The 56,529-nt window shown below is 55.7% G+C and carries 55 protein-coding genes, 3 tRNA genes and 1 pseudogene (1 of these 59 only partly in view); 34 read left to right on the top strand and 25 right to left on the bottom strand.

All coding sequences use genetic code 11. The annotated features are described in order from the left end of the window. A protein-coding gene (locus ACOTX5_RS20445) for an anaerobic C4-dicarboxylate transporter (RefSeq protein WP_003855921.1) crosses the window boundary here: on the bottom strand, positions 1-376 show its beginning. The gene continues 926 nt to the left of window position 1, outside the view; the window shows 376 of its 1,302 coding nt (coding positions 1-376); it begins with the start codon at positions 374-376; its stop codon lies beyond the left edge, outside the window. A gap of 116 nt (positions 377-492) precedes the next feature. Beyond that, positions 493-1,929, bottom strand: a complete 1,437-nt coding sequence (aspA, locus tag ACOTX5_RS20440) for an aspartate ammonia-lyase (protein WP_015572444.1) — start codon at positions 1,927-1,929, stop codon at positions 493-495. 335 nt (positions 1,930-2,264) lie between these two features. Here aspA and ACOTX5_RS20435 point away from each other — a divergent pair, with 335 nt between their 5' ends. After that, on the top strand, positions 2,265-2,729 hold the full coding sequence (locus ACOTX5_RS20435) for an FxsA family protein (RefSeq protein ID WP_003855925.1): 465 nt from the start codon (positions 2,265-2,267) through the stop codon (positions 2,727-2,729). A 23-nt stretch (positions 2,730-2,752) separates the two neighbouring features. Here ACOTX5_RS20435 and yjeH read toward each other — a convergent pair whose 3' ends face one another. Further along, positions 2,753-4,000 carry an L-methionine/branched-chain amino acid transporter gene (gene yjeH / locus ACOTX5_RS20430; protein ID WP_017383970.1) on the bottom strand — a complete coding sequence of 416 codons (1,248 nt, stop codon included), beginning with the start codon at positions 3,998-4,000 and terminating at the stop codon, positions 2,753-2,755. Positions 4,001-4,178: 178 nt separating this feature from the next. Between yjeH and ACOTX5_RS20425 the strand changes: the two genes are divergently transcribed. Together ACOTX5_RS20425 and groL are read left to right on the top strand one after the other, a co-directional pair. Further along, on the top strand, positions 4,179-4,472 hold the full coding sequence (locus ACOTX5_RS20425) for a co-chaperone GroES (protein WP_003855929.1): 294 nt from the start codon (positions 4,179-4,181) through the stop codon (positions 4,470-4,472). 39 nt (positions 4,473-4,511) lie between these two features. Continuing rightward, a complete protein-coding gene (groL, locus tag ACOTX5_RS20420; protein ID WP_015572446.1) occupies positions 4,512-6,158 on the top strand; it encodes a chaperonin GroEL in 1,647 nt (548 codons plus the stop codon). 65 nt (positions 6,159-6,223) lie between these two features. Here the strand turns inward: groL and iadA are convergent, their stop codons facing one another. Genes iadA through ACOTX5_RS20405 form a run of 3 tightly spaced genes read right to left on the bottom strand, consistent with a single transcriptional unit; the run spans position 6,224 to position 8,503 of the window. Further along, entirely contained in the window at positions 6,224-7,387 is a 1,164-nt protein-coding gene (gene iadA, locus ACOTX5_RS20415) for a beta-aspartyl-peptidase (RefSeq protein ID WP_063438915.1), read from the bottom strand. Between the two features lie 10 nt (positions 7,388-7,397). Next, entirely contained in the window at positions 7,398-7,859 is a 462-nt protein-coding gene (locus ACOTX5_RS20410; protein ID WP_015572448.1) for a YjiG family protein, read from the bottom strand. Beyond that, positions 7,856-8,503: a nucleoside recognition domain-containing protein gene (locus ACOTX5_RS20405; protein ID WP_015572449.1), complete on the bottom strand. Its 648-nt coding sequence runs from the start codon at positions 8,501-8,503 to the stop codon at positions 7,856-7,858. The genes ACOTX5_RS20410 and ACOTX5_RS20405 overlap by 4 nt, the downstream gene beginning before the upstream one ends. A gap of 233 nt (positions 8,504-8,736) precedes the next feature. Here ACOTX5_RS20405 and ACOTX5_RS20400 point away from each other — a divergent pair, with 233 nt between their 5' ends. After that, positions 8,737-9,090 (top strand): DUF4156 domain-containing protein, encoded by a 354-nt coding sequence (locus tag ACOTX5_RS20400; RefSeq protein WP_003855938.1) that lies wholly within the window; start codon positions 8,737-8,739, stop codon positions 9,088-9,090. A 65-nt stretch (positions 9,091-9,155) separates the two neighbouring features. Here the strand turns inward: ACOTX5_RS20400 and epmB are convergent, their stop codons facing one another. Further along, positions 9,156-10,184, bottom strand: a complete 1,029-nt coding sequence (gene epmB / locus ACOTX5_RS20395; protein WP_023295789.1) for an EF-P beta-lysylation protein EpmB — start codon at positions 10,182-10,184, stop codon at positions 9,156-9,158. Positions 10,185-10,224: 40 nt separating this feature from the next. Here epmB and efp point away from each other — a divergent pair, with 40 nt between their 5' ends. The 3 genes from efp (at position 10,225) to ecnB (ending at position 11,235) form a co-directional block, all read left to right on the top strand. Beyond that, complete coding sequence (gene efp, locus ACOTX5_RS20390; RefSeq protein ID WP_003855940.1) at positions 10,225-10,791, top strand: elongation factor P; 567 nt, start codon at positions 10,225-10,227, stop codon at positions 10,789-10,791. Between the two features lie 57 nt (positions 10,792-10,848). Next, entirely contained in the window at positions 10,849-10,980 is a 132-nt protein-coding gene (locus tag ACOTX5_RS20385) for an entericidin A/B family lipoprotein (RefSeq protein ID WP_015572451.1), read from the top strand. 108 nt (positions 10,981-11,088) lie between these two features. Further along, a complete protein-coding gene (gene ecnB / locus ACOTX5_RS20380; RefSeq protein WP_003855942.1) occupies positions 11,089-11,235 on the top strand; it encodes a lipoprotein toxin entericidin B in 147 nt (48 codons plus the stop codon). Between the two features lie 37 nt (positions 11,236-11,272). Here ecnB and ACOTX5_RS20375 read toward each other — a convergent pair whose 3' ends face one another. Continuing rightward, positions 11,273-11,872: a helix-turn-helix transcriptional regulator gene (locus ACOTX5_RS20375; protein WP_032104122.1), complete on the bottom strand. Its 600-nt coding sequence runs from the start codon at positions 11,870-11,872 to the stop codon at positions 11,273-11,275. Between the two features lie 262 nt (positions 11,873-12,134). On the opposite strand from ACOTX5_RS20375, the gene sugE reads away from it, so the two are divergent. Then, positions 12,135-12,452 (top strand): quaternary ammonium compound efflux SMR transporter SugE, encoded by a 318-nt coding sequence (sugE, locus tag ACOTX5_RS20370; protein ID WP_015572453.1) that lies wholly within the window; start codon positions 12,135-12,137, stop codon positions 12,450-12,452. Here the strand turns inward: sugE and ACOTX5_RS20365 are convergent. Further along, positions 12,449-12,979 carry a lipocalin family protein gene (locus ACOTX5_RS20365; RefSeq protein ID WP_045911896.1) on the bottom strand — a complete coding sequence of 177 codons (531 nt, stop codon included), beginning with the start codon at positions 12,977-12,979 and terminating at the stop codon, positions 12,449-12,451. The genes sugE and ACOTX5_RS20365 overlap by 4 nt on opposite strands. A gap of 158 nt (positions 12,980-13,137) precedes the next feature. Further along, a complete protein-coding gene (locus ACOTX5_RS20360; protein WP_017694683.1) occupies positions 13,138-14,283 on the bottom strand; it encodes a cephalosporin-hydrolyzing class C beta-lactamase ACT-17 in 1,146 nt (381 codons plus the stop codon). A 132-nt stretch (positions 14,284-14,415) separates the two neighbouring features. Between ACOTX5_RS20360 and ampR the strand changes: the two genes are divergently transcribed. Beyond that, positions 14,416-15,291 (top strand): LysR family transcriptional regulator AmpR, encoded by an 876-nt coding sequence (ampR, locus tag ACOTX5_RS20355; RefSeq protein ID WP_003855952.1) that lies wholly within the window; start codon positions 14,416-14,418, stop codon positions 15,289-15,291. 29 nt (positions 15,292-15,320) lie between these two features. Here the strand turns inward: ampR and frdD are convergent, their stop codons facing one another. From frdD to frdA, 4 genes are read right to left on the bottom strand one after another with little or no spacing between them, the layout of a single operon-like run. Beyond that, positions 15,321-15,680, bottom strand: coding sequence for a fumarate reductase subunit FrdD (frdD, locus tag ACOTX5_RS20350; RefSeq protein ID WP_000609653.1), 360 nt, complete (start codon positions 15,678-15,680; stop codon positions 15,321-15,323). Between the two features lie 10 nt (positions 15,681-15,690). Further along, positions 15,691-16,086 (bottom strand): fumarate reductase subunit FrdC, encoded by a 396-nt coding sequence (gene frdC / locus ACOTX5_RS20345; protein WP_045911895.1) that lies wholly within the window; start codon positions 16,084-16,086, stop codon positions 15,691-15,693. 10 nt (positions 16,087-16,096) lie between these two features. Beyond that, positions 16,097-16,831, bottom strand: coding sequence for a fumarate reductase iron-sulfur protein (gene frdB, locus ACOTX5_RS20340; protein WP_006810403.1), 735 nt, complete (start codon positions 16,829-16,831; stop codon positions 16,097-16,099). Then, positions 16,824-18,614: a fumarate reductase (quinol) flavoprotein subunit gene (frdA, locus tag ACOTX5_RS20335; RefSeq protein ID WP_032652278.1), complete on the bottom strand. Its 1,791-nt coding sequence runs from the start codon at positions 18,612-18,614 to the stop codon at positions 16,824-16,826. The genes frdB and frdA overlap by 8 nt, the downstream gene beginning before the upstream one ends. 310 nt (positions 18,615-18,924) lie before the next feature. On the opposite strand from frdA, the gene epmA reads away from it, so the two are divergent. Next, positions 18,925-19,902 (top strand): elongation factor P--(R)-beta-lysine ligase, encoded by a 978-nt coding sequence (gene epmA / locus ACOTX5_RS20330; protein ID WP_015572459.1) that lies wholly within the window; start codon positions 18,925-18,927, stop codon positions 19,900-19,902. A 177-nt stretch (positions 19,903-20,079) separates the two neighbouring features. Further along, positions 20,080-21,579 carry a glutamate/gamma-aminobutyrate family transporter YjeM gene (gene yjeM / locus ACOTX5_RS20325; protein WP_045911894.1) on the top strand — a complete coding sequence of 500 codons (1,500 nt, stop codon included), beginning with the start codon at positions 20,080-20,082 and terminating at the stop codon, positions 21,577-21,579. A 36-nt stretch (positions 21,580-21,615) separates the two neighbouring features. Here yjeM and mscM read toward each other — a convergent pair whose 3' ends face one another. The 3 genes from mscM to rsgA all read right to left on the bottom strand — a co-directional run bounded on the left by mscM (position 21,616) and on the right by rsgA (position 27,077). Next, positions 21,616-24,939 (bottom strand): miniconductance mechanosensitive channel MscM, encoded by a 3,324-nt coding sequence (gene mscM, locus ACOTX5_RS20320; protein ID WP_017383961.1) that lies wholly within the window; start codon positions 24,937-24,939, stop codon positions 21,616-21,618. A 19-nt stretch (positions 24,940-24,958) separates the two neighbouring features. Next, the gene (gene asd, locus ACOTX5_RS20315; protein ID WP_045911899.1) at positions 24,959-25,927 is read right to left on the bottom strand and encodes an archaetidylserine decarboxylase; all 969 of its coding nucleotides are present in this window, start codon (positions 25,925-25,927) and stop codon (positions 24,959-24,961) included. A 97-nt stretch (positions 25,928-26,024) separates the two neighbouring features. Continuing rightward, positions 26,025-27,077, bottom strand: coding sequence for a small ribosomal subunit biogenesis GTPase RsgA (gene rsgA, locus ACOTX5_RS20310; protein ID WP_045911893.1), 1,053 nt, complete (start codon positions 27,075-27,077; stop codon positions 26,025-26,027). 107 nt (positions 27,078-27,184) lie between these two features. Here rsgA and orn point away from each other — a divergent pair, with 107 nt between their 5' ends. The 4 genes from orn to ACOTX5_RS20290 all read left to right on the top strand — a co-directional run bounded on the left by orn (position 27,185) and on the right by ACOTX5_RS20290 (position 28,244). Next, positions 27,185-27,730: an oligoribonuclease gene (gene orn / locus ACOTX5_RS20305; RefSeq protein ID WP_045911892.1), complete on the top strand. Its 546-nt coding sequence runs from the start codon at positions 27,185-27,187 to the stop codon at positions 27,728-27,730. A 196-nt stretch (positions 27,731-27,926) separates the two neighbouring features. Next, positions 27,927-28,002 (top strand) — tRNA-Gly (locus ACOTX5_RS20300). 45 nt (positions 28,003-28,047) lie between these two features. Continuing rightward, positions 28,048-28,123: transfer RNA gene (locus ACOTX5_RS20295), tRNA-Gly, on the top strand. Between the two features lie 45 nt (positions 28,124-28,168). Continuing rightward, a tRNA-Gly gene (locus ACOTX5_RS20290) sits at positions 28,169-28,244 on the top strand. A gap of 270 nt (positions 28,245-28,514) precedes the next feature. Here ACOTX5_RS20290 and queG read toward each other — a convergent pair. Beyond that, the gene (gene queG, locus ACOTX5_RS20285) at positions 28,515-29,654 is read right to left on the bottom strand and encodes a tRNA epoxyqueuosine(34) reductase QueG (protein ID WP_045911351.1); all 1,140 of its coding nucleotides are present in this window, start codon (positions 29,652-29,654) and stop codon (positions 28,515-28,517) included. Here queG and nnr point away from each other — a divergent pair. From nnr to rlmB, 14 genes are all read left to right on the top strand, one after another. Further along, positions 29,653-31,176, top strand: coding sequence for a bifunctional ADP-dependent NAD(P)H-hydrate dehydratase/NAD(P)H-hydrate epimerase (gene nnr, locus ACOTX5_RS20280; RefSeq protein ID WP_045350213.1), 1,524 nt, complete (start codon positions 29,653-29,655; stop codon positions 31,174-31,176). The genes queG and nnr overlap by 2 nt on opposite strands. After that, positions 31,169-31,630, top strand: coding sequence for a tRNA (adenosine(37)-N6)-threonylcarbamoyltransferase complex ATPase subunit type 1 TsaE (gene tsaE / locus ACOTX5_RS20275; RefSeq protein ID WP_003855970.1), 462 nt, complete (start codon positions 31,169-31,171; stop codon positions 31,628-31,630). Before nnr ends, tsaE begins: the two co-directional genes overlap by 8 nt. Before the next feature lie 16 nt (positions 31,631-31,646). Continuing rightward, positions 31,647-32,984 (top strand): N-acetylmuramoyl-L-alanine amidase AmiB, encoded by a 1,338-nt coding sequence (gene amiB / locus ACOTX5_RS20270; RefSeq protein ID WP_015572465.1) that lies wholly within the window; start codon positions 31,647-31,649, stop codon positions 32,982-32,984. Positions 32,985-32,993: 9 nt separating this feature from the next. Beyond that, positions 32,994-34,838 (top strand): DNA mismatch repair endonuclease MutL, encoded by a 1,845-nt coding sequence (mutL, locus tag ACOTX5_RS20265; protein WP_045357335.1) that lies wholly within the window; start codon positions 32,994-32,996, stop codon positions 34,836-34,838. After that, a complete protein-coding gene (gene miaA, locus ACOTX5_RS20260) occupies positions 34,831-35,781 on the top strand; it encodes a tRNA (adenosine(37)-N6)-dimethylallyltransferase MiaA (protein WP_017694676.1) in 951 nt (316 codons plus the stop codon). The genes mutL and miaA overlap by 8 nt, the downstream gene beginning before the upstream one ends. An 85-nt stretch (positions 35,782-35,866) precedes the next feature. Then, entirely contained in the window at positions 35,867-36,178 is a 312-nt protein-coding gene (gene hfq, locus ACOTX5_RS20255; RefSeq protein WP_003855990.1) for an RNA chaperone Hfq, read from the top strand. A 74-nt stretch (positions 36,179-36,252) separates the two neighbouring features. Continuing rightward, positions 36,253-37,533, top strand: coding sequence for a ribosome rescue GTPase HflX (gene hflX, locus ACOTX5_RS20250; protein WP_003855991.1), 1,281 nt, complete (start codon positions 36,253-36,255; stop codon positions 37,531-37,533). Between the two features lie 56 nt (positions 37,534-37,589). Then, complete coding sequence (gene hflK / locus ACOTX5_RS20245) at positions 37,590-38,849, top strand: FtsH protease activity modulator HflK (RefSeq protein ID WP_003855992.1); 1,260 nt, start codon at positions 37,590-37,592, stop codon at positions 38,847-38,849. A 2-nt stretch (positions 38,850-38,851) separates the two neighbouring features. Next, a complete protein-coding gene (gene hflC / locus ACOTX5_RS20240) occupies positions 38,852-39,856 on the top strand; it encodes a protease modulator HflC (RefSeq protein ID WP_003855994.1) in 1,005 nt (334 codons plus the stop codon). Positions 39,857-39,927: 71 nt separating this feature from the next. Beyond that, positions 39,928-40,125 carry a DUF2065 domain-containing protein gene (locus ACOTX5_RS20235; RefSeq protein ID WP_003855996.1) on the top strand — a complete coding sequence of 66 codons (198 nt, stop codon included), beginning with the start codon at positions 39,928-39,930 and terminating at the stop codon, positions 40,123-40,125. A gap of 103 nt (positions 40,126-40,228) precedes the next feature. Then, positions 40,229-41,527 (top strand): adenylosuccinate synthase, encoded by a 1,299-nt coding sequence (locus ACOTX5_RS20230; RefSeq protein WP_003855997.1) that lies wholly within the window; start codon positions 40,229-40,231, stop codon positions 41,525-41,527. A gap of 192 nt (positions 41,528-41,719) precedes the next feature. After that, positions 41,720-42,145 (top strand): nitric oxide-sensing transcriptional repressor NsrR, encoded by a 426-nt coding sequence (nsrR, locus tag ACOTX5_RS20225; RefSeq protein WP_003855998.1) that lies wholly within the window; start codon positions 41,720-41,722, stop codon positions 42,143-42,145. A 38-nt stretch (positions 42,146-42,183) separates the two neighbouring features. Continuing rightward, the gene (rnr, locus tag ACOTX5_RS20220; protein ID WP_023295804.1) at positions 42,184-44,625 is read left to right on the top strand and encodes a ribonuclease R; all 2,442 of its coding nucleotides are present in this window, start codon (positions 42,184-42,186) and stop codon (positions 44,623-44,625) included. A 63-nt stretch (positions 44,626-44,688) separates the two neighbouring features. After that, positions 44,689-45,420 carry a 23S rRNA (guanosine(2251)-2'-O)-methyltransferase RlmB gene (gene rlmB, locus ACOTX5_RS20215; protein WP_015572470.1) on the top strand — a complete coding sequence of 244 codons (732 nt, stop codon included), beginning with the start codon at positions 44,689-44,691 and terminating at the stop codon, positions 45,418-45,420. Positions 45,421-45,511: 91 nt separating this feature from the next. On the opposite strand, the gene ACOTX5_RS20210 is transcribed toward rlmB, so the two are convergent. Continuing rightward, positions 45,512-46,786: an MFS transporter gene (locus ACOTX5_RS20210; protein WP_015572471.1), complete on the bottom strand. Its 1,275-nt coding sequence runs from the start codon at positions 46,784-46,786 to the stop codon at positions 45,512-45,514. 195 nt (positions 46,787-46,981) lie between these two features. On the opposite strand from ACOTX5_RS20210, the gene ACOTX5_RS20205 reads away from it, so the two are divergent. Next, positions 46,982-48,604 carry an isovaleryl-CoA dehydrogenase gene (locus tag ACOTX5_RS20205; protein WP_045911355.1) on the top strand — a complete coding sequence of 541 codons (1,623 nt, stop codon included), beginning with the start codon at positions 46,982-46,984 and terminating at the stop codon, positions 48,602-48,604. Here ACOTX5_RS20205 and ACOTX5_RS20200 read toward each other — a convergent pair. The 3 genes from ACOTX5_RS20200 to bsmA all read right to left on the bottom strand — a co-directional run bounded on the left by ACOTX5_RS20200 (position 48,601) and on the right by bsmA (position 51,456). Next, positions 48,601-50,532 (bottom strand): methyl-accepting chemotaxis protein, encoded by a 1,932-nt coding sequence (locus ACOTX5_RS20200; RefSeq protein ID WP_017694672.1) that lies wholly within the window; start codon positions 50,530-50,532, stop codon positions 48,601-48,603. The two genes, ACOTX5_RS20205 and ACOTX5_RS20200, sit on opposite strands and share 4 nt — an antisense overlap. Positions 50,533-50,702: 170 nt before the next feature. Further along, entirely contained in the window at positions 50,703-50,978 is a 276-nt protein-coding gene (gene yjfN / locus ACOTX5_RS20195; RefSeq protein ID WP_017694671.1) for a DUF1471 family protease activator YjfN, read from the bottom strand. Positions 50,979-51,126: 148 nt separating this feature from the next. Continuing rightward, positions 51,127-51,456 (bottom strand): biofilm peroxide resistance protein BsmA, encoded by a 330-nt coding sequence (bsmA, locus tag ACOTX5_RS20190; protein WP_017383949.1) that lies wholly within the window; start codon positions 51,454-51,456, stop codon positions 51,127-51,129. A 137-nt stretch (positions 51,457-51,593) separates the two neighbouring features. On the opposite strand from bsmA, the gene yjfP reads away from it, so the two are divergent. Beyond that, positions 51,594-52,316, top strand: a complete 723-nt coding sequence (gene yjfP / locus ACOTX5_RS20185; RefSeq protein ID WP_045911356.1) for an esterase — start codon at positions 51,594-51,596, stop codon at positions 52,314-52,316. Here the strand turns inward: yjfP and ulaR are convergent. Continuing rightward, the gene (gene ulaR, locus ACOTX5_RS20180) at positions 52,313-53,068 is read right to left on the bottom strand and encodes an HTH-type transcriptional regulator UlaR (RefSeq protein WP_045911357.1); all 756 of its coding nucleotides are present in this window, start codon (positions 53,066-53,068) and stop codon (positions 52,313-52,315) included. The two genes, yjfP and ulaR, sit on opposite strands and share 4 nt — an antisense overlap. A 110-nt stretch (positions 53,069-53,178) precedes the next feature. Further along, positions 53,179-54,243 (bottom strand): L-ascorbate 6-phosphate lactonase, encoded by a 1,065-nt coding sequence (gene ulaG / locus ACOTX5_RS20175; RefSeq protein ID WP_006810379.1) that lies wholly within the window; start codon positions 54,241-54,243, stop codon positions 53,179-53,181. Positions 54,244-54,602: 359 nt separating this feature from the next. Between ulaG and ulaA the strand changes: the two genes are divergently transcribed. The 3 genes and pseudogenes from ulaA to ACOTX5_RS20160 all read left to right on the top strand — a co-directional run. Next, positions 54,603-56,003 carry a PTS ascorbate transporter subunit IIC gene (gene ulaA / locus ACOTX5_RS20170; protein WP_032671497.1) on the top strand — a complete coding sequence of 467 codons (1,401 nt, stop codon included), beginning with the start codon at positions 54,603-54,605 and terminating at the stop codon, positions 56,001-56,003. A 12-nt stretch (positions 56,004-56,015) separates the two neighbouring features. After that, positions 56,016-56,321, top strand: coding sequence for a PTS ascorbate transporter subunit IIB (gene ulaB / locus ACOTX5_RS20165; RefSeq protein ID WP_003856022.1), 306 nt, complete (start codon positions 56,016-56,018; stop codon positions 56,319-56,321). Between the two features lie 9 nt (positions 56,322-56,330). Next, positions 56,331-56,423: pseudogene (locus ACOTX5_RS20160) on the top strand (PTS ascorbate-specific transporter subunit IIA); the annotation flags it as partial. Between the two features lie 8 nt (positions 56,424-56,431). Here ACOTX5_RS20160 and ACOTX5_RS20155 read toward each other — a convergent pair. Then, positions 56,432-56,529, bottom strand: a 98-nt coding sequence (locus ACOTX5_RS20155) for a hypothetical protein (RefSeq protein ID WP_035294458.1), incomplete at its 5' end; no start/stop codon positions are given.

The raw sequence follows: 56,529 nt of genomic DNA, 5'->3' as shown, positions 1-56,529 counted from the left end.
GAATACCCTGCTCTTTCGCCACTTCGGTGATTACCGGCAGCGTGGAGAAAGCGGTATGGCCGGTACCGGCGAGAATGGTCATAAACCAGGTCACCAGTGGGGCAAGGAAGGTGATGTATTTCGGATGGCGACGCAGCATTCGCTCCGCCAGGCTCACCAGGTAGTCCATACCGCCTGCGACCTGCATAGCCGCGATAGCAGCAATAACCGCCATGATGATTTCGATAACGTCAAAAGGGATTGCGCCGGGTTTAATCTGAAAGATCAGGGTAAGTACAAGCACCCCGAGACCGCCGGCAAAACCGATGCCGATACCCCCGAGTCGTGCGCCCAAATAAATCGCCAACAGGACGATGACGAGTTCTGCTCCAAACATAAAGACCTGCCTTGCTCATTAACAAGTTGATATTGAATTGTTGTGTTTTGGTAACGCCCATAAAGAAAAAAGGCACGTCACAAGTGACGTGCCTTTCGGAAGCTTAGCCTGAACGGTTACTGTTCGCTTTCATCGGTATATCGTTTCGCTTTATATGCCGGGTGCATCAGGTTCTGAGCGGAGAAGATATCGTCCAGTTCGGCTTCGGTCAACAATCCTCGCTCGAGAACCACCTCACGCACGCTCTTACCGGTTTCGGCACAAATCTTCCCGACGATATCGCCGTTGTGGTGGCCGATGAACGGGTTGAGGTAGGTGACGATGCCGATGGAGTTATAGACGTAGCCTTCACACACTTCTTTATTCGCGGTGATGCCGTTGATGCATTTTTCCAGCAGATTGTAGCAGGCGTTGGTCAGAATATGGATAGATTCAAACATTGCCTGGCCAATCACCGGCTCCATCACGTTCAGCTGGAGCTGACCGGCTTCGGAGGCCATGGTGACGGTCGTATCGTTACCAATAACCTTGAAGCACACCTGGTTCACCACCTCTGGCACCACCGGGTTCACTTTAGCTGGCATGATGGATGAACCCGCCTGCAACTCTGGCAGGTTGATTTCATTCAGGCCAGCGCGCGGACCGGAGGAGAGCAGGCGCAGGTCGTTACAGATTTTGGACAGTTTCACCGCCAGACGTTTCAGGGCGCTGTGTACCATCACATAGGCGCCGCAGTCTGAGGTGGCTTCAATCAGGTCTTCCGCAGGCACAACCGGCAGGTTGGACACTTCAGCCAGCTTCTGTACTGCCAGCTGCTGATAGCCATCTGGCGTGTTCAGGCGTGTACCGATGGCGGTTGCGCCCAGGTTAACTTCCAGCAACAGTTCGGACGTGCGCAGCAGGTTTTTCGTCTCTTCGTTCAGCAGCACGTTAAACGCGTGGAATTCCTGTCCGAGGGTCATTGGCACCGCGTCCTGCAACTGGGTACGGCCCATTTTCAGGATGTCCTGGAACTCTACGGCTTTACGCTGGAAGCCATCGCCCAGCTGATTAATCGCGTCGACCAGTTTGACGATAGAGGCATACACCGCGATGCGGAAGCCGGTTGGGTAGGCGTCGTTGGTGGACTGACATTTGTTAACGTGATCGTTCGGGTTCAGGTACTGGTATTCACCTTTCTGATGACCCATCAGCTCCAGGCCGATGTTTGCCAGCACTTCGTTGGTGTTCATGTTGACGGAGGTGCCCGCGCCGCCCTGATAGACGTCAACCGGGAACTGATCCATGCATTTACCGTTGTTCAGCACCTCATCGCACGCGGCGATAATCGCATTTGCAGCGCTTTTAGGAATGGTTTGCAGCTCTTTGTTCGCCAGAGCCGCGGCTTTTTTTACCATCACCATGCCACGCACAAATTCAGGGATGTCGCTGATTTTGCTGTTGCTGATGTAGAAGTTTTCAATCGCTCTCAGAGTGTGAACACCATAGTAGGCATCCGCTGGAACTTCCCTGGTACCCAACAAATCTTCTTCGATACGAATGTTGTTTAACATGTGAACCTTCTTTTCAAGCTGCCGATGGATTGTACTAAACACACAGTATATATGTGGTTTTGAATATTTTATGACCGACGATTATTCCCTCAATCGGCCAGATGTTCGAGATCATATGCTGATGATAGCGAATTGCCGTAAGCTGGATCACTTATTATCGACCCGATTTCATGATAATTATTAATCTGTGAAATATGTCACCGCTTTAATATTTCCAGAAAAAATATCCGTGCAAACCGATTGAATTTTGGCTAACCGCCACCATTTCTTATCTACGCGCTTCGCGAACACATTCAGTCAGGGGCCTGAAGGCACCTGCCACACAGGAGATGCCAGTGCGCTGGATACCATTTATTGCTTTCTTTCTTTATGTTTACATTGAGATTTCGATTTTCATTCAGGTTGCCCATGTGCTGGGCGTCCTGCTGACGCTGATTCTGGTGATCTTCACCTCCGTCATTGGCATGTCGCTGGTGCGCAATCAGGGTTTCAAAAATTTCCTGTTAATGCAGCAGAAGATGGCCGCAGGCGAAAGCCCGGCAGCCGAGATGATCAAAAGCGTGTCGCTGATTATTGCTGGCCTGCTGCTGATCCTGCCTGGTTTCTTCACCGACTTCCTCGGCCTGCTGTTGCTGTTGCCGCCGGTGCAGAAGCATCTGACCATGAAGCTGCTGCCGCACCTGCGTTTCAGCCGTATGCCAGGCGGTGGTTTCAGCACCGGCCCGGGGGATACCTTTGAAGGGGAATACCAGCGTAAGGATGAGCAGCGCGACCGGTTAGATCATAAAGACGATCGGTGAGTTTGTGGCCCGGTGGCGCTCGCTCACCGGGCCTGCGGCTTTTGCCGCTTCGGTAAAAACACCCACAGCCCCGCCAGCATGACGATGGCGTACACACTCTTCCATCCCACCATCGCCAGCAGCATCAGGCACAGGACACACCCGACAGCCGCCAGCGCCTTAAAGCGTCCTTTCAGTAGCCGACAGCCCGCCAGCATGCACAGCAGGTAGATCATGATGAAAATACCGTTGGCGTAGACAATCAGCGCGTCAAGGTTGATGTCGAGGAGATAAATGGCCAGGGAACTCACCACGCAGCAGCCCAGTACGGTATTCAGCGCATTCACCGGAAGCTGACGCTTTGACAGGCGTGAGAGGGGGCTATCCGGTTTATAAAGTGCCTGAGACCACACCAGCCGGGCGAAGCTCTGAATATAGATGTTGAGGCTGGCAAAGCAGGCGAGATAGCCAATCACGCAGGCTACCCACAGGGCCTTAACGCCAAACAGCTGCACCACGATGCCCGGCAGCGACGCGGCGGCGGCTTTCTCTTCACCGAACGCGTTGAAGTGCAGCACCAGTACGGTACAGGCCCAGTACACGGTACCCGCCAGCAGCAGGCCAATCATCAGGGCGCGGGGGAAATCACGCTCGGGCTGTTTAAACTCGGATGCCAGATGAGCGAACGCCTCCAGACCGACGAAACACCAGAACATAACGGATAGTGCAGCGAAAAGCTGTGCGTGGTCGATGTCGTTAATCGCGGGGAAAGGAATATCCGCCACGGTAATGTCACCCGCAAACCAGATGGCGACGATCAGCGCGACAATTAACACGGCGACCAGCGTTTGCAGATTGGCGCTGGAACTGGCCCCGCGTGAGCCTACCCACCAGACAATCGCCAGCGTACCGAGTTCAGCCAGCAGCAACTGTTCATCGTGCCAGCCAAACAGCGCCTGTCCGAAGCCGGTTGCGATATGCAGGGCTGCCGGAAGGCCAACGGGTATCACCGACAAAAATAGCCAGCCGGTGACGCGCTCCATCCGCGGCCCAAACGCCATGCCGACAAAATGCGCTACGCCGCCTGCGCTCGGGAAGTGCCGCCCGAGTATGGCAAAGACAATCGCCACCGGAAACACCAGTACGATCAGCACCGGCCATGCCCAAAGACTGTTATTGCCGGCAACCAATGCCGCCAGCGCGGGAACCGCAAATACCCCCGTGCCTAATAAAGACGTTGAGAGTAAGCCAATGCCCTGCGCCAGCCCCAACTCCTGCCTGAGTCCACTCATTTACCTCGTCCCGCCACCATCAAAAGAGAGTGGATGGTAACACTTTCGCAAATTTTTTTTCGATTACCCCTTGAAGGGGTAAAAAGCTATCCCCATCTCTCAGGGCACTAGCCGGAAAACCGCATGCGGACCGGCGTCATCCATAACTGATAATGACTTTCTCAAAGGAGAGCTATCAATGAGTATTCGTCCGTTACATGATCGTGTGATCGTCAAACGTAAAGAAGTTGAAACCAAGTCTGCTGGCGGCATCGTTCTGACCGGTTCAGCAGCAGCAAAATCAACGCGTGGCGAAATCATCGCTGTCGGTAAGGGCCGCATCCTGGAAAACGGAACTGTGCAGCCACTGGACGTTAAAGTTGGTGACATCGTCATTTTCAACGATGGCTACGGCGTGAAATCCGAGAAGATCGACAATGAAGAAGTGTTGATCATGTCCGAGAGCGACATTCTGGCAATTGTTGAAGCGTAATTAACGCACGAAACTGTACGAATTTGAGGAAATAAGAACATGGCAGCTAAAGACGTAAAATTCGGTAACGACGCTCGTGTAAAAATGCTCCGCGGCGTAAACGTACTGGCAGACGCAGTGAAAGTCACTCTGGGCCCGAAAGGCCGTAACGTAGTGCTGGACAAATCCTTCGGCGCGCCAACCATCACCAAAGATGGTGTTTCTGTTGCACGTGAAATCGAGCTGGAAGACAAGTTCGAAAACATGGGCGCACAGATGGTGAAAGAAGTTGCCTCTAAAGCGAACGACGCTGCCGGTGACGGTACCACCACCGCGACCGTACTGGCGCAGGCGATCATCACCGAAGGCCTGAAAGCCGTTGCTGCGGGCATGAACCCAATGGATCTGAAACGTGGTATCGACAAAGCTGTCGCCTCTGCTGTTGAAGAACTGAAAGCGCTGTCCGTACCGTGCTCTGACTCTAAAGCCATTGCTCAGGTTGGTACTATCTCCGCTAACTCCGACGAAACCGTAGGTAAACTGATCGCTGAAGCGATGGATAAAGTCGGTAAAGAAGGCGTGATCACCGTTGAAGACGGTACTGGTCTGGAAGACGAACTGGACGTGGTTGAAGGTATGCAGTTCGATCGCGGTTACCTGTCTCCATACTTCATCAACAAGCCAGAAACTGGCGCTGTTGAGCTGGAAAGCCCGTTCATCCTGCTGGCTGACAAGAAAATCTCCAACATCCGCGAAATGCTGCCAGTGCTGGAAGCCGTTGCGAAAGCAGGCAAGCCGCTGGTAATCATTGCTGAAGACGTTGAAGGCGAAGCGCTGGCGACTCTGGTGGTTAACACCATGCGTGGCATCGTGAAAGTGGCAGCGGTTAAAGCACCTGGCTTCGGCGATCGTCGTAAAGCGATGCTTCAGGATATCGCTACCCTGACTGGCGGTACCGTGATCTCCGAAGAGATCGGTATGGAGCTGGAAAAAGCGACCCTGGAAGACCTGGGCCAGGCGAAACGCGTTGTGATCAACAAAGACACCACCACCATCATCGACGGTGTGGGTGAAGAAGCTGCTATTCAGGGCCGTGTTGGTCAGATCCGTAAGCAGATCGAAGAAGCAACTTCCGATTACGACCGTGAAAAACTCCAGGAGCGCGTAGCGAAACTGGCAGGCGGCGTAGCGGTAATCAAAGTCGGTGCGGCTACCGAAGTTGAAATGAAAGAGAAGAAAGCACGCGTTGACGATGCCCTGCACGCGACCCGTGCTGCGGTAGAAGAAGGCGTGGTTGCTGGTGGTGGTGTCGCGCTGGTGCGTGTAGCCGCTAAACTGGCTGGCCTGACTGCTCAGAACGAAGACCAGAACGTGGGTATCAAAGTTGCGCTGCGCGCGATGGAAGCTCCTCTGCGTCAGATCGTGTCCAACGCCGGTGAAGAGCCGTCTGTGGTTGCGAACAACGTGAAAGCGGGTGAAGGTAACTACGGTTACAACGCGGCAACTGAAGAATACGGCAACATGATCGACTTCGGTATCCTGGATCCAACTAAAGTGACCCGTTCTGCACTGCAATACGCGGCATCTGTAGCTGGTCTGATGATCACGACCGAGTGCATGGTGACCGACCTGCCTAAAGGCGACGCGCCTGACTTAGGTGCTGCTGGTGGTATGGGCGGCATGGGTGGCATGGGCGGCATGATGTAATCATGTTGTTCTGAACCTCTCAGAACGAACCCCGGGCAGCAATGCCCGGGGTTTTTTATTGTCTTCTACTCAAACGTGCCTTTCACGCACACAACGCCTCCACTCACCATCTGGCGGCCTTTCGCCCAGACCTCACGGATCTTAAGATCATCGGTCAGCACCAGGACGTCGGCATCGCATCCGGGCGCGATCCGCCCTTTATGCTCCAGGCCGAGAAACTCCGCCACGTTACGCGTAAACGGCAGAAGCGCCTCCTCCAGCGGCAGGTGATACCGGCCGACCAGCTGCTGTAGCGTCTCAAGCAGGGACTCAAATCCCGCCACGCCAATGCCAACAAGATTACCATTTGCGTCAAAATTCGGCTGGCTGCCGTTGCCATCCGAGCTGAGCGTGAGCCGGTTAAACGGCACCTGTGCTTCACGGGCCGTCGCGATAGCGGTGGCGGCATCAACAGGCTCGCTGATGCTGGTGGTGATGTCGATGTACCCCCCTTCGCGGGCATAGTCCAGTGCGGCGTGGAACAGTGCCTGGGCGCGGTTGACGTGAGTTGGCAGCAGCTTCGTACGGGGCACGTCGGCGTTATTCAGGATGTTAAGCAGCGGCTCCAGCAGTTTCGGGCTGTTGCCGAGGTGAAACACGGATATCCCCGCTTTGGCGCCCAGCAGCCCGCCGACGCGTGACTGGGCGGCCATATTCGCGAGCTGGTCATCTGCCGGCGCGGAAGAGCGATGGTCGGAAATCGCGCATTTCACGCCAATGATTTTATCAATCAGCGCCACATCCTTTTCGATACTGCCGGTAATCGTCGGAGAAGGCAGGCCATACGCGCCTGTCAGCATCCACGTGCTGATCCCTTCATGCTCAAGCGCCCGCGTTTTCGCCAGCAGCGACTCGGGATGGCGGGTCACGCCGTCGGTGCCCAGCAGGCCAACAACGGAGGTGATGCCAGCCGCCACCAGCGCAGACAATCGCACCTCTGGCGTCCGGGTGTGGGGACCGGCTTCACCGCCGCCGCCAATCAGGTGTACATGCTGATCGATAAACCCCGGACAAACCACCGCTCCGGCGAGATCGCTTTCAGGACAGTCTGGCCTCGTTGTGGCGTGGCCCGTTTTTTCGACTGCGACGATTTTTCCTCCGGCAATCAGCAGATCGCAATGCCCAAGATCCTCGGGAGCGTAAAGCTGCGCATTGCGGAAAAGGTGCGGTTCCAGCACTGAAAAATCCATTTTTATCTCCTCAGAAGAGTAGCTGCATCACCCACATTGAGAGCAGGGCGTTAATGACGCAGATAGTGATGATGTGCGGATAATACTTCGGGTTGACGCCTGCGGTGCCAAGGCAACGGCCCGTGTTTTGCACCGGATTACCCATCAGATAGATGGCGGGCAGCAGGATGGTGGCATCGTGACCGTTGAGCGTGCCGGCAGCGACCAGACTGGCGCAGACCCCCACACCGCCGCCCATGCTCATTACCGAGGCCAGAAGAACCGTTGCCGCCGCACCCGGAAGCCCCCACAGGGCCATGATGGGCTCGCATACCCTGCCGACAATATCCAGCAGGCCGGTTACCTTGAGCGCCTGAATGATGACAAACGCCATGACCACGTTCGGCAGCAGGCTGGTGGTGGCGATGGTAAAGCCGCGGCGGGCGCCATCGATAAACAGGTCCATGATATTTTTACGCGGCTGGGCGATCATCTTTCCTCCTGAACGCGGCGAACTTCCATGTGGGCGATCCACAGTCGCAGGAAGTTCGCGCCAACAAATTTGAACACCAGAATGACGGCAAGCGGCGTGATCACCGGGACGGTAATAAAGGTAAAGAGTGCGGCACCAGAAGAAAAATAGTTGGTAATAATGGCGCTACCGCTGGTCTGGAAGGTGGCGAAAATGGCGCGTTCATGGTCAGTAATCGCCCCTTCGTCAGTCAACTCTTTGGTCATCCCTGCGGCTGCATCGGTATTTTGCAGGTTGGCGATAAGCGCCAGAGAGCAGATGCCCGGCACGCCGAGCAGCGGGCGCAGAATGGGCGTCATGAGCTGTTGTGCGGCGCGCAGCCCGCCCAGCCCCTCGGTAACGGCAATGATCCCGAGCGATAAAATGACCGAGGGCGCCAGTTCAAGGGCAAACAAAAACCCGTCTTTCGCTCCTGTGCCGCCCTCACCGCGAAACGTTAGCGCGCCGTTCACCGGTCCAAAGCTGCCGTTCAGCACGGTGAAATCCAGCACGCGCCACCATTCGGTACTTTTGGCGAAAAAACCTGAGAAAAATACGATGGTGAGCACGAACGCCAGATAGCCCACCCAGGTTACTTTTTCCTCTCCTGAGGATGATGCACTCATGAAACCCCCTTTTTTGAGTCGCGTACAAAAGTTGTACGTCGCATCACTAAAAACGATCGGGGGCTAAAACACGATATCCCAAAGGTTATTATCAGAATTCATTTAAGATGTCGGAGGAGTGCGAGCGGAATCTGGCTCGCAGAAATGCTCAGCATTTTTCTTTTGGTCATCTTTTTAGTATAAGGTTTACACGCGGACAACTACTGTCCAGCTTATTGAAAACGAGGAATAACATGCGCATAAAAGTCTGTGCAGGGATTGTAGGTGCAGCATTGCTGCTGGCGGGTTGTAGCACCAGCAATGAGCTGACGGCAGCGGGCCAGAGCGTTCGCTTTGTGGAAGATAAGCCGGGCAGCGAATGCCAGCTGTTAGGCACCGCCACTGGCGAGCAAAGCAACTGGATGTCGGGGCAGCACGGCGAAGAGGGCGGCTCTATGCGCGGTGCGGCCAATGCCCTGCGTAATCAGGCTGCGGCAATGGGCGGCAATGTGATTTACGGGGTGAGCAGCCCGACGCAGGGGATGCTGTCCAGCTTTGTGCCAACCGCCAGCCAGATGAACGGCCAGGTCTATAAGTGCCCGAACTGATATAACTTTTTGATGGCGCTGCCGCTTTATCTCCAGGGCAGGTAAGCGTAGCGCTACCTGCCTTTTTACTGCTGCCGCAGCTGCAAATCCAGCGGCGTCTTACTCGGCTCTCCGCCAATCTCACGTGCCAGCTTCGGCACCATATAACCCGAAACCAGCGTTAACAGCTCGCGCATAATCTTCCGGGCCTCTTCATCTGTCACCATGAAGTGCGCCGCGCCCTGGACGCGATCCAGAACATGCAGGTAATAGGGCATTACGCCCGCATCAAATAAGGCATTGCTGAGATCGGCCAGCACGCGGGCGCTGTCGTTCACGCCGCGCAGTAATACGCTCTGGTTGAGCAGCGTCACGCCTGCCTTTCGCATACGCGCCATCGCCGCACGAAAGTCCGCGTCAATTTCATTTGCGTGGTTGATATGGTTCACCAGCAGCACCTGCAAACGGGACTGCTCCAGGCGCGTGACCAGGGCGTCGGTGATACGCGCCGGGATGACGATCGGTAAACGGCTGTGAATGCGCAGACGCTTAATGTGCGGGATGGTCTCAAGCTGAGTCAGCAGCCAGTCCAGCTCATGATCTTTTGCCATCAGCGGGTCGCCGCCGGAAAAGATGATTTCATCCAGCTCCGGGTGCGCCGCGATGTAGTCCAGTGCCACCTGCCAGTTGCGTTTATTGCCCTGATTTTCGGCGTACGGGAAGTGGCGACGGAAGCAATAGCGGCAATTTACCGCGCAACCGCCCTTAACCAGCAGCAGGGCGCGATTACGGTATTTATGCAGCAAACCCGGTACGACACTGTTTTGCTCTTCCAGCGGATCGGTGCTGTATCCGGGGGCGGTAATAAACTCATCCTGAGAGGTAAGCGTCTGTTTTAATAATGGATCATCAGGGTTACCCTTTTCCATTCGGGCAACAAACGCGCGGGGAACGCGCAGGGCGAAAAGGCGCTTCGCCTCACGACCTGCACGCAACGCTTCGTGCTGTTCGAGGTCTAAAAGACGCAGCAATTCATCAGGACTGGTGATTACATCGGCAAGTTGCGATAACCAATCTTCTCTGGACGGGGTGTTTAGGGTTACAATATGCGCCATTTTGTGGCTTAGCTACCAGTTAACAAATTTAGAGGGCCTTATGGCAACGTACTATAGCAACGATTTTCGTGCTGGTCTTAAAATCATGATGGACGGCGAACCGTACGCGGTTGAAGCCAGCGAATTCGTTAAACCAGGTAAAGGCCAGGCATTCGCACGCGTTAAGCTGCGCCGCCTGCTGACCGGTACCCGTGTTGAGAAAACCTTCAAATCTACTGACTCCGCTGAAGGCGCTGATGTTGTCGATATGAACCTGACTTACCTGTACAACGACGGTGAGTTCTGGCACTTCATGAACAACGAAACCTTCGAGCAGCTGTCTGCGGACGCGAAAGCGATTGGCGACAACGCCAAGTGGCTGCTGGATCAGGCTGAGTGCATCGTTACCCTGTGGAACGGTCAGCCTATCGCGGTTACGCCTCCGAACTTCGTTGAGCTGGAAATCGTTGAAACCGATCCAGGTCTGAAAGGTGATACCGCAGGTACTGGCGGCAAGCCTGCCACCCTGTCTACCGGCGCGGTGGTTAAAGTGCCACTGTTCGTACAGATCGGTGAAGTGATCAAAGTGGATACCCGCTCCGGCGAATATGTATCCCGCGTGAAGTAATTTACGTCATGATTAAAGGCGCAGCGCCCGCTGCGCCTGATTTTGCAGGCAGGGAAGATGAAACGTACCGTTAAAATTCTGCTTCTGTTAGCGTTCTCCAGCGCAATTCTCTCCGGTTGTAACACCGCGCGTGGCGTGGGCGAAGATATTCAGGATCTCGGCCATATCATTTCCCATGCGGCCAGCTAATTCCGTCTAATTTTCCTAAAAATTCTTCCTTTTCCGTCAAACGACAAGATCTTGTCTATTCTTAAGTTGCTATACACAAAATAACTTTGGCTATAAAAGGAAGATATTATGGTTAAGAAAACAATTGCAGCGATCTTTTCTGTTCTGGTGCTTTCTTCGGTACTGACTGCATGTAACACCACCCGTGGCGTAGGGGAAGATATCTCCGACGGTGGTAACGCGATTTCTGGCGCAGCAACTAAAGCTCAGAACTAATGAAAGCGACGGTACGGCAGCTAACTTCACCGTACCGTCAATTCTCCACTTCCTGTAGCGATAAAAACGGGGAGTAACGCGTATCCATATGAAGCTTCATGCGGATATTGCGTTTGTACGTATACACCGTTTTTCCGTTAATGCGCAGATTGCTGGCAATTTTCTGGTTGCTCGCACCATCCATCCACAGGGTCAGTACTCTCTCTTCCTGACGCGTCAGTAACGGTGCCGCCATTTCCGGAAGCTCCGCGCTTACGCATGTCGTTAGCGCGTCGTTTATCACCGCCGCCAGTTTTTCCAGATCGGTATTTTTGGAGAGTGAAGACCATATCGGGAACTGCGCAAGATAATCTGTCATCTCCTGCTCCTGCCCCGATTGCAGCATAATAAAAGGCAATGTTTCGCTGGCAATAAGCAGGGAAGATAGCTGCTGAAAATGGTGTAAATCCTGCCGGAAGCCCGATAAATCAGCGATGACCAGCGCAGGTTTCCATTGCAGGATATGCTCTCTGGCGAGGAAAAGATTATTTACCCCGGTTACGACGAAATGACCCGAAAACAGGTCTGAATGATTGAGCCAGGCTTCAAATCCCGTGCGGGTGAAGTGACAACGGTCAATCAAAAGAATTTTGAACATATAATTTTCGCAGTCGGCTAGTGGTTTGGCTTCCTGCCATCAGAAAGCCTATCATCATAGAGAAGTCGGATGAGTCATAAATGCCTGAACTCCGTGCCTTACTGAGGCTATTTCTTGCCTTAACGTGTTCAGCAGAAAAAGTTTGAAAAAAAATTCCATGCTAACCAAAATATAAGGCGCAACCTCAGCCTTGCGGGACGACCCGTAAGCGCTTCATTCATCGGGGACGGCCCCAACTTGTCGTTAAGTTAAGGAGCCTGATATGTCCTGGATCGTTCTTGTTATTGCCGGTTTGCTCGAAGTGGTATGGGCAATTGGCCTGAAATATACCCATGGTTTTACCCGCCTGACGCCCAGCGTCATCACTATCGCCGCAATGATTGTCAGTATCGTCATGCTGTCATGGGCGATGCGAACCTTGCCAGTCGGAACGGCTTACGCTGTCTGGACTGGAATTGGCGCGGTAGGGGCTGCCATTACCGGCATTCTGCTGCTGGGGGAGTCTGCGAGTCTGGCGCGCATCGCCAGCCTCGCGTTAATCGTCGCGGGTATCATCGGGTTAAAACTCAGTACGCACTAATGCAGCTGTTTTACCCAGATTAATTTCGTCACGTCAAACCCTTGCCGGGTCGCTATGTCCAGCATCTGCTGTTTCATTTCCGTCGAGATCGTTGGCGTGCGGGAGAGGAGCCACAGATAGTTGCGATCCGGCCCACACACCAGCGCATGGCGGTACTCTCTGTCCAGCGCAATGACGTTATACCCGCCGTAGAATGGGCCGATGAAAGAGACTTTCATGGCCGCGCGGTTAGACGCGCCGGTGAAATAGGCCTGACCAACTGACTGCTGCCACATCTGGCGATCCGGGTTATAGCCGCGGTTAATGACCCGGATCCCGCCGTCATCCATCGCGCTGTAGCTGACCGTGACTTTTTCTAAGCTCCGTTCGAACTGATGGTCCATTCGGGCGATTTCATACCAGGTGCCGAGGAAGCGCTGTGCGTCGAAATTACTGACTACCGTGACGCCAGGCGGAGGAGTAGGGGAACTGCAAGCAACCACTAAAAACGCGGCTGTTACTGCGGCAATAACAGGCAGAATGCGCATAGGAGTTTCCTTACTGTTTTTTGTTAAGTGTAGATGACAGCAAGGAAAATGCGGGAGATTGTGCAGGGTGTTTTGCCGGGTGGCGGCTTCGCCTTACCCGGCCTACAAAGTTCACGCGTTGTGTAGGCCGGGTAAGCGCAGCGCCACCCGGCAATGTTTTACTGTAGCGCCTCGAGGATATGGTATGCCGCCTCAACGCGTGCCGGGTTCGGATAGCTTGTATTCGCGAGCATCACAATACCGATCTGCTTTTCAGGAATAAAGGCCACGTAGCTGCCAAACCCGCCAGTAGAGCCCGTTTTATGGACCCAGGACGCTTTGACCGGGGGAGCCGGTGGATTCACTTCTGCCACGGGCAACGGCGCCAGCGCTACCTTACTGTCGCTGCCCTCGACCACCGTGTTGGCCTCCACGGGCCAGTTGAGCATCTCCCAGCCCAGACCCTGATACATTGACCCGATACGCCAGTAGCGCGACTGCGCCAGCGCGATGCCCTGCTTAAGTGAGGCATCAGCAACGTTCTCCGGCGCCATGTTTGCCATGACCCAGTTCGCCATATCCTGCACGTTGGTTTTCACGCCATAGGCTTGTGCATCCAGCATACCCGGCGAAACGCGCACCGCTTTACCGTCACGATAGCCCCAGGCGTAATGTGCCTCTTCCGCTTTCGGCACGTTAATCCAGGTATGGTCCAGCTTGAGCGGCTTAAGGACCCGCGTCGTCATGGCCTGCTCATAGGGCATGCCAGAAGGTTTGACCGCCAGCGCACCAAAAAGACCGATGCTGGCGTTGGCGTAAAGACGCGTTGTGCCAGGCTTCCACTGCGGCTGCCAGTTTTGATAAAAGCGCAGCAGGGAGGCGTTATCCGTGACCTCATCCGGTACCTGTAGCGGCAGGCCGCCAGCGGTGTAGGTGGCGAGATCCAGCATACGAATACCCTGCCACTGCTTGCCCGTCAGCTGTGGCCAGTATCTGGTCACCGGATCGTCCAGCGAAATTTCACCGCGAGCAATGGCATCCCCACCTAAAACGCCGGTGAAGGTTTTACTTATAGAACCCAGCTCGAACAGGGTCTGAGGCGTAACGGGTTTATTCGCCGCGATATCGGCCTTGCCAAACGTGTAATAGTGCGGTTTTCCCTGATAAATAACGGCCACCGCCATGCCTGGAACAGACTGGGCTTTCATCAGCGGGGTAACCGTATTCGCTACCACCTCCGCCAGCTGTTTTTCTGACACTGGCGTGGCGAGAGCAGAGCAAGAGATGCCGAGCAGCAGGGCGCAGCAAAGGGATTTTTTCATCATCAGTAATCTTCCGTAATAGCGAGTCAAGGGGATGTCCGGGCCCGTCAGACAGGCGTAGTCTGTTGGATTTGACTGTGCCTGACAAACGGTTAAATTTAGCATTAGCTGTTAATTTTTCTAACGGAAGCGACCATGACGCGAAGCTATCTCCCCCTCAATTCGCTTCGGGCTTTTGAGGCCGCCGCAAGACATCTCAGCTTTACGCATGCGGCCATTGAACTGAACGTGACGCATTCGGCTATTAGCCAGCATGTGAAAACGCTGGAGCAGCACCTGAACTGTCAGCTGTTCGTTCGCGTGTCGCGCGGGCTGATGTTGACTACCGAGGGCGAAAATTTACTGCCGGTGCTGAATGATTCGTTCGATCGTATAGCCGGAATGCTGGATCGCTTCGCTAACCATCGTGCGCAGGAGAAGCTGAAAATCGGCGTGGTGGGTACGTTTGCCACCGGGGTCTTATTCTCGCAGCTGGAGGATTTTCGCCGTGGCTATCCGCACATCGATCTTCAGCTTTCCACCCATAACAACCGCGTTGATCCGGCTGCCGAAGGGCTTGACTATACGATCCGCTACGGTGGCGGGGCGTGGCACGGTACCGAGGCTGAATTTCTTTGTCATGCGCCGCTCGCGCCGCTGTGTACGCCTGATATCGCCGCCAGTCTGCACAGTCCGGCCGACATCCTCAGGTTTACGCTGCTGCGCTCCTACCGACGCGACGAGTGGACCGCGTGGATGCAGGCGGCCGGCGAGCATCCCCCTTCGCCAACGCACCGCGTGATGGTATTTGATTCGTCCGTGACCATGCTGGAGGCCGCTCAGGCAGGGGTGGGTATTGCTATTGCGCCTGTCGATATGTTTACCCATCTGTTAGCCAGCGAGCGCATTGTGCAGCCCTTTGCGACGCAGATTGAGCTTGGCAGCTACTGGCTGACCCGATTGCAGTCCCGGGCAGAAACGCCAGCCATGCGCGAATTTTCCCGGTGGCTGGTGGAGAAGATGAAAAAGTAAAAAGCCCGCCGGATGGCGGGCCTGTTCAGTCAGATGGTGACCACGGCAATCAACGTGACGACCGTCAGAATGGTCGCCAGACCGTAGAAGACCCATTTACCGCTTGGCACATGGATTTTCAGATCGTGCATCGCATGGTGGATACGGTGCAGACCACACCACAGCGGCAGGACGATCATCAGGAAGATGAACACGCGGCCAATAAAGCTGCTCGCAAAGGCCAGTACGCGCTCATAGCTCAGCGCATCGCCCGGGAACAGCCCCAGCGGCAGCATTATCCCGACCAGCAGGATAATGACCGGGGCAATAATGGCGCTCCACATGCCGCCTGCGCCAAACAGCCCCCAGAAGACCGGCTCGTCTGAACGTTTTGGATTTGGATTGATCACAGTAGTCTCCTTACCAGAACAGTGCGACAAACAGAATGACCACAGAGACAACTGCCGTCACTGCCCAGAGCCCTTTAATGACCGGCTCTGGCCCCATTTTTTCGCCTTTTACAATGATGTTCGCTGCTTTTGGCGCCAGTTCAAACCAGGTTTTGGTATGAAGCAGCGCGGCGGCGAGCACAATCAGGTTCAGCACAACGATGATTGGGTTTTGCAGGAAGCCCACAAAACTGGCCCAGGCTTCCGGGCCGTGCTTGAGGGCATAAACCCCGTACAGCAGTTCGAGGCTGAACCAGACCGCGGGAACAGCCGTGCCTTCACGCAGCATATAGAAGCGATAAAACGGCAGTTTTTTCCACCAGGTGGACGGCATTGGTCGCATGTAGGCTTTGCGTTTAGTCGTCATCATGCACTCCTTAGCGTGGTTTCAGGGTAGCGATAAGAAAGTCTTTCGAGCTTTCCACCTTTCCCTGCTGAATGGCGGCGGCCGGGTCGACATGCTTCGGACAGACTTCGGAGCAGTAACCGACAAACGTGCAGGTCCAGACCCCGTTCTGGCTGTTCAACTGGGCCATACGTTCTTTTTTGCCGTGGTCCCGGCTGTCTTCGTTATAACGGTGCGCCAGGGTAATGGCGGCCGGGCCGATAAACTCAGGGTTCAGGCCAAACTGCGGACAGGCGGCGTAGCACAGGCCGCAGTTGATGCAGCCGGAGAACTGATGGTATTTCGCCATCTGCGCGGGCGTCTGGGTGTTTGGCCCCTGATCCGGCGTGCGCGGGTTGCCGATGATGTACGGCTTAATCGCTTCGAGGCTTTCGATAAAGTGGGTCATGTCGACCACCAGATCGCGCTCAATCGGGAAGTTGCCCAGCGCTTCAACCTTGATACCTTTGGTGTAATCACGCAGGAAGGTTTTACACGCCAGCTTTGGCACCTTGTTGACCATCATGCCGCAGGAGCCGCAAATTGCCATGCGGCAGGACCAGCGGTAGCTCAGGTCTGGGGCCAGGTTATCTTTGATATAGCCGAGCGCATCCAGCAGGGAGGTTTGCTCGTCGTAAGGGACTTCATAGAAAGCGCTGTGCGGCGCGGCGTCCACTTCCGGATTGTAGCGCACCACTTCAATTTTCAGTTTTTGCATCTCAGCCATTCGCCTTCTCCTTCTTATCGGCGGCTTCTGCTTCTGCACCGTACACGCGTTTCGCCGGTGGCAGCGTGGTGATTTTCACGTCGCTGTAGTCCAGTCGCGTAGTGCCATCCGCATCGCGCCAGGCGAGAGTGTGTTTAAGGAAATTGACGTCGTCACGTTCGGTGCAGCCCTCATCCAGGCGCTGGTGCGCGCCGCGGGACTCTTTACGCGCCAGGGCGGAATGGGCCATACATTCTGCGACGTTCAGGCCGTGGCCCAGTTCAATGGTATAAAGCAGATCGGTATTGAAGACGCTGGAGGTGTCGGTGATGCGCACGCGTTTGAAGCGCTCCTGCAACTCAGCCAGCTTGTCGACGGTTTTCTGCATCAGCTCTGGCGTACGGTAGATCCCGCAGCCTTCTTCCATCGACAGCCCCATTTCGTCGCGGATCTTCGACCAGTTTTCGTTACCTTCCTGGTTCACCAGGTCTTTCAGGCGTTTTTCGACGTCTGCAACCTGCGCATCCAGCGCCGCGCTGTTAGCTTCACCTGCCGTTGCGGCACGCTCCATCGCACGTTCGCCCGCCATGCGACCAAAGACCACCAGCTCAGCCAGCGAGTTCGAGCCCAGACGGTTTGCGCCGTGCAGACCGACGGAGGAACACTCGCCCACCGCAAACAGCCCTTCGATGCGGGTTTCGCACTGCTGGTCGGTTTCGATACCGCCCATGGTGTAGTGCGCGGTTGGACGCACCGGGATCGGCTCTTTCACCGGATCGACGCCCACATAGGCTTTCGCCAGCTCGCAGATAAACGGCAGACGCTCCAGCAGTTTCTTCTCGCCGAGATGACGCAGGTCGAGATGCACCACGTCGCCGCGCGGCGTTGAGATGGTGTTGCCTTTGCGCCACTCGTGCCAGAAAGCCTGAGAAACTTTGTCGCGTGGGCCGAGTTCCATGTATTTGTTTTTCGGCTCGCCAAGCGGGGTTTCCGGACCCATGCCGTAATCCTGCAAATAGCGATAGCCGTTTTTGTTGACCAGAATACCGCCTTCACCGCGGCAGCCTTCCGTCATCAGTATGCCGGAGCCCGGCAGGCCGGTTGGGTGATACTGGACGAACTCCATATCACGCAGCGGGACGCCGTGGCTGAGTGCCATGCCCATACCGTCACCGGTGACGATGCCGCCGTTGGTGTTGTAGCGGTATACGCGACCCGCACCGCCCGTTGCCATCACCACCGCCTTAGCGCGGATCTGGACAAGCGTGCCTTCCATCATGTTCATCGCCACCAGTCCGCGCGCATGACCGTCGTCGACCAGAATGTCGAGAACGAAATGTTCGTCAAAGCGCTGGATTTGTGGGAACTGGAGGGAGGTCTGGAACAGGGTGTGCAGCATGTGGAAGCCGGTCTTATCGGCGGCAAACCAGGTGCGTTCGATCTTCATGCCACCGAAGCGGCGGACGTTGACGCTCCCGTCCGGACGGCGGCTCCACGGGCATCCCCACTGTTCCAGCTGGGTCATTTCCGTTGGGCAATGGTGCACGAAGTAATCAACGACATCCTGTTCGCAAAGCCAGTCGCCCCCTGCAACCGTGTCGTGGAAATGGTATTCGAAGCTGTCATGATCCTGCGCGACGGCGGCGGATCCTCCTTCTGCGGCTACCGTGTGGCTGCGCATCGGATAGACTTTTGAAATCAATGCGATTTTAGCGTTCGGATTGGCTTGTGCCGCAGCAATTGCAGCGCGTAATCCAGCCCCGCCAGCGCCTATTACGGCAAGATCGGCTTGAAAAGTTTGCACGACATTCCTCCAGATTTTTGTTTTCCCGCAACGGGATGAACTAAAGGACGTTCACCTGCCCGAACGGGCGATTGCGGAAGCGATTCCACTGCTCCTTTATGGGTAAAACAGTATAACCGCGTAGAAGTGAGGGAAATTTGACGTGTTCGATTTTTTTGCTGTTCTGTGCGGTGATTTATCATCGTGATTAATGAATGGCGTCACAGTATTTCTCTGTGCAATGAAAAAGGACTTTTACTGTGCAAAATTTGTCTCTGCCCCGGCTTACGAGTAGACTTCGTGCCCTTGTCTGAAAACGGAGAAATAACTCATGAGCGAAACGGCCACCTGGCAGCCGAGCGCATCCATTCCAAACCTGCTAAAGCGCGCAGCAATTATGGCGGAGATCCGCCGTTTCTTTGCCGATCGCGGCGTCCTGGAGGTGGAAACGCCGTGCATGAGTCAGGCGACGGTCACGGATATTCATCTGGTCCCGTTTGAAACCCGTTTTGTTGGCCCAGGCCACTCTCAGGGCATGAATCTGTATCTGATGACCAGCCCGGAATACCATATGAAGCGTCTGCTGGCGGCCGGGTGTGGTCCGGTCTATCAGCTGTGCCGTAGCTTCCGTAATGAAGAGATGGGCCGACACCATAATCCGGAATTCACCATGCTGGAGTGGTACCGCCCGCACTACGACATGTATCGTCTGATGAACGAAGTTGACGATCTGCTGCAACAGGTGCTGGATTGCGCGGAAGCTGAAACGCTCTCCTATCAGCAGGCCTTCCAGCGCCATCTGGAAATCGATCCGCTGTCGGCTGATAAAACACAGCTGCGTGAAGTGGCGGCAAAACTGGATCTGAGCAACGTGGCGGATAACGAAGAGGATCGCGACACGCTGCTGCAACTGCTGTTCACCTTTGGTGTTGAACCGCAGATTGGCAAAGATCGTCCGACGTTTGTCTATCACTTCCCGGCCAGCCAGGCCTCACTGGCGCAGATCAGCACCGAAGATCACCGCGTGGCGGAGCGTTTTGAGGTGTATTTCAAAGGCATCGAGCTGGCGAACGGTTTCCACGAGCTGACCGACGCGCGCGAACAGCAGCAGCGTTTCGAGCAGGATAACCGCAAGCGCAACGCGCGCGGTCTGCCGCAGCAGCCGATTGATACTCATCTGCTGGAAGCGCTTAAAGCCGGTCTGCCGGACTGCTCCGGCGTGGCGCTGGGTGTGGATCGTCTGGTCATGCTGGCGCTGGGTGCCGAGCACCTGGGCGATGTGATTGCCTTTACGGTCGATCGCGCCTGAAAAAATGCCGGGTGGCGCTGCGCTTACCCGGCCTACTCGATCATTTAACTCTGCCACATTAAAAACTGCTCATTTCTCTCTATACGGGTCTTTTTCTTAATTTGACTCGGATAGCCACATTGTTTGTCTGGTCATCTGCTACCATCCGCGCAGTTTAATTCCGTTTCGGATGGTTATATGTCTCACTCACTCAAAAAAATGACCCTTACCGGGCTCATTCTGATGATTTTTACGTCAGTCTTTGGCTTTGCCAATAGCCCGTCCGCGTTTTATCTGATGGGCTACAGCGCGACGCCGTTTTATATCGTTTCCGCTCTGTTCTTCTTTATCCCGTTTGCGCTGATGATGGCGGAGATGGGCTCGGCGTACCGGAAAGAAGAGGGCGGCATCTATTCGTGGATGAACAACAGCGTCGGTCCGCGTTACGCATTTATCGGTACGTTCATGTGGTTTTCATCCTACGTCGTCTGGATGGTCAGCACGGCGGCCAAGGTTTGGGTGCCGTTCTCAACGTTTCTCTTCGGTGCGGATAAAACGCAGGTCTGGTCTCTGGCGGGGCTGAGCTCCACGCAGGTGGTCGGTATTCTGGCAGTGTGCTGGATGGTGGTGGTCACCCTGGTGGCCTCGAAAGGCATCAACAAAATTGCCCGTATCACTGCCGTTGGCGGTATTTCCGTGATGTGCCTGAACCTGGTGCTGCTGCTGGTCAGCATCGCCATTCTGTGCCTGAACGGCGGGCATTTCGCACAGGAAGTCAACTTCGTTTCATCGCCTAATCCGGGTTACCAGTCCGGGCTGGCCATGCTCTCCTTTGTGGTGTTTGCCATCTTTGCTTACGGTGGAATTGAAGCCGTGGGCGGGCTGGTCGACAAAACCGAAAATCCGGAAAAGAACTTCGCCAAAGGTATTATCTTTGCCGCCATCGTCATTTCCATTGGCTACTCACTGGCGATTTTCCTCTGGGGCGTCAGCACCAACTGGCAGCAGGTGTTGAGCAATAACACCACCAACCTCGGCAACATTACCTACGTGCTGATGAAAAGCCTGGGGATGACGCTGGGCAACGCCATGGATCTCGCGCCGGAAACGTCGGCCACCCTGGGGATCTGGTTTGCGCGGATTACCGGTTTGTCGATGTTCCTCGCCTATACTGGCGCGTTCTTCACGCTGATCTACTCGCCGCTGAAAGCGATTATTCAGGGGACGCCAAAGGCGCTGTGGCCCGCACGTTTGACGCAGCTGAACGCTGCCGGTATGCCTGCCAACGCGATGTGGATGCAGTGCCTGCTGGTGTGCGTGTTCATTCTGCTGGTGTCTTTTGGCGGTGATACCGCGTCGGCGTTCTATAACAAGCTGACCCTGATGGCGAACGTATCGATGACGCTTCCGTATCTGTTCCTGACCCTGGCGTTCCCGTTCTTTAAGGCGAAGCGGGATCTGGAGCGGCCGTTTGTGATCTTCAAAACCCGCGCGGCGACGCTGCTGGCGACCACTGTTGTGGTGCTGGTCGTCGCGTTCGCCAACATCTTTACCGTCATTCAGCCCGTGGTTGAGGCAAATGACTGGAACAGCACGCTGTGGATGGTTGGCGGACCGATCTTCTTCTCGCTGCTGGCAATGGGGATTTATGAGCATTACCGTCGTCGCTCGACGGCCTGTGTAGCAGAAGTGGCGTAAAGGATTGACCCCCTCCCGACGGGGAGGGGGAAAGGATTACAAACTTCCCGCCGGGCGCGTACGCGCCGCTGATGTCAACGTTCTTCCCGTCTTACGTCCGTCCAGCGTTTCCAGACGCATCTGGAACGGTGGGAACGGCATATCAATACCGTGCTCGCGGAAGCCAGCCAGAATCAACTGGTGGATCTCATGGCGCAGCGGCATACGGTGTCCCATCTCGGCGGCGTAGATACGCAGCTCGAAAATCTGGATCCCCTGCTGCAAATCAACCAGGAACACTTCCGGCGGCGGGTTGTCGATTACCAGCGAACAGCGTTCAGCAGCCGTATAGAGGATCTGCGTCACCTCTTCGCTGTTGGCATCCGACGGAGCGGGTACGGTCAGCACCACACGCGTGACGGAGTCGGACAGCGACCAGTTGATAAACTGCTCGGTGATAAACGCCTTGTTCGGGACGATGATCTCTTTACGGTCCCAGTCGCTGATGGTGGTGGCGCGGGTGTTGATCCTGGTGACGCTGCCGGTGAGATCGCGGATGGTCACCGTATCGCCAATTCGAATCGGCTTTTCAAACAGAATGATCAGACCAGAGACGAAGTTGGCAAAAATCTCCTGTAAACCAAAACCCAGGCCTACGGTCAGGGCGGCAACCAGCCATTGCAGTTTTGACCATTCGATACCAATCATCGAGAAGCCAACCAGCCCACCAAACAGCATGATTAAATACTTGGTGATGGTGGTGATCGCATAGCCTGTGCCGGGGGTTAAATCCAGATGCTGCAACAGCGCCAGCTCCAGCAGGGCAGGGAAGTTACGGATCAGCTGCGTGGTGATGATCAGCACCAGAATCGCAATCAGCACGGCCCCTAAGGTGATGGGCTCCAGACTTTCGACCCCCTGCACCGTGGACGTCACATCCCATAAAGAGATGTTCTCCAGGAAGCCAAACGCGGAGTGGATTTCCGACCACAGGAAGATCACCGACAGCAGGGCAACCAGCATCAGAATTGAGCGTACCAGCCGCAGGGACTGGGTACTGATCGCATCCAGATCCAGTTCGACGTCATCGGCGTCTGTGGTCCCTTCGGTGCTGTTGACGTGGTTCGGCTCTTCTTCACCCCGCGCGCGCTGGGCCAGAATTTCTGCGCGACGGTGTTTGGCACGGTCAAACGCCAGACGACGACGCTGGATCAGCATGCCGCGGCGAATAACATGGTAGACCACCAGCAGCAGGAACCAGATAGCCACCGACGTTTCCAGTCGGGCGAGCAGCGCCTGCGACGTGGCGAGATAACCGACCGCTGCCGCCAGCATCGCCGCCAGCGGCGCGCTGAGCAGCAGGTTCCACAGCAGACGGTTAAACATGTTATCGCCACTGCCGGTCTTGTCGAGATAGAGCGGGATCCCGGCGCGTTTCAGGCTGAGCGTCACTACCGCTAACGCCCCGCAGATCAGCATAAAGCACAGCCGTCCCAGCGAGCCGGAGAACTCCCGGTCATTGAGATTATCGAACATGATCAACGCCATAATCAGCGGCACAATCAGCCCGATACTCATCAGGTAGTAACGCATCGCCCGCGCAACGCGATTACGCGGCCAGCCAAAGTGAGCGATGAACAGACCATTTGGCCGCGCAAACGTGGCGCAAATCATCACCACCCACAGCAGCGGAACGGTGGCGGTCACGCCATCGCCAATCGCGACGGCAAGCGGGTAGGGCCAGGCTTCACGCAGGCCGTATCCGAGCGTCATCCACAGCACCGGCAGCGGAGACGCGACCAGAATTGACCAGAACACCGTACGCAACGTCAGCCAGAAGTGATCCTGGGTTACTTTTCCCACTCGGGCGCTGGAGCGCTCAAGGAAACGGGTAAAGTGACGACGGGAATAAATACTGAAGCCCACCAGAATCAGCGCCCCCAGCAGCGGGAAGATGGTCTCCTTGCTGGTTATCATCATTACGCTGGCGAGGCCCAGCTGGCTGAAGGTGTCCAATGAAATGAGGCGGCGCAGATCCTGCACAATCTCAATCGGCCAGGCGAAGGTCATCGGCCGCACGTCGGACGTCCAGAAAAGGTAACGGTGCGTGGCTTCGTTGACCTCTTTCAGCGCATCCTCCAGCTGGCTATTCGAGACTTTCAGCTTAGTCAGCTCAAGGATCAGCGTATCGCCTCCCTGCAACAGGGAATTGAGCAGTTCGCGTTGGGTGCGCAGCTGCGCTTCCAGAATACGACTTTGCTCGCCGGTGAGCGGCTGTCCGTCAGCCTGACGGATCTGGCGGATTTGCGGCTGCTTGTTGAGGAGATCCTCATAATGAAGACGCTGAACGCGCAGCTGCGCCATCTCCGTATCAAGCTGCTGCGGTTTTGGCATCTCTGGCAGACGAGCCACTTGGGCGCGTAACGCTTCGCCCAACAGGTTAGACGAGCCAAGCCACTGGGACTGTTCACGCAGCGTGTTGAGCGCCTGACGAACCTGGAGGGTTTGATTGGTGGCCTGACGCTGCTGCGAGGCCACCAAATCCATGCGCTGCGCCTGCTGATTCAGCGCGGCAGAAAGCTCGCGGTTAACCTTAAACTGGGCGACGATGCTGTCGGGCAGGTTAGCACTGTTTTCGGCCAGTAACTCGGTGCTTTCCAGCGCACGTTCAGCTTCACGCTGACGCTGGCTGTTGAGTTGATTTCTCAGCGCCTGGAGATACGCATCCAGCTGCTGGCTCTGCTTCTGCGCCAGCTCGGAACGCATCCGCGACAGCTCCTGGCGGTTGTTAGCGGAAAGCTGCGCCAGCTCCAGTTCATCAACCAGCGCTTTTAGTCTGGCGGATTCCGCCTGCAACCCAAGATTTTGCGCCTGATTCTGCGGTGTGCTGCCTGTCTGCGTCCCGATGCGGCGTTCCACCTCATTTAACTGACGGCGGGCATCGGTTTGCTGCTGTGGAAGCTGACTGAGGGAATCGGCAATTTCACGCGCCCGTTCCTGCTCCTGCTGCGCCAGCCGGCTTTTTTCCAGCAGTTGGCTGCTGACTTGCAGGATCTCCTGATTCAGCGCCTCGGACGTCATCCCCGCGGGGACCTGGCGTGGTTCATCGCGCAGGTTGTTTAGCTGCGAGCGCAGGGTCTGAGAGAGTTTGGGGAAGTTGTCGATAACCTGCTGATACTGCTGCGCGCGCTCAAGGGAACCCTTTCGTTCCTCAAGCGCGTTCAGTGCAGACTGGAGTGACTCAACGGTCTCCGGCTGAGCGGGTTTCGCCGCTTTTGCCTGCTCCAGCTCCTGGGTTATCTGTTTGGCGTCGGGGGCCGTCGCTGCGTACGCCCCCATGCTGAGGCACCAGGCCATCAGTAATACGATAATCGGGCGCACGTCAGCGATCCTTCTGTTGTTAGCCTTCGTCTTTTTTGTCGTCAACCAGCGGGCTGGCGTCGTGCTCGGCTTTGATCTCTTCTTCCGTCAACGGGGCAGGCGCAACCTCTGGCGCCACAAAGACCTCCGTCGATACTGCCAGAGGCTGGCCGAGTTTGGTCACGGACAGGCTTTCCAGCTCGTCGACCAGGTTAACTTTGCCCGGTGCGAACAGGTTGATGACCGTTGAGCCCAGCTTGAAGCGGCCCATTTCCTGACCTTTCAGCAGGGCCACAGAACCTTCTTCTTCGCCGGCAGGCCAGGTCCAGCGCTTGATCACGCCTTCGCGCGGCGGCGTAATGGTGCCCGCCCAGACGGTTTCGATGCTGCCTACAATGGTAGCACCCACCAGAATCTGCGCCATTGGGCCAAATTCAGTATCAAACAGGCAGATGACGCGCTCGTTACGGGCAAACAGGTTAGGAACGTTTTGCGCCGTCAGGTGGTTTACGGAGAACAGATCCCCCGGCACGTAGATCATCTCGCGCAGAATACCATTACACGGCATATGCACGCGGTGGTAGTCGCGTGGGGAGAGATAGGTGGTCGCGAAAGTCCCGTTACGGAACAGATCGGCCATTATGTAGTTACCGGCCAGCAGCGCTTCCAGGCTGTAGTTATGGCCTTTCGCCTGCAAAATTTTGTCGTCTTCAATTTTACCCAGCTGGCTGATCACGCCGTCCGCTGGCATCACCAGCACGTTCGGGTCGGTATTCAGCGGGCGCACTTCGTCGCGCAGCGGACGCACAAAAAATTCGTTGAAGGTGCGGTAGCTTGCCGTATCCGGCTTCTGCGCTTCTTTCATGTCGACCTTGTAGTATTTCACGAACAGGTCGATGACCAGTTTGGTCAGCCAGCCCGCTCGTTTGCTCGCGCCCCAGCCCGCCAGGCGAGTGAGCCACAGTTTCGGCAGAATGTATTGAAGCGAAAGTTTAAATGAGTTTAACAAGGTAGCCTCCAGGCCATTGTTTTGTCGTTCCTGATCCGGCATTACGCTGCCGGAACCTGAAAAAAGGGGACGATTTTAGCGACGCTTAGCTTAGTTGTCAGTTATCAGAATCAGAAAAGTTTTTACGCGTTTTTACCTGGTCCATGCTTTCGAGAATACGGTGGTAATTTTCGAAACGGGTTTCCGCAATTTCTCCATTCTCTACCGCTTCGCGGATAGCGCAGCCCGGATCGTTGTCATGTTTACAGTCGCGGTATTTGCAAGCGCCTAAATAGTCATGGAATTCGACAAATCCGTTAAAGATTTGTTCCGGCTCGAGGTGCCAGAGACCAAATTCACGCACGCCCGGGGAGTCAATCACATCGCCGCCGTGCGGGAAGTGATAGAGACGTGAGGCGGTGGTGGTGTGCTGACCCAGGCCCGAGACGTCAGACACATCGTTGGTCAGGATCTCCTGCTGAAGGCCGAGCAGGTTGTTAAGCAGGCTCGATTTACCTACGCCGGACTGCCCCGCAAAGATGCTGATGCGGTCGGTCAGCGCATCTTCTAACGGCTTCAGGCCATCTTTGGTGCGGCTGGAAACCATCAACACGCGATAGCCAATGTTGCGGTAAATATCCATCTGCTCATTTACAAAGGTCATGGCCTCGTCATCCAGCAGATCGATTTTATTCAGCACGATGAGCGGCTCAACCTGTAGCGTTTCGCAGGCCACCAGATAACGGTCAATAATATTGAGCGAAAGCTCAGGCAAAATCGCTGAAACGATCACTATCTGGTTGATGTTGGCGGCAATAGGCTTCACGCCGTCGTAGAAATCCGGACGGGTCAGAACCGACGTGCGTTCATGCACGGCTTCAACGATACCTTTAACCGTTACCCCTTCCGCCGCCTCTTTGCCTGGACGCCAGACCACGCGGTCACCGGTCACCAGGGAACGGATGGTGCGACGGATATTGCAACGGTGGATATCCCCGTCGGCGGATTCGACATCGGCGTGCATGCCGAAGCGGCTAATCACAACGCCTTCTGTCGCTTCGCCAAACAGGTTGTCGTCGTAATCGGGCTTCTCCGTAGTGGTTTTAAGACGGCGCTGGTGATTTGCATTCACGCGGCGCTGCTGCCCTTTGGAGAGTTTATTTTTACTCAATCGCGCTGGCTCCTGGTCGCCCGTAGCGGGCAAAACCTCTATGATACACTCTAATTAATACTAGTTAACCTGCTACTGCCGGTTATGCGAGAAGGGTGGAAAATAACATGAGCGCGGACGAAAACAACCTGATTTGGATCGATCTGGAGATGACCGGCCTGGATCCCGAGCGCGATCGCATTATTGAGATCGCCACACTGGTCACCGATGCCAATCTCAATATTCTGGCGGAAGGCCCAACGATTGCCGTGCACCAGTCCGATGACCAGCTTGCGCTGATGGATGAGTGGAACGTGCGTACCCATACCGGCAGCGGGCTGGTGGAACGCGTGAAGGCCAGCGCCCTGGGCGACCGCGAAGCGGAGCTGGCGACGCTTGAATTTCTGAAGCAGTGGGTGCCGGCAGGAAAATCGCCTATCTGTGGCAACAGCATTGGTCAGGATCGTCGTTTCCTGTTTAAGTACATGCCGGAGCTGGAGTCCTACTTCCACTACCGCTATCTGGATGTGAGCACCCTGAAAGAGCTGGCCCGCCGATGGAAACCGGAAATTCTCGGCGGCTTCACAAAGCAGGGGACGCACCAGGCGATGGACGACATCCGTGAGTCTGTTGCGGAGCTGGCGTACTATCGCGAAAACTTTATTAAGCTCTGATTTTGCGATCCGGCGCCTTGCGTGGCCGGGTTTTTGTCGCTAAATTGTTCAGCTTGCCGATTAAATAAGCACTTGAACTGAATTTCAAAAAAATCGCTTTGAGGGGGGTTGCAGCTAAACGGATTTCTCGTATAATGCGCCTCCCGTAACGACAGAGAATTACACGTTACGACAGCAACAAAAGCAGTACAGATTTGCGGGAATAGCTCAGTTGGTAGAGCACGACCTTGCCAAGGTCGGGGTCGCGAGTTCGAGTCTCGTTTCCCGCTCCAAAATTTGAAAAGTATCGCAAGATACGCCAGCACCAGAACACCCAAGCGGGAATAGCTCAGTTGGTAGAGCACGACCTTGCCAAGGTCGGGGTCGCGAGTTCGAGTCTCGTTTCCCGCTCCAAAATTTGAAAGTATCGCAAGATACGCATAGCACCAGAACACCCAAGCGGGAATAGCTCAGTTGGTAGAGCACGACCTTGCCAAGGTCGGGGTCGCGAGTTCGAGTCTCGTTTCCCGCTCCAAATTCTTCTTCATCTCCAGATTATCCACAGCGAAGTGCTTCGTTGGGGACGTTTTCTATTATGTCTGAAATACTCTTGTGAACAGAGTTATCCACAGAAACCGTGTTAAAACCAGTCTGTACGAAATGTTAGCAGGGTGAATAATATCTTCGTAATTCCCTGTAATTTATGAAGAAAATTTGATTTCAAAATGTTATTGAGATCACTTGACCTGTTTGCCAGAGCTGATGGCGCCTGAATTCTTATTTTTATTCACAGCCTGTGAATATATCACACATCCCGCGACAGCCCTTTTTCAATCACCCTGACCAGGCGCTGTTTCTTCGGTAACTGCACTTCAACCACACCCGCATTTCGCTTCTCAATTTGCTGCGCAATCGCCCATTCTATGTGCTCATCAAGAAGTGGGTGCTCACCTCTACGGCTTTCGAGCGCCTGAAGATTTGCTTCATCCCACGGGGCATTCCCCAGCGCAACGGCCACATTACGCAGCCAGCGCAGGTGGCCGATACGACGTATGGCGGAACCTTCCGTCACCTTCAGGAACCAGGCTTCGCTCCAGGCGAACAGTTCGATCAACTGCGGGGCATGTAACGTCTTGCGCGGACTGAAGTCTTCTTCGTCCGTCAACTGTGAATAACGGTTCCACGGACAAATCAGCTGACAGTCATCACAGCCGTAGATGCGGTTGCCGATAAGCGGACGAAATTCCTCTGGAATGGCGCCTTCCAGCTCGATAGTGAGATAAGAGATACAGCGGCGCGCATCAACGGTATACGGTTCGACAATAGCGCCCGTTGGGCAGATGGTCATACAGGCCACACAGCGACCACAGCCTTCTTCCACCGGACCGTCTACCGGCAGGGGTAAATCAATCAGCAGTTCACCCAGGAAAAAGAATGAGCCCGCGTCGCGGCTTAAGATAAGTGAGTGCTTACCTGTCCAGCCGAGCCCGGCTTTTTCAGCGATCGGGCGCTCAAGAATAGGCGCAGAATCGACAAAGGGTCTAAAATTCAGCGAAACACAGTGCTGCTGAATGGTTTCCCCGAGCTTTTTTAGACGGTTGCGCAGAAGTTTATGGTAGTCACGTCCCAGAGCGTATCGGCTGACGTAACCCAGCGAAGGATTTTTTAGCGTGCGCGCAAAGGCCGCGTTAGCAGGCAGATAGTTCATGCGTACGCTAATAACGCGCAGCGTACCCGGCAACAGCTCGTGGGGGCGGGCACGCATCATACCGTGACGCGCCATCCACTCCATCTCGCCGTGGTATTGTTTATCCAGCCATGCCTGGAGCTTAGGCTCGCTGGCAGAGAGGTCGGTGTCAGTAATACCGACCTTCTGGAAGCCCAGTTCAGCACCCCACTGTTTTATTTTTTGCGCTAATTCATTGAGATCGAGGGGCTGTGACATGACGGACCATACTGTGAAGAAAAACCCCGCAAGTATACCACATTCCATCTGGCATGCGGATGACCTCCGTCGGGCCGAGAAAGAGGCCGCAGATAGCCTGGGCATTACCCTTTACGAACTGATGCAGCGCGCGGGCGAGGCGGCGTTTAACGTGGCGCGTACGGCTTATCCGGAGGCTTCGCACTATCTGATCCTGTGCGGGCACGGCAATAACGGTGGCGATGGTTATGTGGTGGCTCGTCTTGCGGTGGCGGCGGGGCTGCGCGTCACCCTGCTGGCGCTGGAGAGCGACAAGCCGTTACCGGAAGAAGCGGGCATGGCGAGAGAGGCCTGGCTGAATGCGGGGGGCATTATTCATGCGCCTGATATCGTCTGGCCCGAGGATGTCGACGTGATTGTTGACGGTCTGCTGGGGACGGGACTGATGCGCGCGCCTCGCGATGACGTCGCCGCGCTGATTACGCGCGCTAATGCGCACCCCGCCCCGGTGGTAGCGCTGGATATTCCCTCCGGCCTGATGGCGCAAACCGGCGTGACGCCGGGCGTGTCGATTGAGGCGGCGCGCACCGTGACCTTTATCGCCCTGAAGCCGGGTTTGCTTACCGGTAAAGCGCGGGATGTCGTGGGCACGTTACACCACAACGCCCTGGGGCTGGAAAACTGGCTGGCCGGACAGGATACCCACATCACCCGCTTTGATGCCTCCCTGCTTGCACAGTGGCTGCCGCCGCGCCGTCCCACGTCCCATAAGGGCGACCATGGCCGACTGCTGATTATCGGCGGCGATCGCGGCACGGCAGGTGCGATTCGTATGACCGGAGAGGCCGCGTTGCGCAGCGGCGCCGGATTAATACGCGTGCTGACCCGCAGCGAAAACATCCCGCCCATTATTACCGCGCGGCCGGAGCTGATGGTCCACGAGCTTACCCCGCAGGCGATTGAAGAGGGTCTTGAGTGGGCGGACGTGGTGGTCATTGGTCCGGGTCTGGGTCAGCAGGAGTGGGGTAAACAGGCCCTGCAAAAGGCCGAGAATTTTCGTAAACCGATGCTCTGGGATGCCGACGCGCTTAACCTTCTGGCAATAAACCCGGATAAGCGTCACAATCGCATTCTGACGCCGCACCCCGGCGAAGCCGCACGGCTGCTTAACTGTAGCGTGGCAGAAATTGAAAGCGATCGCTTACTTTCAGCCCAACGTCTGGTAAAACGTTACGGAGGTGTTGCCGTTTTGAAAGGGGCGGGGACCGTTATCGCCAGCGATGGTGCGATGGGCATCGTTGATGCCGGTAATGCAGGCATGGCGAGCGGCGGCATGGGCGATGTGCTCTCTGGCATCATTGGCGCATTGCTCGGACAGAAACTTCCCCTTTATGATGCAGCCTGTGCCGGCTGCGTGGCCCACGGTGCGGCGGCTGACAGGCTGGCTGCTTGTTACGGAACGCGCGGTATGCTGGCCACCGATCTTTTTTGCACGCTGCGGCGTGTTGTTAACCCGGATGTGATTGACGTAGAAAATGACTAATCGAGCGATTCCTTTACCTGATGAACAAGCCACTTTAGATCTCGGCAAGCGCGTGGCGCAGGCCTGTCAGGGGGCGACCGTCATTTATCTGTATGGTGATTTAGGCGCGGGTAAAACAACCTTCAGCCGTGGCTTTTTGCAGGCGTTAGGCCATAACGGGAACGTAAAAAGCCCGACCTATACGCTGGTAGAACCGTACACGCTTGAAAATATCATGGTGTACCACTTTGATTTATATCGTCTTGCGGATCCTGAGGAGCTGGAATTTATGGGGATCCGCGATTACTTTGCCAACGACGCCATCTGCCTGGTGGAGTGGCCGCAACAAGGTGCGGGTGTGCTGCCTGACCCGGATGTCGAAATTCACTTAGATTACCAGGCACAAGGGCGTGAGGCGCGCATCAGTGCGGTTTCCTCATCAGGCTGTTCCTTACTGGCGCGTTTAGCCGGTTGAGCGTAGGGATAACGGGATGATTAATCGCGTTAAAGGTTGGGTGCTGGCTGCCACGGTCCTGCTGTGCGCGCAGGCCGGGGCGGCCAGCCTCTCGGATATTCAGGTGTCGAATGGCGATAGCCAGGCCCGTATTACGTTCAGCTTTATGGGCGATCCTGAATATGCTTTCTCACAAATCGACAGCCGCAGCGTGGCGCTCGATATTAAACAGACCGGGGTGATCCAGGGGCTGCCGCTCCAGTTCAGCGGCAACAATCTGGTGAAAAGTATCCGTTCGGGGACGCCGAAGGATGCGCAGTCTCTGCGTCTGGTGGTCGATCTCACCGAAAAGGGCAAGACGAAGGCGGTTAAGCAGCAAAACGGCGCCAATTATACGGTGGTCTTTACCATTAATGCTGATGTTCCGCCGCCACCGCCTGCACCTGTTGTAGCAAAACGCGTGGAGGCGCCGGTTTATACCCCAAGGCCGTCTGAGCCAGCCCGTAATCCGTTTAAATCACAAAATGACCGACTTACCGCCGTGACCAGCAGCAATACGGTGACGCGTCCGGCGGTCAGCGCGCGGCGAACGCCGGTCAGTGGCGACAAAGTGATTATCGCCATCGACGCCGGACACGGCGGGCAAGATCCTGGCGCGATTGGCCCGGGCGGCACGCGGGAGAAAAACGTCACTATCGCCATTGCCCGTAAGCTGCGTGCGCTTCTGAATGACGATCCGATGTTTAAAGGGGTCATGACCCGCGACGGAGATTACTTTATTTCAGTGATGGGACGCTCGGATGTGGCGCGTAAGCAAAACGCCAACTTCCTGGTGTCGATTCACGCGGATGCTGCGCCGAACCGTAACGCCACCGGCGCGTCGGTATGGGTGCTGTCGAACCGTCGCGCCAACAGTGAAATGGCGAACTGGCTTGAAGAGCACGAGAAGCAGTCTGAACTGTTAGGCGGGGCAGGCGATGTGCTGGCAAACAGCCAGGCCGATCCGTATCTCAGCCAGGCGGTGCTGGATTTACAGTTCGGTCATTCTCAGCGCGTCGGGTATGATGTCGCCACTAACGTACTGAGCCAGCTGCAAAGCATTGGATCGCTGCATAAGCGTCGCCCTGAGCATGCAAGCCTCGGTGTCCTGCGTTCGCCGGATATTCCGTCGATTCTGGTAGAGACGGGCTTTATCAGTAACAACGGCGAAGAGCGCCTGTTGGGCAGCGACAGCTACCAGCAGCAAATTGCCGAAGCGATTTATAACGGTCTGCGTAAATACTTTGACGCGCATCCGCTTCAGTCTGCGCCGCAGGGCGGGGCCGCCCAGACGGCAAGCGCCGCGCTGCCGGGTGAGATGACCGCGACTAATTAAGGAGAGTTCATGCCGATTCAGGTTCTACCGCCGCAGCTCGCGAACCAAATCGCCGCCGGTGAGGTGGTGGAACGCCCTGCGTCGGTGGTGAAGGAACTGGTTGAAAACAGCCTCGATGCAGGGGCGACCCGCATTGATATTGATATCGAACGCGGGGGCGCAAAGCTTATCCGCATTCGTGATAACGGCTGTGGCATCAAAAAGGACGAGCTGGCGCTGGCGCTGGCGCGTCATGCCACCAGTAAAATTGCCTCACTTGACGATCTGGAAGCGATTATCAGCCTGGGTTTTCGCGGCGAAGCGCTGGCCAGTATCAGCTCCGTTTCCCGCTTAACGTTGACCTCCCGCACGGCCGACCAGCAGGAAGCCTGGCAGGCCTACGCCGAAGGGCGTGATATGGACGTCACGGTTAAACCTGCGGCGCACCCGGTAGGCACCACGCTTGAAGTGCTGGATCTCTTCTATAACACGCCCGCCCGGCGCAAGTTTATGCGAACCGAGAAGACCGAATTCGGACATATCGACGAGATCATCCGCCGCATCGCGCTGGCGCGCTTTGATGTCACCCTCAACCTCAGCCATAACGGTAAGGTGATGCGCCAGTACCGCGCAGTGGCGGAGGGTGGACAAAAGGAGCGTCGGTTGGGCGCCATCTGCGGCACACCGTTTCTGGAAAAAGCACTGGCCATTGAGTGGCAGCATGGCGATCTGGCCCTGCGCGGCTGGGTTGCCGATCCGAACGCCAGCAGCGCCGCGTTCGCAGAAATCCAGTATTGCTACGTCAACGGCCGCATGATGCGCGACCGCCTGATTAACCACGCTATTCGACAGGCCTGCGAAGATAAGCTCGGCGCCGATCAACAGCCCGCCTTTGTGCTTTATCTGGAGATCGACCCGCACCAGGTTGACGTTAACGTGCACCCCGCCAAGCACGAGGTGCGTTTCCACCAGTCGCGCCTGGTGCATGATTTCATCTACCAGGGCGTTGCCGCTGTATTGCAGCAGCAGGCAAAGCCAGAGTTGCCGCTGGCAAAAGAAGAGCCCGCGCCGCGCCCACTTCCGGAAAACCGCGTGGCGGCCGGGCGTAACCATTTTGCCGAACCGGCGGTAGCGCGCGAGCCGGCTGCTCCACGTTTATCCCCGGCGGGCAACGCGCCGCGACCAACCGGTGCCAACTATCCCAACGCTCAGCCGGGCTACCACAAACAGCAGGGGGCGCTGTACCGCAAACTGCTGGATACGCCGGCGGTGGAGCATAAAGAGCACATCACGGTTTCAACCCCCTCTCTGGATGGGCATAGCCAGAGTTTTGGTCGGGTATTGACCATTATTGCTCCCGACATGGCGTTGCTTGAACGCGAAGGTAAACTGCTGTTGCTGGCGCTTTCCGTGGCGGAGCGCTGGCTCAAACAGGCGCAGTTAACCCCGGGGGTGAATGCCGCCTGCGCGCAGCCGCTGTTGATCCCCGTTCGCCTGAAAATATCCCCTGAAGAAACAGGGGTTTTGCGGCGCGTACAGACGCAACTGGCCGAAATGGGGATTGAAATCGTACTGGACGCGCAGCATGTGACAATTCGCGCAGTGCCTTTACCCTTACGCCAACAAAATTTACAAAACTTGATTCCTGAACTGATAGGCTACCTGGCGCAGCAAACGACGTTTGATGCCGCCGATACCGCGCAGTGGATCGCCCGCCATCTGGCCAGCGAGCATGCACCGTGGAGTATGGCGCAGGCGATTACCGTTCTGGCGGAGGTGGAGCGCCTCTGTCCACAGCTGGTGAAAGCGCCTCCAGGTGGTTTGTTACAACCTGTTGATTTACAAACGGCGATGACCGCCCTGAAACATGACTGATGTAAGTAAGGCGAGCCTGCCAAAGGCGATTTTTTTAATGGGGCCAACGGCCTCCGGTAAAACGGCGTTAGCCATTGAGTTACGTAAAGTTTTGCCAGTAGAGTTGATTAGCGTTGATTCAGCCCTCATCTACCGAGGGATGGACATCGGCACGGCGAAGCCCAACGCAGACGAACTGCGTGCGGCACCGCACCGTTTACTGGATATTCTCGACCCGGCACAGGCTTACTCCGCGGCAGATTTTCGCCGCGACGCCTTAGCCGAGATGGCCGAGATTACCGCCGCGGGACGCATACCGCTGTTAGTTGGCGGCACGATGCTCTACTTTAAGGCGCTGCTGGAGGGGTTATCGCCTCTGCCATCGGCCGATCCGGAAGTGAGAGCGAAGATTGAGCGGCAGGCGGCAGAGCAGGGGTGGGACGCTTTGCACAGGCAACTGGAAGAGATTGACCCGGTTGCCGCAGCGCGGATCCACCCAAACGATCCGCAAAGGCTTTCCCGGGCACTGGAAGTTTTTTTCATTTCGGGTAAAACTTTAACGGAACTGACGCAAACGTCAGGAGACGCTCTGCCGTATCAGGTGCATCAGTTCGCCATCGCCCCGGCGAGCCGTGAACTGCTCCATCAACGAATTGAGCAGCGTTTTCATCAGATGTTGGCTTCAGATTTTGAAGCAGAAGTGCGGGCGCTTTTTGCCCGTGGAGATTTGCATACGGACATGCCTTCCATTCGTTGTGTGGGATACCGCCAGATGTGGTCGTATCTTGAAGGTGAGATTTCATACGATGAAATGGTTTATCGAGGTGTTTGCGCCACGAGACAGTTAGCGAAGCGCCAGATCACCTGGTTACGCAGTTGGGAGGGGGTTCACTGGTTAGACAGTGAAAAACCACAACAGGCGTTAAACGAAGTGATTGAGGTTATTGGTGATATCGCTGACTGAATGTGTACAATTAAGCCGTATCGTGCGCAATTTTTCAGAATCGCAAGGTTCTAAGTACAAAACAAGCATATAAGGAAAAGATAGAATGGCTAAGGGGCAATCTTTACAAGATCCGTTCCTGAACGCATTGCGTCGGGAGCGTGTTCCAGTTTCTATTTATTTGGTGAATGGTATTAAGCTGCAAGGTCAGATTGAGTCTTTCGATCAGTTCGTGATCCTGTTGAAAAACACGGTCAGCCAGATGGTCTATAAGCACGCGATTTCTACTGTTGTTCCGTCCCGTCCGGTATCTCATCACAGCAATAACGCTGGCGGCGGCACTGGCAGTAACTACCATCACGGCAGCAACGCGCAGGGTTCTTCAACACCAGCGCAGGACAGCGAAGAAACCGAATAAGGTTTTGGGCTGTTATCCACACGGGGAGCCAGGGATCCTGCGTTCCCCGCTGATCTTTTTAGAGAGGTTTACGCTTGTTTGACCGTTATGACGCCGGTGAGCAGGCGGTGCTGGTACACATCTATTTTTCGCAAGACAAAGATATGGAAGACCTCCAGGAGTTTGAATCTCTGGTCTCTTCCGCCGGTGTCGAAGCAATGCAGGTGATTACCGGTAGCCGTAAAGCGCCGCACCCGAAGTACTTTGTTGGTGAAGGTAAAGCAGTTGAAATTGCGGATGCCGTAAAAGCAACCGGCGCATCCGTTGTGCTGTTTGATCATGCGCTGTCTCCGGCTCAGGAACGTAACCTGGAAGCTCTCTGCGAATGCCGTGTAATCGATCGCACGGGGTTGATCTTAGATATTTTTGCTCAGCGTGCGCGTACCCACGAGGGTAAGTTGCAGGTTGAGCTGGCGCAGTTGCGCCATCTGGCGACGCGTCTGGTGCGTGGCTGGACACACCTTGAAAGACAAAAAGGCGGGATTGGTTTGCGCGGCCCGGGTGAAACCCAGCTCGAAACCGACCGCCGTTTGCTGCGTGGGCGTATAACTCAGATCCTTTCACGTCTGGAACGTGTAGAGAAACAGCGCGAACAGGGGCGTCGGGCGCGAACGAAAGCCGATATCCCAACGGTGTCGCTGGTGGGTTATACCAACGCCGGTAAATCCACCCTGTTTAACCAGATAACCGAGGCCCAGGTGTATGCCGCAGACCAGCTGTTTGCGACCCTGGACCCAACCCTGCGCCGTATTGACGTCGCAGACGTGGGTGAAACGGTGCTGGCGGATACCGTAGGGTTTATCCGCCATCTGCCGCACGATCTGGTCGCGGCGTTTAAAGCGACGTTGCAGGAGACGCGTCAGGCGACCCTGCTGCTGCATGTGATTGATGCGGCTGACGTACGCGTGCAGGAGAACATCGACGCGGTGAACGTGGTGCTCGAAGAGATCGACGCCCACGAAATTCCCACCCTGTTGGTGATGAACAAGATCGATATGCTGGACGATTTCGAACCGCGTATTGACCGAGACGAAGAGAACAAACCGATTCGGGTCTGGCTGTCTGCTCAGGCCGGGATTGGTGTGCCACTGCTTTTCCAGGCTTTGACAGAACGTCTTTCCGGTGAGGTAGCTCAGCACACGCTGCGACTGCCGCCACAGGAAGGCAGGCTGCGCAGCCGGTTTTATCAGCTTCAGGCGATAGAAAAAGAGTGGATGGAGGATGACGGCAGCGTGGGGATGCAGGTGCGTATGCCGATCGTTGACTGGCGTCGCCTCTGTAAACAAGAACCTGCGCTGGCGGACTATATCGTCTGATCAGAAAGGGGAAGCCTGAAAAATTCGCCCTTGCATAACAAATATGGAGCATATACATGGCGTGGAATCAGCCCGGTAATAACGGACAAGACCGCGACCCGTGGGGAAGCAGCAATAATCAAGGCGGCAACTCTGGGGGAAATGGCAACAAAGGTGGTCGCGAGCAGGGGCCGCCGGATCTGGATGATATCTTCCGCAAACTGAGCAAAAAGCTTGGTGGCCTTGGCGGAGGAAAAGGTTCTGGCTCGGGTGGCAATTCCACTCAGAGTCCGCGCCCGCCAATGGGTGGCCGCGTGGTGGGCATTGTCGCCGCTGCGGTGGTAATCATCTGGGCAGCCAGCGGGTTCTACACCATTAAAGAAGCAGAACGCGGCGTGGTCACCCGTTTCGGTAAGTTCAGCCATCTGGTTGAACCGGGCCTGAACTGGAAGCCAACCTTCATTGATGACGTGACCGCGGTTAACGTGGAGTCCGTCCGTGAACTGGCCGCCTCTGGCGTGATGTTGACCTCTGACGAGAACGTGGTGCGCGTTGAGATGAACGTACAGTACCGCGTGACCGATCCGGAACGTTATCTGTTTAGCGTGACCAGCGCCGATGACAGCCTGCGTCAGGCAACCGACAGCGCCCTGCGTGGCGTGATCGGCAAATACACCATGGACCGTATCCTGACCGAAGGTCGTACCGTTATTCGTAGCGATACCCAGCGTGAGCTGGAAGAGACCATCCGTCCGTACAACATGGGTATCACCCTGCTGGACGTCAACTTCCAGGCTGCACGTCCGCCGGAAGAGGTGAAAGCCGCGTTTGACGATGCGATTGCCGCGCGTGAAAACGAACAGCAGTACATCCGTGAAGCGGAAGCGTACACCAACGAAGTTCAGCCGCGTGCAAACGGTCAGGCGCAGCGTATTCTGGAAGAAGCGCGTGCGTATAAGACCCAGACCATCCTGGAAGCACAGGGTGAAGTGGCTCGCTTTGCGAAGATCCTGCCGGAATATAAAGCCGCGCCGGAAATTACCCGTGAGCGTCTCTATATCGAGACCATGGAAAAAGTGCTGAGCCATACGCGTAAAGTGCTGGTTAACGACAACAAAGGCGGAAACCTGATGGTCCTGCCGCTGGATCAGATGCTGAAAGGCGGTTCTGCACCGGCAGCAAAAGACAACAGCGGTGCGAACAACCTGCTGCGTCTGCCACCGGCCTCGTCTGGCAGCGCCAGCGCGAACACAACGCCTTCTTCGAACGATGGTGACATTATGGACCAACGCCGTGCTAACGCGCAGCGTAACGACTACCAGCGTCAGGGGGAATAAGGATGCGTAAGTCAGTTATTGCGATCATCATCATCGTACTGGTCGTGCTCTACACCTCCATCTTTGTGGTGAAAGAGGGCGAGCGTGGGATCAAGTTCCAGTTCAGCAGCGTCGTGCGTGATGGCGACAAGCGTCCGGTGATTTATGAGCCGGGTCTGCACTTTAAGATCCCGTTCATTCAGTCAGTGAAAACGCTCGATGCGCGTATCCAGACCATGGATAACCAGGCCGATCGTTTCGTGACCAAAGAGAAGAAAGACCTGATCGTTGATTCCTATATCAAATGGCGCATTAGCGATTTCAGCCGCTACTTCCTGGCAACCGGGGGTGGCGACGTTTCTCAGGCAGAAGTGCTGCTGAAACGTAAGTTCTCTGACCGTCTGCGTTCTGAAATTGGTCGTCTGGATGTGAAAGACATTGTGACCGACTCCCGTGGTCGTCTGACGCTGGAAGTGCGTGATGCGCTGAACTCCGGCTCTGCGGGCACCGAGGATGAAGTTGAAACCCCGGCGGCAGACGATGCGATTGCCAAAGCGGCTGAACGTGTTCAGGCTGAAACCAACGGTAAAGTGCCGGTGATCAACCCGAACAGTATGGCGGCGCTGGGCATCGAAGTGGTTGATGTGCGCATCAAGCAGATCAACCTGCCAGCGGAAGTGTCCGAGGCGATCTACAACCGTATGCGCGCCGAGCGTGAAGCGGTAGCCCGTCGTCACCGTTCACAGGGTCAGGAAGAAGCGGAAAAACTGCGCGCGGCAGCGGACTATGAAGTCACCAAGACGCTGGCGGAATCTGAGCGCCAGGGTCGTATCCTGCGCGGTGAAGGTGATGCCGAAGCGGCGAAACTGTTTGCTGATGCATTCAGCCAGGATCCAGACTTCTATGCCTTCATCCGTAGCCTTCGCGCTTACGAGAATAGCTTCAAGAGCAACCAGGATGTGATGGTGCTCAGCCCGGACAGCGATTTCTTCCGTTATATGAAGACGCCGACCAACGCAACGCGATAAACTCAGGCTCGTTTGAGTATTCAAACCACCGCTCTTCACGGAGCGGTGGTTTTCTTTTATAAGGATGAAAAATGAACTCCACGATCTGGCTCGCACTGGCCCTGGTTTTGGTGCTGGAAGGCCTCGGCCCGATGCTCTATCCGCGCGCATGGCGCCGGATGATCGCGACAATGAGCCAACTCCCGGACAATATTTTGCGTCGTTTTGGCGGTGGTCTTGTGGTTGCCGGTATCGTTATCTACTACATGTTGAGGAAAACGATTGGCTGATCAAAAACTAACCGCAATTGGCATATTTTAGGGTCAAAAAGTGCTGTATATCTGAAAAAGCGATGGTAGAATCCATTTTTAAGCAAACGGTGATTTTGAAAAAATGGGTAACAACGTCGTCGTACTGGGCACCCAATGGGGTGACGAAGGTAAAGGGAAGATTGTTGATCTTCTGACTGAACGGGCCAAATATGTTGTACGCTACCAGGGCGGTCACAACGCGGGCCATACTCTCGTAATCAACGGTGAAAAAACCGTCCTCCATCTTATTCCATCAGGCATTCTTCGCGAAAACGTCACCAGCATCATCGGTAACGGCGTTGTGCTGTCTCCCGCTGCGCTGATGAAAGAGATGAAAGGTCTGGAAGACCGTGGTATCCCTGTTCGTGAGCGTCTGCTGCTCTCCGAAGCCTGCCCGCTGATCCTGGATTATCACGTGGCGCTGGACGTGGCGCGTGAAAAAGCGCGTGGCGCGAAAGCGATCGGCACCACCGGTCGTGGTATCGGCCCGGCTTACGAAGATAAAGTGGCTCGTCGCGGTCTGCGCGTGGGCGACCTCTTCGACAAAGCGACCTTCGCTGAAAAACTGAAAGAAGTGATGGAATATCACAACTTCCAGCTGGTGAACTTCTACAAAGCCGAAGCCGTTGACTACCAGAAAGTGCTGGATGACGTCATGGCGATTGCTGACATTCTGACCGGTATGGTTGTTGATGTGTCCGATCTGCTGGACCAGGCGCGCAAGCGTGGCGATTTCGTCATGTTTGAAGGTGCGCAGGGTACGCTGCTGGACATCGACCACGGTACCTATCCGTACGTAACGTCCTCTAACACCACCGCGGGTGGCGTGGCAACTGGCTCCGGCCTGGGCCCGCGTTATGTCGATTACGTTCTGGGCATCATTAAAGCGTACTCCACTCGCGTGGGTGCAGGTCCATTCCCGACCGAACTGTTTGATGAGACCGGCGAGTTCCTGTGCAAGCAGGGTAACGAGTTTGGCGCGACCACCGGTCGTCGTCGTCGTACCGGCTGGCTGGACGCCGTTGCCGTACGTCGCGCAGTGCAGATCAACTCCCTGTCTGGCTTCTGCCTGACCAAGCTGGACGTACTGGACGGCCTGAAAGAAGTGAAAATCTGCGTAGGCTACCGTATGCCTGATGGCCGCGAAGTGACCACCACTCCGCTGGCTGCTGACGACTGGGAAGGCATTGAGCCAATCTACGAAACCATGCCGGGCTGGTCTGAGACTACCTTTGGTGTGAAAGAGCGTAGTGGCCTGCCTAAAGCCGCGCTGGACTACATCAAGCGCATTGAAGAACTGACCGAAGTGCCGATCGATATTATTTCTACCGGCCCGGATCGTACTGAAACGATGATCCTGCGCGACCCGTTCGACGCATAATCTTCGTGACTGCTGGCCTGCGGGGAAACCCGTAGGCCGGATAAGCGCAGCGCCATCCGGCGACCGCTCCTGGATCTCCGCTTTTTCGCCCCGTCTGTCAAATAAATTAGCCGCTAACTATCTGGCTGGTTTATCATCATTAATGAATATCTCTGCGGTTTGACCGCGTTTTCCCTTTTTCCTGAGGTTGATGTGCAGTTAACAAGTTTCACCGATTACGGCTTACGCGCGCTGATTTACATGGCGTCGTTACCCGATGGGAAGATGACCAGCATCTCTGAAGTCACAGAGGTGTACGGTGTGTCCCGTAATCATATGGTCAAAATAATCAATCAACTTAGTCGTGCCGGATACGTTGCTGCCGTCCGCGGGAAGAATGGAGGGATCCGTCTCGGTAAACCGGCGCAGAGTATCCGTATTGGCGATGTGGTACGTGAACTGGAGCCGCTCTCTCTGGTGAACTGTAGCAGCGCGTTCTGCCACATTACGCCCGCTTGCCGCCTGAAACAGGCGCTTTCAAAGGCCGTGCAAAGTTTTCTCAAGGAACTGGATAACTACACGCTGGCCGATTTGGTTGAAGAGAATCAACCGCTTTATAAATTATTGCTGGTGGAATGAAGAAAATTTCCACCGGAGCTGACAACGGAGGAACCGACATGTCACAAGATCCTTTCCAGGAACGCGAAGCCGAAAAATACGCGAATCCTATCCCCAGCCGCGAGTTCATCATTGAACACTTAACAAAACGCGAAAAACCCGCCAATCGTGAAGAACTTGCCGTTGAACTGAACATTGAAGGTGAAGAGCAAATTGAAGCCCTTCGCCGCCGCCTGCGCGCCATGGAACGTGACGGGCAACTTGTCTTTACTCGTCGCCAGTGCTACGCGCTGCCAGAACGCCTCGACCTGCTGAAAGGCACCGTTATTGGTCATCGCGATGGCTTCGGCTTCCTGCGCGTGGAAGGCCGTAAAGACGACCTGTACCTCTCATCCGAACAGATGAAGATGTGTATTCACGGCGACCAGATCCTGGCGCAGCCGCTGGGTGCAGACCGTAAAGGCCGCCGCGAAGCGCGCGTGGTCCGCGTGCTGGTGCCGAAAACCAGCCAGATTGTAGGCCGTTACTTTACCGATGCGGGCGTAGGCTTTGTGGTGCCGGATGACAGCCGTCTGAGCTTCGACATTCTCATCCCGCCTGAAGAGGTGATGGGCGCACGCATGGGCTTTGTGGTGGTGGTGGAACTCACCCAGCGCCCAACCCGTCGCACCAAAGCGGTGGGTAAAATCGTCGAAGTGCTGGGCGATAACATGGGCACCGGCATGGCCGTCGATATGGCGCTGCGTACCCATGAAATTCCGTATGTCTGGCCGAAAGCGGTTGAAGATCAGATTGAAAACCTGCGTGAAGAAGTGCCGGAAGAGTCCAAAGCAGGCCGCGTGGATCTGCGCGATCTGCCGCTGGTCACCATTGATGGTGAAGACGCCCGTGACTTCGATGATGCCGTATATTGCGAGAAAAAACGCGGTGGCGGCTGGCGTCTGTGGGTGGCTATCGCGGATGTGAGCTATTACGTGCGTCCGCACACGCCGCTGGATAACGAAGCGCGCAGCCGCGGTACGTCGGTCTACTTCCCGTCGCAGGTTGTACCGATGCTGCCAGAAGTGCTCTCCAACGGCCTGTGTTCCCTCAACCCGCAGGTGGACCGCCTGTGTATGGTCTGCGAAATGACCATCTCCAGCAAGGGACGTCTGACGGGCTATAAGTTCTACGAAGCGGTGATGAGTTCTCATGCGCGCCTGACCTATACCAAGGTCTGGCATATGTTGCAGGGCGATCAGGATCTTCGCGAACAGTACGCGCCGCTGGTCAAACACATCGAAGAGCTGCACAACCTCTACAAAACGCTGGATCAGGCGCGCGAAGAGCGCGGTGGGATCTCGTTTGAGAGTGAAGAGGCGAAGTTTATCTTTAACGCTGAGCGTCGTATCGAGCGTATCGAACAGACTCAGCGTAACGATGCGCACAAGCTGATTGAAGAGTGTATGATCCTGGCGAACATCTCGGCGGCACGTTTCGTTGAGAAAGCCAAAGAGCCTGCGCTGTTCCGTATTCACGACAAGCCAACCACGGAGGCCGTAACCTCGTTCCGCTCCGTGCTGGCTGAACTCGGCCTGGAGCTGCCTGGCGGTAATAAGCCTGAGCCACGCGATTACGCCGAGCTGCTGGAATCCATCAGCGATCGTCCTGACGCGGAAATGCTGCAAACCATGCTGCTGCGCTCCATGAAGCAGGCGATTTACGATCCTGAAAACCGGGGCCACTTTGGTCTGGCGTTACAGTCGTACGCGCACTTTACCTCGCCGATCCGCCGTTATCCGGATCTGTCCCTGCACCGTGCGATCAAGTATCTGCTGGCGCACGAGCAGGGTCATAAAGGCAACACGACCGAAACCGGAGGGTATCACTACTCCATGGACGAGATGTTGCAACTGGGCCAGCATTGTTCCATGACCGAGCGTCGTGCGGATGAAGCGACGCGCGACGTGGCGGACTGGCTGAAGTGTGACTTTATGCTGGATCAGGTGGGTAACGTCTTTAAAGGCGTGATTGCCAGCGTCACCGGCTTTGGCTTCTTCGTGCGTCTGGATGAGCTGTTTATCGACGGTCTGGTGCACGTTTCCAGCCTCGATAACGATTACTACCGCTTCGACCAGGTCGGACAACGTCTGATCGGCGAATCCGGCGGCCAGACCTACCGTCTGGGCGATCGGGTGGAAGTGAAGGTTGAAGCCGTGAATATGGACGACCGTAAAATCGACTTCAGCCTCATCTCCAGCGAGCGTGCTCCGCGTAACGTCGGCAAAACCGAGCGTGAGAAAGCGAAAAAAGGCGGTAACGGTAAAGCGGGCGGTAAGCGACGTCAGGCAGGTAAAAGAGTAAACTTTGAGCCAGACAGTGCTTTCCGTGGCGAGAAGAAACAGAAGCCCAAGGCGGCGAAAAAAGACGCTCGTAAAGCGAAAAAACCGTCGACCAAGACCCAAAAAATAGCGGCCGCGACCAAAGCGAAGCGCGCGGCGAAGAAACAGCAGGCGGAGTAATTTCCCCTCACCCTGACCCTCTCCCCAACGGGAGAGGGAAAATATTTATTACGAGAACCATCAATGAGTGAAATGATTTACGGCATCCACGCGGTGCAGGCCCTGCTGGAGCGCGCGCCGGAGCGTTTTCAGGAAGTTTTTATTCTGAAAGGGCGTGAAGATAAACGTCTGATGCCGCTGATCCACGCACTGGAAGCGCAGGGCGTAGTGATCCAGCTGGCGAACCGCCAGTATCTGGATGAAAAAAGCGAAGGTGCTGTACACCAGGGTATTATCGCGCGCGTGAAGCCAGGCCGTCAGTATCAGGAGAACGATCTGCCGGATCTGATCGCCGGGCTGGAGAACCCGTTCTTCCTGATCCTCGATGGCGTAACCGACCCACATAACCTGGGCGCGTGCCTGCGTAGCGCCGATGCAGCAGGCGTGCATGCGGTGATTGTGCCAAAAGATCGCTCCGCGCAGCTTAACGCTACCGCTAAAAAAGTCGCCTGCGGCGCGGCGGAAAACGTCCCGTTAATCCGCGTGACTAACCTGGCGCGCACCATGCGTCTGTTGCAGGAAGAAAATATCTGGATCGTAGGAACAGCCGGTGAAGCGGATCACACCCTGTACCAGAGCAAAATGACCGGCCGTATGGCGCTGGTGATGGGAGCGGAAGGCGAAGGTATGCGTCGTCTGACGCGCGAGCACTGCGATGAGCTGATCAGCATCCCAATGGCGGGCAGCGTATCGTCCCTGAACGTTTCCGTTGCGACGGGTATCTGCCTGTTTGAAGCGGTGCGTCAGCGCGGGTAGCCTGTTGTGCCGGGTGGCGGCTTCGCCTTACCCGGCCTACAAAAGCATGGTACCGTAGGCCCGGTAAGCGTAGCGCCACCGGGCAACAATCTCACTCCTCTAACGACCGTAAATGGTCATCCTTTCTCAGCGTCATCAGCGCGAAAATACTCACCACCGCCGTTGCCATCACGTAGTACGCCGGAATATCCAGATTGCCCGTCTCTTTAATCAGCCCGGTAATGATCAGCCCCGCACAGCCCGAGAAGATCGCATTCGACAGAGAATAGGCCAGCCCCAGCCCGGTATAACGCACGCGCGTCGGGAACATCTCAGACAGCATTGCCGGCCCCGGCCCTGCCAGCATCCCAACCAGACCCCCCGCAATCAGCACCACAATCGCTTTGACTGCCAGCGTACTGGATTCCGCCTGCAAAATTTTCAGCAGCGGCAGGGCGAGGATCAGCAGGAGCACGGTGGCGATAATCATCACCGTGCGCCGCCCGATCCTGTCGCTCAGCATGCCCGACGGAATGATCGTGAGCGCAAACCCAATGTTAGAAATCACCGCAATCAGTAACGCCTGGTTAAAACCGGTGTGCAGCGCAGATTGCAGATAGGTCGGCATAATCACCAGATAGGTATAACCCGCCGCAGACCAGACCATCACGCGGCCAATGCCCATCAGGATGGTTTTGAACGTGGCGGCGGTGCTGGCCTGAGTAACAACCGGTTTTTCCCGTTGCTGCACAAAGCTCGGCGTCTCTTCCATGCTCACCCGCAGCCATAGCGCGACCGCACCCATCGGCAGCGCCAGGAAGAACGGAATGCGCCAGCCCCAGTCGTGCAAGGCTTCAGGGGAGAGCAGGGCAGAGAGCAACGCGACAATGCCTGCGCCCGCTAACAGCCCGAGCGCCACGGTAAAGGACTGCCATGCCCCGTAAAGACCGCGCTTGCCGCGCGGGGCGAACTCCGTCATCAATGAGACCGCACCGCCATACTCACCGCCCGCGAACAGTCCTTGCAGAATACGCAGGAGCGTAACGATCAGCGGCGCGGCAATCCCGATACTGGCGTAGACCGGCACAATACCGATGGCAGCGGTGGCGAGCGTCATCAATACCAGCACTATAATCAGCGTCGGTTTGCGGCCAATCCTGTCGCCAATGCGGCCAAAGACCACCGCACCCAGCGGACGGAAGAAGAAAGCGATGGCGAACGAGGCCCAGGTGAGGATCAGGCTGGTGAGCTCCGCTTCCCCCTCAAGCTGGAAGAAGTTTCTGGCAATCACCGTTGCCAGAAAACCGTAGACCGCAAATTCATACCACTCGATGAAATTACCGATGGAGCCTGCAATTAATGCACGCTTGTGCGCATCCTGTTGCATAACGATCCTCACATAAACGGGGTAAGAATAAATTATTCAGCATTGGTGAAGTAATGAAATAGTTTATTCTTATGTTCTGTGAGCTATTTCACGAATGATATCAACACGATCGTCATCGTGTGACCCCCCTCCCATGCAGCGTGCATGCCCTCTGTCCATACTTACCTTTATTGCCAATGAAAGGAGGGAGACAGCATGCACTGGCAGACACATACCGTTTTTAATCAACCTGCACCGCTATCGAACAGCAACCTTTTTCTCTCTGATTGCGCCCTGCGCGATGCGGTAGCGCGCGAAGGGGCTGAGTGGGATGTGGATCTTCTTGCCAGCATCGGACAGCAGTTGGGTACGGCGGAGTCGCTGGAGCTGGGCAGGCTGGCGAACGTTAATCCGCCGGAACTGCTGCGTTATGACGCCACGGGAGCGAGGCTGGATGACGTCCGCTTTCATCCGGCATGGCATCTTCTGATGCAGGGGCTTTGCGCCAACCGGGTGCACAACCTGGCGTGGGAGGAGGAGGCGCGGAAAGGATCGTTCGTCGCCCGGGCCGCGCGTTTTGTGCTTCATGCACAGGTGGAGGCGGGAACGCTATGCCCGGTGACCATGACCTTCGCCGCCACGCCGCTGTTGCTACAGTCGCTGCCCAAACCGTTTCACGACTGGTTAACGCCGCTGATGAGCGATCGCTACGATCCCCATCTCGCACCGGGGGCGCAAAAGCGCGGCCTGCTGATCGGCATGGGGATGACGGAAAAGCAGGGCGGTTCGGACGTACTCAGTAATACCACCAAAGCAGAGAAATGCAGTGATGGCAGTTACCGGCTGGTGGGGCACAAATGGTTTTTCTCCGTGCCGCAGAGCGATGCGCATCTGGTGCTGGCGCAGGCGAAGGGCGGGCTTTCCTGCTTTTTTGTTCCGCGTTTTTTACCCGACGGGCAACGTAATGCCGTGCGCCTTGAGCGTCTGAAGGACAAGCTCGGTAACCGTTCAAATGCCAGCAGTGAGGCTGAGTTCCTTGATGCTTACGGCTGGCTGCTGGGCGAAGAGGGTGAAGGTGTCCGGCAAATTCTGAAGATGGGCGGGCTGACGCGCTTTGACTGTGCGCTTGGCAGCCACGGATTGATGCGCCGTGCGCTCTCGGTGGCGCTTTATCATGCCCATCAGCGGCAGACCTTCGGCAAAAATCTGATCGACCAGCCGTTAATGCGCGACGTGCTAAGCCGTATGGCGCTGGTGCTGGAGGGACACACGGCACTGCTGTTCCGACTCGCCCGGGCGTGGGACAACCGCACCGACCCGCAGGAGGCCGCATGGGCGCGGCTTTTCACTCCGGCGGCAAAATACAGCGTCTGCAAAGCGGGCATACCGTTTGTGGCAGAGGCAATGGAGGTGCTGGGCGGTGCAGGCTATTGCGAAGAGAGTGAACTTCCGCGGTTGTACCGTGAAATGCCCGTCAACAGCATCTGGGAAGGCTCTGGCAATATTATGTGCCTGGATGTACTGCGCGTGCTGGCGAAGCAGTCGGGCATTCTCGACCTGCTCGCCGATGATTTCGTGCAGGTCAAAGGTCAGGACAGGCACTTCGATCGCAGCTGGCGGCAGCTACAGCAGAAGCTGCGTAAACCGCAGGAAGCGCAGGGCAGGGAGATCGCGCGGCAGCTCTTTTTACTCGGGGCCGGAAGCCAGATGCTGCGGCACGCATCGCCGCCCGTGGCGCAGGCGTGGTGCCGCATGATGCTGGATACCCGAGGCGGCACGCTGATGAGCGAACAAGTGCAAACCGACCTGCTGCTGCGTGCCACGGGCCGGGTCGGTTAAGCTTTCAGCTGGAACAGGCTCACCAGCCGGGTGAGATGTGAACCCTTCTCGCGCAGCGTCTGTGCCGTCTGCTCGCTGCGTGAGATGCGATCGGCATTGATGTGCGATGCCTCACCGATGTGCGTCATCGCCAGATTCACCTGACCAATCCCCGCAGACTGCTCGCGGGAGGCGTGGTTGATCTCGGTGACAAGCTGGCTGATGTTATCGATATGAACAATGATGGCATCCATCGCCAGACGCGTCTGCTCAGACAGCGCATGGCCTTCGCTCACCTTGTTCAGCGTGTCGCCAATCAACTGTTCAATCTCTTTTACCGCATTGGCGCTGCGTGCGGCCAGGGCGCGCACCTCTTGCGCCACCACTGCGAAACCTTTCCCGTGCTCGCCCGCCCGCGCCGCTTCAACCGCCGCATTGAGCGCCAGGATATTGGTCTGGAAAGCGATGGACTCAATCACGCGGGTAATGTCTTCAATGCGTTTCGATGCATCACGAATATCATCCATGGTGGAAACAGCATGGGTCACCGTCTCTCCACCCTGATGCACCGCGCGTGAGGTTTCCCCCACCAGCTGCTGAGTTTGCTCCATGTTGGCGGCATTTTGCTGCACGGTGGCGGCTAATTGCTCCATGCTGGCGGAGGTCTCCTCAACGCTGCTGGCCTGTTTGTTGATCTGTTCAGAGATCTCGCCGGTGTCTGAAGCCAGCGCGTTAGTCCCCAGATGGATTTCGCTTGCGGCCTCGCGGACCTGCAACACAATTTTTTGCAGGCCGCCCCCGATCCCGTTGATGGCATCAATCAGCTGGCCGACCTCATCCTGGCGGATTACCGGCAGGCTGGCGCGCAGATCGCCTGCGGCATACTGCCGGGCAAGCGCGATCACTGCGCGTAGTGGGCGGGTTAGCATCCGGCGAATGAGGATAACGAACAGGCCCGCGAAGAGCGCGGATAGCACCACGCCCGCCATCAGGAAGCGATCGCGCAGCGTGGTGACGCTTGAAAGCAGTACGGCTTTATCCACTTCACCCACGATGGTCCAGTTCCAGCCCGGCAGCGGCGTGTAGGCAACTTTGAGCGTACGGCCATCTGCGCTCACGCGCTCCAGCGTGCCGGCTTTATCACTCAAAAGCTGCTGCTGTGTCGCCGTGTCCCAGTTGGGCAGTTTGCCCTCATCGCTGGCATGGAACAGATACTGTCCGCGCGTTTTGCCGCTGCTGCGATCCAGTACAAAGAAGTGGCCGCTCTCGCCCAGGCGACGGTTAAGGATTTTCTCGCGCATGATGTTCCACGAATGGGTGATGTCCACGCCGACAAAGATAATCCCGATAACCTGGCCTTCCGCATTTTTAACAGGCTGGTACTGCGTGATATAGCGCTTGCCGAACAGAAGCGCGAGGCCACGATAGACCTCCCCTTTGGTGACAGCCGCAAATGCCGGGCTGGTGGTATCAAGAACGGTTCCGATGGCGCGGTCGCCATTCTCTTTGCGCAGCGACGTGGCCACGCGGATAAAATCGTTACCGCTGCGGACAAACAGCGTCGAGATGGCGCCCGTTCGGCTCAGGAAGTCATCAGAAAGCGTATTGTTTTCATGCAACTCCGTTTCGCCGCCTTTCAGCAGAGGAACGGTAAGCCCGTTTATGGTCCGGCTCTGGCTGCTGTCGCTGTTCAGCGGCTGTGGCAAAAAGGTGGTGAACAGACGGGTATAGCTTTCAACCTCTTCGCTCAGGCTGGTGTTGAACATCTCTACCATATCCACCATGCCGGTGGACTGGTTATGCAGGTCTTCAACCGCAAGATCTTCAAGCTGCTGGCTGGCGTTGTGGCTCAACAGAAAAGTGAACAGCAAAAAAAGCGTGGCGACACTTGCACCTGTTAGCAGCGATAGCTTCGTGCCCAGACCTGCCCGGCGGAAAAAGGTGATCATAAATTGCTCATTATTGAAAAGTGATGGCTGTTCAACGGCAGAGCGAAGAGAACGTTTATCTGTTTAATGTAACTGAATGTTACATGTTTGTTTTTATTAAGTTTCGGGAGAGGTAAAAAATTTGCAAAATTGAAAAGCCACTAAAATTAAGTGGCTTTTATCGGAAGGGATTATGCATAAAGAATGGCCTGCACGCGCCAGTGATTAACATGGTTATCTTCCTGCATCTGGACGATGCGATACCAGGATGCGCCCTGTTCATCGGCCTTCAGGGCGACGACACGTTCAACGTCTTGCGGACTTCCCGTGATATTATTGACGGAGATCTGACCAATCTCGTTCAGGCCCGTGACGCAATCCGCGCTGGCAAATTCGGCCGACTGCGCCGTGGTGCTCAGCAGGCCCGCTGAAAGCAATAGCGTCGTTAAAGCAAGGGTTCGTTTCATCGTCAGCTCCTTTTCACGTGTCTCCGGTATCCGCCGGGCAATCCTTCGCGAATAAACTCATTTCCATTGTTGCTGGCATGGAGTTTATTGTGGACAGGAAAATGTCTACGGACGCAAAGCAGTGTAAAAGTCGTTCAAATGATGATGCTTACTTACGGTACAAAATTCCCTGGGCGTACCACTGTCCCGTAATAATGGTTTCATCAATCATCGTGATGACGTAATAATCTGCTTTTGCGGCAACTGCCTGTGCTTCAATTGCGTCTTCTGCATCATCCGGGGAACCACGAACCATCGCGGATACGGTACCCAGGCGTTGTAATCCTTCCGTCTGATTACGACGAATTTCCTGAGGATGATCGGTAACCGGCGGCGCCGGTTCTGGCGTACCCTGCAATATGGAACATCCGCTGAGCAGTGAGACCAGCAATAAAGCCGTAAGCCTGCGCATAAACCTGTCTCTTTTCCTGATAGCCATAGTGTAGTTGTCTGCGAATTTAGTTTTGGGGGAATGTTCCCGAAGTGTTATCTGGGACGAAGATTTCGAATGAAAATATCGTGAAACCGTAATCCAGCTCTCAACATTATGAATCATTCATCAGCACAGGATCGACAATGATTGAAATTGAAACTCGCCAGCTGAGTGGGCATGAAATCATCCATGCTTTTCCGGCTGGTAAAGATGAACAGCCGCTGCCGACGGTAGTTTTCTATCATGGCTTTCTCTCCTCGAAGCTGGTCTACAGCTATTTTGCCGTCGCGCTGGCGCAGGCCGGTTTCCGGGTGGTCATGCCTGATGCGCCGAATCATGGGGCACGCTTTACGGGCGATGAGCAGGCGCGGCTGGGGCTGTTCTGGCAAACGCTGCACGGCAATCTGACCGAGTTCGCCGGGCTGCGTGACGCGCTCTTGCAGGCCGGGCTGGTGGAGGGGAAACGGCTGGCGGTCGCAGGCGCATCAATGGGCGGAATGACGGCGCTGGGGATCATGGCCAGGCATCCGGAGGTGACGTCTGTCGCTTGCCTGATGGGATCGGGCTACTTTACGTCACTGGCAAAGACGCTGTTCCCGCCGCAGGCCCCTCAGGAGATTGAGGCCCTGTTGTCAGAATGGGACGTCAGCCATGCGCTTTCGCAGCTGGCCGATCGTCCGCTGCTGCTGTGGCATGGGGACGCCGATGACGTCGTATCGCCCGGTGAAACGTTCCGCCTGCAACAGGCGCTACAGCGCGAAGGGCTGGATAGCAATCTGACCTGCCTGTGGGGAGCAGGTGTCCGGCACCGTATTACCCCGGCCGCGCTGGAGTCAACCGTGGAATTCTTCCGTCAGCACCTTTAAACGCGCAGCACTGTGACACCCTGATACTCCAGCTTGCTGAGGATCTCGGGGTTGGCGTTTTTGCCGGTGATCACCATGCTGATTTGCTCGGCGCGGCTGAAAAGCATGCCGGCGCGTTCACCGACCTTGCTGCTGTCGACCAGCACCACCAGTTTGCCCACTACGTTAAGCATGTTCTGTTCTGCCATTGCGGTGAGCATATCGGTTTTATACAGGCCATCCGCCGTCAGACCTTTGCCGCTGGTAAACATCCAGTGCCCGGCGTAGAGGCTGTTTTCACTGTCCTGCGGGCTAAGGGTGATGGACTGGCTCTTGTTATACTGGCCGCCCATGATCACCACGCTTTCATGTTCCTGGTCAATGAGATAGTTGGCCAGCGGCAAATAGTTGGTGATGATTTGCACCGGCTTGCCGCACATCTCACGGCCCAGCAGAAACGCCGTCGAACCGCAGTTGATCACCACGCTTTCTCCAGGATTTACCAGCTGTGATGCCGCTCTGGCAATCCGCACCTTTTCATCGTGATTCTGCGCCTGGTGGATGTTCATCGGCGTCCAGCGTGGACGCTGCTGGCTGATGGCCTCTGCACCGTTGCGGACTTTTTTCAGCTTGCCGCTCTCATCCAGCTTGTTAATGTCCCGCCGCGCGGTAGCGGGGGAGATCCCTAAACGTTCGATCACTTTCTCGACGGTGATAAACCCTGTTTGCGCCAGGAGTTCCAGTAAAATTTGATGCCGTTGCGCTTCCGTCATGAGCTATTCCGATAAGAATTGATTTGAAAAGATGATATTTGAAATAGCGTGAAATTACTAAGATAAATATGACATCGCCAGACGCAAGGTCTGGCGATTGGGCCTCAGAATCAGAGGAAGGATTTGAACGGCAGATCGGGTTCAATCGTAAAGCAATCATCGAAACCACGCGGGTAGTGGTACTCAAGATTGTCTTTATCCAGCGGCCAGGTGAACTTGCCGCCAACCTGCCAGATGAATGGCTTGAAGCCATACTTGAGGCGGTCTTTTTTCATCTCCCACAGGACGCGGATCTCTTGCGGATCGGCCTGGAAGTTTGACCAGATATCGTGGTGGAACGGGATCACCACTTTGGTGTTCAGCGCTTCGGCCATACGCAGCATGTCTGCGCTGGTCATTTTGTCGGTGATCCCGCGCGGGTTTTCACCGTAAGAGCCAAGCGCCACGTCAATCTGATGCTCGTTACCGTGCTTCGCGTAATAGTTGGAGTAGTGGGAGTCACCGCTGTGATACAGGGAACCGCCAGGCGTTTTGAACAGGTAGTTCACCGCGCGCTCATCCATCCCGTCTGGCAGTACGCCTGCGGCTTTCTGGTCGGCAGGCAGGGTGATCAACGCGGTACGGTCAAAGGCATCCAGCGCGTGAATTTCAATGTCTTTGATTTTCACTACGTCGCCCGGCTTCATCACGATGCAGCGCTCTTTTGGCACGCCCCAGCCAATCCACAAATCCACGCAGGTCTGTGGCCCAATAAACGGTACGTCGTCCGCGCAGTTTTGCATTACCGCTGCCGCCACGTTCACGTCGATATGATCGTTGTGATCGTGGGTAGAGAGAACGGCGTCGATCTGGCGAATGGCAAAAGGATCAAGCACAAAAGGCGTGGTGCGCAGGTTCGGCTGGAGCTTTTCAACGCCGGCCATACGCTGCATCTGGTGGCCTTTTTTCATCAGTGGATTGCCGTGGCTCTGTTTGCCGGTGCCGCACCAGAAATCAACACAAATGTTGGCGCCGCCTTCTGATTTCAGCCAGATCCCGGTGCAGCCCAGCCACCACATCGCAAATGTGCCAGGAGCAACCTGTTCCTGCTCGATCTCTTCGTTCAGCCAGCTACCCCACTCCGGAAAGGTACTCAGAATCCATGATTCACGGGTGATGGTTTTCACTTTACTCATCGTTTGACTCCTGGGTTTAATCAAAAGTAATCATACTGTGATTTGTTATGATTAATGCTGGCACTGTTTGAATCGATTTGCAATGGCTGATTTGCGGAAAATTCCCCTCTCCATGTCACAGAAAAACAATTTTTACGTTGGTAAGATAACCACTATCAATGATTAATTCACTGAATTATAAGGATTAATTTATTTGTTTTCATCGTTAGTGAAAATCATTACTAACAACGTGGAAATAAATTGCGTGATCCGTCACAAATAATCAAATGCAATCTTGTGATGATTATTTGTGATTAATAGAGTGATGACACCAACCACACAGGGATTGCCCCTCGTGTTCTCTTTTTCTGGAGAGAGTTATGGAGATCCTCTACAACGTCTTTACCGTTTTCTTTAATCAGGTAATGACCAACGCCCCGCTGTTGCTGGGTATCGTGACGTGCCTGGGGTACATCCTGCTGCGCAAAAGCGTCAGCGTGATTATCAAAGGCACCATCAAAACCATCATTGGTTTTATGCTGTTGCAGGCGGGGTCTGGCATTCTGACCAGCACGTTTAAGCCGGTTGTTGCCAAAATGTCAGAGGTATACGGCATTAACGGCGCCATCTCTGACACTTACGCGTCCATGATGGCCACCATCGATCGCATGGGAGATGCGTACAGCTGGGTTGGGTATGCGGTACTGCTCGCGCTGGCGCTGAACATCATTTACGTGCTCCTGCGCCGCATTACCGGTATACGCACCATCATGCTCACCGGGCACATCATGTTCCAGCAGGCGGGGCTGATTGCCGTTTCTCTCTATATCTTCGGCTACCCAATGTGGACCACCGTCATCTGTACGGCAGTGCTGGTCTCGCTTTACTGGGGCATCACCTCCAACATGATGTATAAGCCAACGCAGGACGTTACGGACGGCTGTGGCTTCTCCATCGGTCACCAGCAGCAGTTCGCCTCCTGGATTGCTTACAAAGTTGCGCCGTACCTGGGCAAAAAAGAGGAGAGTGTTGAAGACCTCAAATTGCCTGGCTGGCTGAATATCTTCCACGACAACATCGTCTCCACGGCAATTGTGATGACCATCTTCTTCGGTGCCATCCTGCTCTCCTTTGGCATTGACGTGGTGCAGGCGATGGCGGGTAAAACCCACTGGACGGTCTATATCCTGCAAACCGGTTTCTCCTTCGCGGTGGCCATTTTCATCATCACCCAGGGCGTGCGTATGTTCGTCGCTGAACTGTCGGAAGCGTTTAACGGCATCTCCCAGCGCCTGATCCCTGGCGCGGTGCTGGCGATTGACTGTGCGGCTATCTATAGCTTTGCGCCAAACGCCGTCGTCTGGGGCTTTATGTGGGGCACCATCGGCCAGCTGATTGCGGTCGGCATCCTGGTGGGCTGTGGCTCCTCAATCCTGATTATTCCTGGCTTTATCCCGATGTTCTTCTCCAACGCCACTATTGGCGTATTTGCTAACCACTTCGGCGGATGGCGCGCAGCGCTCAAGATCTGCCTGGTGATGGGCATGATTGAAATCTTCGGGTGCGTGTGGGCGGTCAAGCTCACCGGCATGAGCGCCTGGATGGGCATGGCGGACTGGTCAATTCTGGCGCCGCCGATGATGCAGGGCTTTGCGTCCGTCGGGCTGGTCTTTATGGCCGTCATCATCCTGATTGCCCTGGCTTATATGTTCTTCGCTGGCCGTTCGCTGCGGGCTGAAGAAGATGCAGAAAAACAAACAGCAGAAGTGTCTGCTCATTAAGGAGTTTCGATTATGACCGTACGTATCCTGGCTGTGTGTGGCAATGGGCAAGGTAGCTCCATGATCATGAAGATGAAAGTGGACCAGTTTTTAACCCAGTCAAACATTGACCACACGGTGAACAGCTGCGCAGTGGGTGAATACAAAAGTGAACTGAATGGCGCGGACATCATCATCGCCTCAACGCACATTGCCGGCGAGATTAGCGTGTCGGGCAACAAATACGTGGTAGGCGTACGCAACATGCTGTCGCCTGCGGATTTCGGACCAAAGCTGCTGGAAGTGATCAAAGAACACTTCCCACAAGACGTGAAGTAAGGATGCCACATGAAACTACGTGATTCGCTGGCAGAGAATAACTCCATCCTTTTACAGGCCGAAGCCAGTACCTGGCAGGAAGCGGTGAAGCTGAGCGCTGAGAGATCCCCTCATAATTTCCCCAAAGCGTAACCATGTGTGAATAAATTTTGAGCTAGTAGGGTTGCAGCCACGAGTAAGTCTTCCCTTGTTATTGTGTAGCCAGAAT

This window comes from Enterobacter cloacae complex sp. IR5441 (genome assembly GCF_049238215.1).
In the GTDB taxonomy this organism is placed as follows: domain Bacteria; phylum Pseudomonadota; class Gammaproteobacteria; order Enterobacterales; family Enterobacteriaceae; genus Enterobacter; species Enterobacter hormaechei_C.
Note: the sequence above shows the minus strand (reverse complement) of the source record. Positions and strands in the feature narration are given on the sequence as shown.

Excerpts from the sequence above, each read along its gene's own strand:
- ampR (WP_003855952.1), top strand. The coding sequence starts at position 14,416 with ATGACGCGAAGCTATCTCCCCCTCAATTCGCTTCGGGCTTTTGAGGCC.
- ACOTX5_RS20210 (WP_015572471.1), bottom strand. The coding sequence starts at position 46,786 with ATGCAACAGGATGCGCACAAGCGTGCATTAATTGCAGGCTCCATCGGT.
- aspA (WP_015572444.1), bottom strand. The coding sequence starts at position 1,929 with ATGTTAAACAACATTCGTATCGAAGAAGATTTGTTGGGTACCAGGGAA.
- ACOTX5_RS20425 (WP_003855929.1), top strand. The coding sequence starts at position 4,179 with ATGAGTATTCGTCCGTTACATGATCGTGTGATCGTCAAACGTAAAGAA.
- amiB (WP_015572465.1), top strand. The coding sequence starts at position 31,647 with ATGATTAATCGCGTTAAAGGTTGGGTGCTGGCTGCCACGGTCCTGCTG.
- ACOTX5_RS20200 (WP_017694672.1), bottom strand. The coding sequence starts at position 50,532 with ATGATCACCTTTTTCCGCCGGGCAGGTCTGGGCACGAAGCTATCGCTG.
- queG (WP_045911351.1), bottom strand. The coding sequence starts at position 29,654 with ATGTCACAGCCCCTCGATCTCAATGAATTAGCGCAAAAAATAAAACAG.
- tsaE (WP_003855970.1), top strand. The coding sequence starts at position 31,169 with ATGACTAATCGAGCGATTCCTTTACCTGATGAACAAGCCACTTTAGAT.
- ulaB (WP_003856022.1), top strand. The coding sequence starts at position 56,016 with ATGACCGTACGTATCCTGGCTGTGTGTGGCAATGGGCAAGGTAGCTCC.
- miaA (WP_017694676.1), top strand. The coding sequence starts at position 34,831 with ATGACTGATGTAAGTAAGGCGAGCCTGCCAAAGGCGATTTTTTTAATG.
- ulaG (WP_006810379.1), bottom strand. The coding sequence starts at position 54,243 with ATGAGTAAAGTGAAAACCATCACCCGTGAATCATGGATTCTGAGTACC.
- frdB (WP_006810403.1), bottom strand. The coding sequence starts at position 16,831 with ATGGCTGAGATGCAAAAACTGAAAATTGAAGTGGTGCGCTACAATCCG.
- sugE (WP_015572453.1), top strand. The coding sequence starts at position 12,135 with ATGTCCTGGATCGTTCTTGTTATTGCCGGTTTGCTCGAAGTGGTATGG.
- ACOTX5_RS20385 (WP_015572451.1), top strand. The coding sequence starts at position 10,849 with ATGAAACGTACCGTTAAAATTCTGCTTCTGTTAGCGTTCTCCAGCGCA.
- nnr (WP_045350213.1), top strand. The coding sequence starts at position 29,653 with ATGACGGACCATACTGTGAAGAAAAACCCCGCAAGTATACCACATTCC.
- ACOTX5_RS20235 (WP_003855996.1), top strand. The coding sequence starts at position 39,928 with ATGAACTCCACGATCTGGCTCGCACTGGCCCTGGTTTTGGTGCTGGAA.
- epmB (WP_023295789.1), bottom strand. The coding sequence starts at position 10,184 with ATGGCGCATATTGTAACCCTAAACACCCCGTCCAGAGAAGATTGGTTA.
- ulaR (WP_045911357.1), bottom strand. The coding sequence starts at position 53,068 with ATGACGGAAGCGCAACGGCATCAAATTTTACTGGAACTCCTGGCGCAA.
- bsmA (WP_017383949.1), bottom strand. The coding sequence starts at position 51,456 with ATGGCTATCAGGAAAAGAGACAGGTTTATGCGCAGGCTTACGGCTTTA.
- ecnB (WP_003855942.1), top strand. The coding sequence starts at position 11,089 with ATGGTTAAGAAAACAATTGCAGCGATCTTTTCTGTTCTGGTGCTTTCT.
- ACOTX5_RS20400 (WP_003855938.1), top strand. The coding sequence starts at position 8,737 with ATGCGCATAAAAGTCTGTGCAGGGATTGTAGGTGCAGCATTGCTGCTG.
- orn (WP_045911892.1), top strand. The coding sequence starts at position 27,185 with ATGAGCGCGGACGAAAACAACCTGATTTGGATCGATCTGGAGATGACC.
- mutL (WP_045357335.1), top strand. The coding sequence starts at position 32,994 with ATGCCGATTCAGGTTCTACCGCCGCAGCTCGCGAACCAAATCGCCGCC.
- hfq (WP_003855990.1), top strand. The coding sequence starts at position 35,867 with ATGGCTAAGGGGCAATCTTTACAAGATCCGTTCCTGAACGCATTGCGT.
- ACOTX5_RS20230 (WP_003855997.1), top strand. The coding sequence starts at position 40,229 with ATGGGTAACAACGTCGTCGTACTGGGCACCCAATGGGGTGACGAAGGT.
- ACOTX5_RS20410 (WP_015572448.1), bottom strand. The coding sequence starts at position 7,859 with ATGATCGCCCAGCCGCGTAAAAATATCATGGACCTGTTTATCGATGGC.
- yjfN (WP_017694671.1), bottom strand. The coding sequence starts at position 50,978 with ATGAAACGAACCCTTGCTTTAACGACGCTATTGCTTTCAGCGGGCCTG.
- yjeH (WP_017383970.1), bottom strand. The coding sequence starts at position 4,000 with ATGAGTGGACTCAGGCAGGAGTTGGGGCTGGCGCAGGGCATTGGCTTA.
- ACOTX5_RS20365 (WP_045911896.1), bottom strand. The coding sequence starts at position 12,979 with ATGCGCATTCTGCCTGTTATTGCCGCAGTAACAGCCGCGTTTTTAGTG.
- ACOTX5_RS20205 (WP_045911355.1), top strand. The coding sequence starts at position 46,982 with ATGCACTGGCAGACACATACCGTTTTTAATCAACCTGCACCGCTATCG.
- ACOTX5_RS20375 (WP_032104122.1), bottom strand. The coding sequence starts at position 11,872 with ATGTTCAAAATTCTTTTGATTGACCGTTGTCACTTCACCCGCACGGGA.
- hflC (WP_003855994.1), top strand. The coding sequence starts at position 38,852 with ATGCGTAAGTCAGTTATTGCGATCATCATCATCGTACTGGTCGTGCTC.
- frdC (WP_045911895.1), bottom strand. The coding sequence starts at position 16,086 with ATGACGACTAAACGCAAAGCCTACATGCGACCAATGCCGTCCACCTGG.
- ACOTX5_RS20405 (WP_015572449.1), bottom strand. The coding sequence starts at position 8,503 with ATGAGTGCATCATCCTCAGGAGAGGAAAAAGTAACCTGGGTGGGCTAT.
- iadA (WP_063438915.1), bottom strand. The coding sequence starts at position 7,387 with ATGGATTTTTCAGTGCTGGAACCGCACCTTTTCCGCAATGCGCAGCTT.
- rlmB (WP_015572470.1), top strand. The coding sequence starts at position 44,689 with ATGAGTGAAATGATTTACGGCATCCACGCGGTGCAGGCCCTGCTGGAG.
- yjeM (WP_045911894.1), top strand. The coding sequence starts at position 20,080 with ATGTCTCACTCACTCAAAAAAATGACCCTTACCGGGCTCATTCTGATG.
- epmA (WP_015572459.1), top strand. The coding sequence starts at position 18,925 with ATGAGCGAAACGGCCACCTGGCAGCCGAGCGCATCCATTCCAAACCTG.
- rnr (WP_023295804.1), top strand. The coding sequence starts at position 42,184 with ATGTCACAAGATCCTTTCCAGGAACGCGAAGCCGAAAAATACGCGAAT.
- ACOTX5_RS20360 (WP_017694683.1), bottom strand. The coding sequence starts at position 14,283 with ATGATGAAAAAATCCCTTTGCTGCGCCCTGCTGCTCGGCATCTCTTGC.
- hflK (WP_003855992.1), top strand. The coding sequence starts at position 37,590 with ATGGCGTGGAATCAGCCCGGTAATAACGGACAAGACCGCGACCCGTGG.
- groL (WP_015572446.1), top strand. The coding sequence starts at position 4,512 with ATGGCAGCTAAAGACGTAAAATTCGGTAACGACGCTCGTGTAAAAATG.
- ulaA (WP_032671497.1), top strand. The coding sequence starts at position 54,603 with ATGGAGATCCTCTACAACGTCTTTACCGTTTTCTTTAATCAGGTAATG.
- efp (WP_003855940.1), top strand. The coding sequence starts at position 10,225 with ATGGCAACGTACTATAGCAACGATTTTCGTGCTGGTCTTAAAATCATG.
- yjfP (WP_045911356.1), top strand. The coding sequence starts at position 51,594 with ATGATTGAAATTGAAACTCGCCAGCTGAGTGGGCATGAAATCATCCAT.